General features: G+C 35.4%; 52 protein-coding genes and 1 tRNA gene (1 of these 53 running past the window's edge). 29 read left to right on the top strand and 24 right to left on the bottom strand.

Features of this window, described 5'->3' with window-relative positions:
- Positions 1-5, top strand: the end of a protein-coding gene (locus NZ853_10300) for a chorismate-binding protein (GenBank protein MCS7206075.1). The gene continues 1,771 nt to the left of window position 1, outside the view; 5 of the gene's 1,776 nt are visible here — the last part of the coding sequence; its start codon lies off the left edge, out of view; its stop codon occupies positions 3-5.
- On the opposite strand, the gene NZ853_10295 is transcribed toward NZ853_10300, so the two are convergent.
- Genes NZ853_10295 through gcvH form a run of 4 tightly spaced genes read right to left on the bottom strand, consistent with a single transcriptional unit; the run spans position 6 to position 3,556 of the window.
- Complete coding sequence (locus NZ853_10295; protein MCS7206074.1) at positions 6-284, bottom strand: hypothetical protein; 279 nt, start codon at positions 282-284, stop codon at positions 6-8. It lies immediately after the preceding gene.
- 24 nt (positions 285-308) lie between these two features.
- Positions 309-1,802, bottom strand: coding sequence for an aminomethyl-transferring glycine dehydrogenase subunit GcvPB (gene gcvPB, locus NZ853_10290; protein ID MCS7206073.1), 1,494 nt, complete (start codon positions 1,800-1,802; stop codon positions 309-311).
- Between the two features lie 10 nt (positions 1,803-1,812).
- On the bottom strand, positions 1,813-3,159 hold the full coding sequence (gene gcvPA, locus NZ853_10285; GenBank protein ID MCS7206072.1) for an aminomethyl-transferring glycine dehydrogenase subunit GcvPA: 1,347 nt from the start codon (positions 3,157-3,159) through the stop codon (positions 1,813-1,815).
- Position 3,160: 1 nt separating this feature from the next.
- Positions 3,161-3,556, bottom strand: a complete 396-nt coding sequence (gcvH, locus tag NZ853_10280; protein MCS7206071.1) for a glycine cleavage system protein GcvH — start codon at positions 3,554-3,556, stop codon at positions 3,161-3,163.
- Positions 3,557-3,762: 206 nt separating this feature from the next.
- Here gcvH and NZ853_10275 point away from each other — a divergent pair, with 206 nt between their 5' ends.
- From NZ853_10275 to NZ853_10260, 4 genes are read left to right on the top strand one after another with little or no spacing between them, the layout of a single operon-like run.
- Positions 3,763-6,123, top strand: a complete 2,361-nt coding sequence (locus NZ853_10275) for an AAA family ATPase (protein MCS7206070.1) — start codon at positions 3,763-3,765, stop codon at positions 6,121-6,123.
- Between the two features lie 34 nt (positions 6,124-6,157).
- Positions 6,158-7,042, top strand: a complete 885-nt coding sequence (locus NZ853_10270; GenBank protein MCS7206069.1) for a cation diffusion facilitator family transporter — start codon at positions 6,158-6,160, stop codon at positions 7,040-7,042.
- Positions 7,043-7,084: 42 nt separating this feature from the next.
- Positions 7,085-7,876: a 3-methyl-2-oxobutanoate hydroxymethyltransferase gene (gene panB, locus NZ853_10265; protein MCS7206068.1), complete on the top strand. Its 792-nt coding sequence runs from the start codon at positions 7,085-7,087 to the stop codon at positions 7,874-7,876.
- On the top strand, positions 7,873-8,607 hold the full coding sequence (locus NZ853_10260; GenBank protein ID MCS7206067.1) for an MBL fold metallo-hydrolase: 735 nt from the start codon (positions 7,873-7,875) through the stop codon (positions 8,605-8,607). The genes panB and NZ853_10260 overlap by 4 nt, the downstream gene beginning before the upstream one ends.
- Here the strand turns inward: NZ853_10260 and aroQ are convergent.
- From aroQ to fabG, 5 genes are all read right to left on the bottom strand, one after another.
- Entirely contained in the window at positions 8,594-9,085 is a 492-nt protein-coding gene (gene aroQ / locus NZ853_10255) for a type II 3-dehydroquinate dehydratase (protein ID MCS7206066.1), read from the bottom strand. The genes NZ853_10260 and aroQ overlap by 14 nt on opposite strands.
- A 1-nt stretch (position 9,086) precedes the next feature.
- A complete protein-coding gene (gene aroB / locus NZ853_10250) occupies positions 9,087-10,196 on the bottom strand; it encodes a 3-dehydroquinate synthase (GenBank protein MCS7206065.1) in 1,110 nt (369 codons plus the stop codon).
- Positions 10,193-10,942: a ribonuclease III gene (gene rnc / locus NZ853_10245; protein ID MCS7206064.1), complete on the bottom strand. Its 750-nt coding sequence runs from the start codon at positions 10,940-10,942 to the stop codon at positions 10,193-10,195. The genes aroB and rnc overlap by 4 nt, the downstream gene beginning before the upstream one ends.
- Before the next feature lie 83 nt (positions 10,943-11,025).
- Positions 11,026-11,265: an acyl carrier protein gene (gene acpP / locus NZ853_10240; GenBank protein MCS7206063.1), complete on the bottom strand. Its 240-nt coding sequence runs from the start codon at positions 11,263-11,265 to the stop codon at positions 11,026-11,028.
- Positions 11,266-11,353: 88 nt separating this feature from the next.
- Complete coding sequence (gene fabG, locus NZ853_10235) at positions 11,354-12,109, bottom strand: 3-oxoacyl-ACP reductase FabG (protein ID MCS7206062.1); 756 nt, start codon at positions 12,107-12,109, stop codon at positions 11,354-11,356.
- Between the two features lie 245 nt (positions 12,110-12,354).
- On the opposite strand from fabG, the gene NZ853_10230 reads away from it, so the two are divergent.
- Positions 12,355-12,855: an RNA pyrophosphohydrolase gene (locus tag NZ853_10230; GenBank protein ID MCS7206061.1), complete on the top strand. Its 501-nt coding sequence runs from the start codon at positions 12,355-12,357 to the stop codon at positions 12,853-12,855.
- The gene (locus NZ853_10225) at positions 12,836-13,831 is read left to right on the top strand and encodes an ABC transporter ATP-binding protein (protein MCS7206060.1); all 996 of its coding nucleotides are present in this window, start codon (positions 12,836-12,838) and stop codon (positions 13,829-13,831) included. The genes NZ853_10230 and NZ853_10225 overlap by 20 nt, the downstream gene beginning before the upstream one ends.
- Here the strand turns inward: NZ853_10225 and NZ853_10220 are convergent.
- Positions 13,824-15,896 carry a UvrD-helicase domain-containing protein gene (locus tag NZ853_10220; protein ID MCS7206059.1) on the bottom strand — a complete coding sequence of 691 codons (2,073 nt, stop codon included), beginning with the start codon at positions 15,894-15,896 and terminating at the stop codon, positions 13,824-13,826. The two genes, NZ853_10225 and NZ853_10220, sit on opposite strands and share 8 nt — an antisense overlap.
- A gap of 158 nt (positions 15,897-16,054) precedes the next feature.
- Positions 16,055-16,327 (bottom strand): TMEM165/GDT1 family protein, encoded by a 273-nt coding sequence (locus NZ853_10215; GenBank protein MCS7206058.1) that lies wholly within the window; start codon positions 16,325-16,327, stop codon positions 16,055-16,057.
- A gap of 130 nt (positions 16,328-16,457) precedes the next feature.
- On the opposite strand from NZ853_10215, the gene NZ853_10210 reads away from it, so the two are divergent.
- Positions 16,458-16,533, top strand: a tRNA-Asn gene (locus tag NZ853_10210).
- A 205-nt stretch (positions 16,534-16,738) separates the two neighbouring features.
- Here NZ853_10210 and NZ853_10205 read toward each other — a convergent pair.
- Genes NZ853_10205 through NZ853_10190 form a run of 4 tightly spaced genes read right to left on the bottom strand, consistent with a single transcriptional unit; the run spans position 16,739 to position 20,280 of the window.
- Positions 16,739-17,113 carry a recombinase family protein gene (locus NZ853_10205; protein ID MCS7206057.1) on the bottom strand — a complete coding sequence of 125 codons (375 nt, stop codon included), beginning with the start codon at positions 17,111-17,113 and terminating at the stop codon, positions 16,739-16,741.
- Between the two features lie 3 nt (positions 17,114-17,116).
- Positions 17,117-18,352 carry a restriction endonuclease subunit S gene (locus tag NZ853_10200; protein ID MCS7206056.1) on the bottom strand — a complete coding sequence of 412 codons (1,236 nt, stop codon included), beginning with the start codon at positions 18,350-18,352 and terminating at the stop codon, positions 17,117-17,119.
- Entirely contained in the window at positions 18,303-18,500 is a 198-nt protein-coding gene (locus tag NZ853_10195) for a hypothetical protein (GenBank protein ID MCS7206055.1), read from the bottom strand. Before NZ853_10195 ends, NZ853_10200 begins: the two co-directional genes overlap by 50 nt.
- Entirely contained in the window at positions 18,481-20,280 is a 1,800-nt protein-coding gene (locus tag NZ853_10190) for an N-6 DNA methylase (GenBank protein ID MCS7206054.1), read from the bottom strand. Before NZ853_10190 ends, NZ853_10195 begins: the two co-directional genes overlap by 20 nt.
- A 397-nt stretch (positions 20,281-20,677) precedes the next feature.
- Here NZ853_10190 and NZ853_10185 point away from each other — a divergent pair, with 397 nt between their 5' ends.
- The 5 genes from NZ853_10185 to NZ853_10165 all read left to right on the top strand — a co-directional run bounded on the left by NZ853_10185 (position 20,678) and on the right by NZ853_10165 (position 26,700).
- On the top strand, positions 20,678-20,836 hold the full coding sequence (locus NZ853_10185) for a hypothetical protein (protein MCS7206053.1): 159 nt from the start codon (positions 20,678-20,680) through the stop codon (positions 20,834-20,836).
- Positions 20,833-22,386: a DNA methyltransferase gene (locus NZ853_10180; protein MCS7206052.1), complete on the top strand. Its 1,554-nt coding sequence runs from the start codon at positions 20,833-20,835 to the stop codon at positions 22,384-22,386. Before NZ853_10185 ends, NZ853_10180 begins: the two co-directional genes overlap by 4 nt.
- A 360-nt stretch (positions 22,387-22,746) precedes the next feature.
- Positions 22,747-22,944 (top strand): hypothetical protein, encoded by a 198-nt coding sequence (locus NZ853_10175; GenBank protein MCS7206051.1) that lies wholly within the window; start codon positions 22,747-22,749, stop codon positions 22,942-22,944.
- 211 nt (positions 22,945-23,155) lie between these two features.
- Entirely contained in the window at positions 23,156-23,287 is a 132-nt protein-coding gene (locus NZ853_10170) for a hypothetical protein (GenBank protein MCS7206050.1), read from the top strand.
- A gap of 251 nt (positions 23,288-23,538) precedes the next feature.
- Positions 23,539-26,700 (top strand): N-6 DNA methylase, encoded by a 3,162-nt coding sequence (locus NZ853_10165; GenBank protein ID MCS7206049.1) that lies wholly within the window; start codon positions 23,539-23,541, stop codon positions 26,698-26,700.
- Positions 26,701-27,173: 473 nt separating this feature from the next.
- Here the strand turns inward: NZ853_10165 and NZ853_10160 are convergent, their stop codons facing one another.
- From NZ853_10160 to NZ853_10150, 3 genes are all read right to left on the bottom strand, one after another.
- Entirely contained in the window at positions 27,174-27,461 is a 288-nt protein-coding gene (locus NZ853_10160) for a hypothetical protein (GenBank protein ID MCS7206048.1), read from the bottom strand.
- 69 nt (positions 27,462-27,530) lie between these two features.
- Positions 27,531-27,818, bottom strand: coding sequence for a hypothetical protein (locus NZ853_10155; GenBank protein ID MCS7206047.1), 288 nt, complete (start codon positions 27,816-27,818; stop codon positions 27,531-27,533).
- Positions 27,819-28,249: 431 nt separating this feature from the next.
- Complete coding sequence (locus tag NZ853_10150) at positions 28,250-29,836, bottom strand: NAD(P)/FAD-dependent oxidoreductase (GenBank protein ID MCS7206046.1); 1,587 nt, start codon at positions 29,834-29,836, stop codon at positions 28,250-28,252.
- 132 nt (positions 29,837-29,968) lie between these two features.
- Between NZ853_10150 and NZ853_10145 the strand changes: the two genes are divergently transcribed.
- Complete coding sequence (locus tag NZ853_10145; GenBank protein MCS7206045.1) at positions 29,969-30,178, top strand: zinc ribbon domain-containing protein; 210 nt, start codon at positions 29,969-29,971, stop codon at positions 30,176-30,178.
- Here the strand turns inward: NZ853_10145 and NZ853_10140 are convergent.
- Positions 30,166-30,759: a PaaI family thioesterase gene (locus NZ853_10140; protein ID MCS7206044.1), complete on the bottom strand. Its 594-nt coding sequence runs from the start codon at positions 30,757-30,759 to the stop codon at positions 30,166-30,168. The two genes, NZ853_10145 and NZ853_10140, sit on opposite strands and share 13 nt — an antisense overlap.
- Positions 30,760-30,853: 94 nt before the next feature.
- On the opposite strand from NZ853_10140, the gene NZ853_10135 reads away from it, so the two are divergent.
- The 3 genes from NZ853_10135 (at position 30,854) to NZ853_10125 (ending at position 34,333) form a co-directional block, all read left to right on the top strand.
- Positions 30,854-31,384 (top strand): PaaI family thioesterase, encoded by a 531-nt coding sequence (locus NZ853_10135; GenBank protein ID MCS7206043.1) that lies wholly within the window; start codon positions 30,854-30,856, stop codon positions 31,382-31,384.
- A gap of 181 nt (positions 31,385-31,565) precedes the next feature.
- Positions 31,566-33,527, top strand: a complete 1,962-nt coding sequence (gene acs, locus NZ853_10130; protein ID MCS7206042.1) for an acetate--CoA ligase — start codon at positions 31,566-31,568, stop codon at positions 33,525-33,527.
- Between the two features lie 35 nt (positions 33,528-33,562).
- Positions 33,563-34,333, top strand: coding sequence for an ABC transporter substrate-binding protein (locus tag NZ853_10125; protein MCS7206041.1), 771 nt, complete (start codon positions 33,563-33,565; stop codon positions 34,331-34,333).
- Between the two features lies 1 nt (position 34,334).
- On the opposite strand, the gene NZ853_10120 is transcribed toward NZ853_10125, so the two are convergent.
- Positions 34,335-35,249, bottom strand: coding sequence for an alpha/beta hydrolase (locus NZ853_10120; protein ID MCS7206040.1), 915 nt, complete (start codon positions 35,247-35,249; stop codon positions 34,335-34,337).
- Positions 35,250-35,340: 91 nt separating this feature from the next.
- Positions 35,341-37,020: a radical SAM protein gene (locus tag NZ853_10115; protein ID MCS7206039.1), complete on the bottom strand. Its 1,680-nt coding sequence runs from the start codon at positions 37,018-37,020 to the stop codon at positions 35,341-35,343.
- A 92-nt stretch (positions 37,021-37,112) separates the two neighbouring features.
- Here NZ853_10115 and NZ853_10110 point away from each other — a divergent pair, with 92 nt between their 5' ends.
- Positions 37,113-39,761 (top strand): hypothetical protein, encoded by a 2,649-nt coding sequence (locus tag NZ853_10110; protein ID MCS7206038.1) that lies wholly within the window; start codon positions 37,113-37,115, stop codon positions 39,759-39,761.
- Between the two features lie 17 nt (positions 39,762-39,778).
- Here the strand turns inward: NZ853_10110 and NZ853_10105 are convergent, their stop codons facing one another.
- Positions 39,779-40,519 (bottom strand): 1-acyl-sn-glycerol-3-phosphate acyltransferase, encoded by a 741-nt coding sequence (locus NZ853_10105; protein MCS7206037.1) that lies wholly within the window; start codon positions 40,517-40,519, stop codon positions 39,779-39,781.
- Positions 40,520-40,690: 171 nt separating this feature from the next.
- Between NZ853_10105 and NZ853_10100 the strand changes: the two genes are divergently transcribed.
- Complete coding sequence (locus NZ853_10100; protein MCS7206036.1) at positions 40,691-41,902, top strand: acetyl-CoA C-acetyltransferase; 1,212 nt, start codon at positions 40,691-40,693, stop codon at positions 41,900-41,902.
- 54 nt (positions 41,903-41,956) lie between these two features.
- Positions 41,957-43,210, top strand: a complete 1,254-nt coding sequence (gene dnaX / locus NZ853_10095) for a DNA polymerase III subunit gamma/tau (protein ID MCS7206035.1) — start codon at positions 41,957-41,959, stop codon at positions 43,208-43,210.
- Positions 43,211-43,415: 205 nt separating this feature from the next.
- On the opposite strand, the gene NZ853_10090 is transcribed toward dnaX, so the two are convergent.
- Positions 43,416-44,069, bottom strand: a complete 654-nt coding sequence (locus NZ853_10090; protein ID MCS7206034.1) for a hypothetical protein — start codon at positions 44,067-44,069, stop codon at positions 43,416-43,418.
- Positions 44,070-44,192: 123 nt separating this feature from the next.
- On the bottom strand, positions 44,193-46,766 hold the full coding sequence (gene clpB, locus NZ853_10085) for an ATP-dependent chaperone ClpB (protein MCS7206033.1): 2,574 nt from the start codon (positions 46,764-46,766) through the stop codon (positions 44,193-44,195).
- A gap of 375 nt (positions 46,767-47,141) precedes the next feature.
- On the opposite strand from clpB, the gene NZ853_10080 reads away from it, so the two are divergent.
- The 9 genes from NZ853_10080 to NZ853_10040 all read left to right on the top strand — a co-directional run.
- Positions 47,142-47,705: a cytochrome c family protein gene (locus NZ853_10080; GenBank protein MCS7206032.1), complete on the top strand. Its 564-nt coding sequence runs from the start codon at positions 47,142-47,144 to the stop codon at positions 47,703-47,705.
- Between the two features lie 31 nt (positions 47,706-47,736).
- Positions 47,737-50,859, top strand: a complete 3,123-nt coding sequence (locus NZ853_10075) for a TAT-variant-translocated molybdopterin oxidoreductase (protein MCS7206031.1) — start codon at positions 47,737-47,739, stop codon at positions 50,857-50,859.
- A gap of 19 nt (positions 50,860-50,878) precedes the next feature.
- The gene (nrfD, locus tag NZ853_10070; protein MCS7206030.1) at positions 50,879-52,291 is read left to right on the top strand and encodes a polysulfide reductase NrfD; all 1,413 of its coding nucleotides are present in this window, start codon (positions 50,879-50,881) and stop codon (positions 52,289-52,291) included.
- Positions 52,281-52,982, top strand: coding sequence for a DUF3341 domain-containing protein (locus NZ853_10065; GenBank protein ID MCS7206029.1), 702 nt, complete (start codon positions 52,281-52,283; stop codon positions 52,980-52,982). Before nrfD ends, NZ853_10065 begins: the two co-directional genes overlap by 11 nt.
- 8 nt (positions 52,983-52,990) lie before the next feature.
- Entirely contained in the window at positions 52,991-53,593 is a 603-nt protein-coding gene (locus tag NZ853_10060; protein MCS7206028.1) for a cytochrome c, read from the top strand.
- A gap of 9 nt (positions 53,594-53,602) precedes the next feature.
- On the top strand, positions 53,603-54,853 hold the full coding sequence (locus NZ853_10055) for a hypothetical protein (protein ID MCS7206027.1): 1,251 nt from the start codon (positions 53,603-53,605) through the stop codon (positions 54,851-54,853).
- A gap of 23 nt (positions 54,854-54,876) precedes the next feature.
- Complete coding sequence (locus NZ853_10050; protein MCS7206026.1) at positions 54,877-55,779, top strand: cytochrome c; 903 nt, start codon at positions 54,877-54,879, stop codon at positions 55,777-55,779.
- Between the two features lie 4 nt (positions 55,780-55,783).
- Positions 55,784-57,127 carry a hypothetical protein gene (locus NZ853_10045; GenBank protein MCS7206025.1) on the top strand — a complete coding sequence of 448 codons (1,344 nt, stop codon included), beginning with the start codon at positions 55,784-55,786 and terminating at the stop codon, positions 57,125-57,127.
- 9 nt (positions 57,128-57,136) lie between these two features.
- Positions 57,137-57,671, top strand: a 535-nt coding sequence (locus NZ853_10040; GenBank protein ID MCS7206024.1) for a cbb3-type cytochrome c oxidase subunit II, incomplete at its 3' end; no start/stop codon positions are given.

The raw sequence follows: 57,671 nt of genomic DNA, 5'->3' as shown, positions 1-57,671 counted from the left end.
AATGATTATTTTTCTACGTCAATCACTTTGATGACTTTTTTGGTTTTCCATGGACGATAAGGAGCTAAAGCCTGCATTCTTTTTTCCGGGACAAAATAAATTCGCTCACCGTATTTAACTAGAATCCCCTTGTAGTGAGCGTATTTAGTTCGATGATCAACAAGCCCGATTTCTTCAACATCATTCCAGTTTTCGCAGTTTTTTAGTGTTGGTATATGCCTTAAGTGTAATTCCCTTATAGTTCCATCTTTGACAGAATCTTTTAGTATTCTTTCCCATTGCATATGTTTCTATGTAATCAAATTTTTTTATTTTGTAAAGTATTTTAATATCAAATTTTTTGCAATCCCTACTTCGTCAACGCGGTTTACGAACGAAGTAAGAGGACTTTTGAAAATTTCTTGATCCTGATTTTCCATCCGACGCAAGATGTCTTTTACCGCTTGTGTGAATTTCAAGATGGTCTCGGGGCTTTCGGTTTCAGTGGGTTCAATCATGATAGCACCCGGCACAATCAGAGGGAAGTAAACAGTAGGAGGATGAAAGCCATAATCAATCAAGGTTTTTGCTAAATGGACGGTTTCATATCCATGTTTCTTCAAAGTATGATGAGAAAATACAACTTCATGCATAGTGGGATTGGGAGAAGCCAACTTGAGATGGGATTCTAATTCTGAGCGAATCAGGTTTGCATTCAAAACAGAATGCTCCGCAATCTTATGGATTTGATTGCCCCAACTCAAAATGTAAACCAACGCACGGATCATCATGCTTGTATGACCAATCCCTGCTTTCAATCTTCCAATGGACTTTTCGGGAAAATCAAAGTAGTAGTAATCTTTTTGAGAATCATATCGAACAACTGGTCCAGGCAAAAAGTCCTTTAACCTTGAACTTACTACAATTGCGCCAGCTCCCGGTCCTCCCCCACCATGAGGAGTGCTAAAGGTTTTGTGCAAATTCAAATGAGCTACATCAATTCCCATCTGAGAAAAAGAAACTTTCCCAATAATAGCATTATAGTTAGCACCATCCATATAAAGTAAAGCATCATGTTCATGTAGAATATCTGATACTTCTCGAATATTCGTTTCAAAAATCCCTAACGTGTTAGGATTGGTTATCATTAAAGCAGCGACATTTTCATTCATCACACTTTTTAATTGCTGAATGTCTATGGTTCCTTCTTTTGTGGATTTCAGTTCTTTCACTTCAAAGCCTGCAAACGTGCAAGTGGCTGGGTTCGTTCCATGAGCACTATCGGGTATTAGAACCAGATTTTTATGGTTATTGTTTTTTGACTTATGATAGGCTCGTATTAAGAAGATTCCAGCCAATTCTCCATGGGCTCCCGCCGCAGGTTGTAAAGAAACATCATCCATATCTGTAAGGGTTTTAATGTAGTTTTGAAGTTCGTAGATTAGCTTCAGAAGTGGTTGAATGTATTTTTCATCTAATGATGGGTGTAGATGTAGAAAATATTCTTTGTTAGCAATTTCTTCGTTAATGCGTGGATTATATTTCATTGTGCAGGAGCCGAGAGGGTAAAAATTCAAATCAATCCCATAATTCCAAGTAGATAAGCGGGTATAGTGTCGCAGAACCTCAGGCTCAGATACCTCTGGCAAATTAAGTTCATCTCGTAAATATTTTTTTGGAATCTCGAGTTCAATAGACTCTAAATCTCGGTTGTCAATAGTAAAACCAATCTTTCCGGAATAGGATAATTCAAATATCAATGGTTCTTCGAAGGTTTGAGCTACTCGTGCTTGTTTGAAAGGTATGGAAATGATTTGATTCATAAAAAACCTCTTATTTGCAAGCAGCAATTAAAGTATTTTTCCATTTTTCGATGTCTGAAGGTTTCATGGTCTCATTGAAGGAGACCAAAAGGTGATTTTCGTCAACAATGGTTCCAGCAGCAATGTTTTGAGACTCAAGCACCCTTTCAAAAACTTTCCCTGCTGGGATGGGAGTTTTTATATAGATTTCGTTGAATACGGGGGATTTCGGATAAACTAATTTTATTTCTTGCTGATATGTCAAAAGTTGTTTTGCATATTGGGTGAGTTTGGCACATCGTAAAGCGATTTCTTGGAGACCTCTTTTCCCCACTAAACTCAGGTAAATGGTAGCTCGTAGTGCCATAAGGGCTTGATTGGTGCAGATGTTTGATGTGGCTTTTTCTCGTTTAATGTGCTGTTCACGTGTGGAAAGGGTAACGGCAAATGCTCGTTTTCCGTTCACGTCCGTTCCCATGCCAATCAGTCTTCCTGGAAGATTACGTAAAAACTCATTTCTCGTTCCAATGAAACCCAACCAAGGACCACCGAAATTCAAAGGAATTCCAAAAGATTGAGCTTCACCACAAACGATGTCGGCGTATTTACCCGGAGGTTGGAGCAACCCCAAGCTGATGGCTTCTAAAACAGCAACTATCAACAGAACGTCATGATTATAGACTATGTTTTGAATCAGTTCCAAGTCTTCTATGATTCCGTAGGAGTTTGGGGATTGAATCACGACGGCAGAAATCTCTTGTTTTTGTTTTTCTAATTTGCTCTTTAGGTCATTTACGTTGATTTTTCCCTCTTCGTTTTGGGGTATGAGTTCGTATTCAAAGGGTCCGAGCTGAGAATAGGTTTCAATCGTTTCTAAATACTCTTTGTGAAATAACGAAGAAACAAGAACCTTATATTTTTTTTTGATTCTACATGCCATCAAGATGGCTTCGATCACCGATGTAGAACCGTCATAAAGAGAAGCATTAGAAACATCAACCCCCATGAGTTCTGCCATCATGGTTTGATACTCAAACATGGCTTGTAGTGAACCCTGGCTTACTTCGGGTTGATACGGAGTATAAGCAGTAAGAAATTCTCCTCGAGATGTTAGAGTATCGATAATAGCGGGGATTTCGTGGGCATGTCCATTCCCACCCATAAAGTTCTGATGTGGATAAATCACTAAATTATGTTTTTGGATTGTTTCTGTGATATAGCGGCGGATTTCAGATTCAGATTTTGGCTCGTCAAGAAAAGAAGAAGTCGATTTTGTATATTCTTTGGGAATATGAGAGAAAAAGTCTTCTATGGAGGTTTTGTTTAGTTTTTGTAGGATGTCATTTACTTGGGTTTCTGAGATGGGTAAGTATTTCATTTTAACCCTCTTGTTCTAAAGACTCGAGGTATTTTTGATATTCTGAGGCAGAAAGCAATCCTTCAACTTCGTTAGGGTCAAAGTCCTTGATTTTCAAAATCCAGTTTTTGTAGGGGTCCTGATTGATTTTTTCTGGTGATTTAAGCACTTCTTCGTTTCGTTCGGCTATTGTGCCACTTACAGGGGAGTATAGTTCTTCGGCGGCTTTTACTGATTCTATTGTTCCGCATGATTCACCAGCTTGAACTTTATCACCAACATTTAAGAGTTCTAAAAACACGATATCACCTAAGGATTTCTGTGCAAAATCGGTGATACCAAGCAAAGCGTATTGACCATCTACCAAAATCCACTCATGTTGTTTACTGTATTTCAGGTTCTGTGGAATATTACTCATAATAACACACTTTTTCTTAAAAACGTAAAAAGTAAATTTTAAATTTATCTTATTCATTCAAACAAAATTCTGAATTTTAATCGTTACTTTTCATGATGGTTTATGCATGAATTTCTTGCTATTTAACTTAAAAAAAATTATTGAGAATACAAAAAAAATAAAAAGAATTGAAACAAAATAAGCTTTTTTTTAGCTAATATAATAGTATGGGAAAAAGACTTCACTACTTTAGAAGTAGCAGAAAAATAAAAGTAGATAAAATGTTTAGCAAAAGGGAATTAGCATATATTCAAAACGCAATTCGAGTTTATATTCAGAATGCGGCGAAAATTGCAGACTCAAGACTGTTAGATGATTATGGGATTCTTGTCAATGTCTACGAAGGCTTTGATATAAGTATTCAAAAAGAATTCAACAAAGAAATTCAAAAATTTCTGAAAAGCTTTCAAAAAGAGGAAAAAAAAGAAAAAGATGATAAAGAAAGCTACGTGAATTCTTTTAGAAGAAGATATATGAGTGGAAGGTATGACGACGAGGAAGAAATCCTTAAAAACTTTAAAGATTATAGAACTGATTATAAAAAAGTTGAAGATTTTGTTTCTGAATTGTCCTATAATCATCAGAAAAAATTTATCCAGATTTTCTTATTTTTCATTCAAAAATCTATTGATTCTCAAAAGACCCTATCAGAAGAAGAACTAAGGCTTCAGAAAAAGATAGATGATATATCCAAGTTTTTGAATTTAGATGAAGTAGAGAAAGAAATCTTGATTTTTACTTACTATCTAATGTCAAACAGCGTGATAAACAATCTTTTCAAAATGCTTGTTGATGGTATAGAGAATATTGGTATTATAAAAGCTATCAGCACATTGTTAGGTATCGTAGAGAGCAAGATCAAGTTAACTTTGCAAAAGAAAGGAAAATTACTCTTTTATGATATAATTGAAATCGATAGAGATGAAATCAATTTGAATGATGAAATTTATGATTTTTTAGAAGATTTAGATAGCTTAGATTTTACTGATCGATTTTTTTCAGTGATTGATCCCACAGATCCAGTTCAGAAAGAAGAAATCTTGGATATAAACTTATTCAGCTTCTACAAAGACAAAATAAAAATTATAGAAAATATGCTAAAATCAGAAGGAAAAGCAAACATCATCTTTTATGGAAAAGCTGGAACAGGAAAAACTTCTTTAGCCAAGAGTATCATAAAAAACTTAAATAAAAAAATTGTCTATGTTTCTAATAGGAGTTCTTATTTTTCTGGTTATCTTTCATCAAAAAAGATTCGGGATGATACTTCTGGAAATCGAGTCATCAATTTAATCATGGCTTGCAATTATGCTAAAGACAATGATGGAATAGTAATAATGGATGAAGCGGATGAGTTTCTAAATACCCATTTTTCTATTTTTGATGTATTCCTTTCCTCAAGAAGAAATCATAATATTCAAAAAAGCTGGCTAAATGACTTTTTGGATAAGAGTGAATACAAAATCATTTGGATAGCAAACTATACGGATTTAATGGATGAATCCGTAAAAAGAAGATTTGACTATTCCGTTCATTTTAGCGTTTTCAATGGGGAAACTCGAGAATATATCGTCGAACAAATCTTGAAGAAATTAAACCTTGATGAACGAATAAGTTTTCATGATTTGAGGGAATATTTTACGGATACAACTATTCCAGTTGGAATGATTGAAACAGCTCTGAGACAGGTCCGAAATATTATCTCGATAAATCCTGATATTTCGAAACAAGAAATCATACAAACTGCCAGGGAAATTTTTGATAGTAATTATGAATTCGTTTACAATAAGAATTTTCCGTCAGCCTCAAAAAGATTGCATCAAAACTATAATATTGGATACGTTAATACCTCACCTCCCGTAAATCAAATCTTGGATAGAATCAAGAATTTTGCAAGAAGCAACGTAAATAAAACTAAGAGTTTTAATATTTTGTTCTACGGACCTCCAGGTTCAGGAAAAACTGAGTTGGCAAAATACATAGCAAACGTATTGAACTATAAAGTCATCGAAATTACTCCCCAAAATATTCTAAATCCTTTCTTTGGAGTCACAGAAAAATTGATTCATTATTACTTCAAGCAAGCTTCACTGGGAAATACCGTCTTAATCATAGATGAAATAGATACTTTCTTTTCAGGAAATAAGTACGAAAATGACATCCATAGCACAATTATTAATCAGTTCCTTCAAGCCATAGATCAGTATAAAGGGATATTGATAGCTACTACCAATCACATCGATAAATTGTTTGTAAAAATAAAAAGAAGATTTCATATGAAAGTAGAATTCTTTAGCATAAAAAAACAAATGATACCCCAAGTTTTTTTAGATTTCTTTAAGGAACAATTGACAAATCCTAATTTGACTCCCGAACAAGAAGAAATTTTAAAAGACTTAGGAGATGTCTATATCAGTGACTTTATTATGGTCAAAAGTCAAATTGAGCACGATGGTGAATTCTTTTTTGAAGAAATCTATAAATTATTGAAAGATGAAGTTTATTATCGTTTGCATCAAAAAAATTAGTTGTTTTTAGGCTATGTAAGTTTTCTCTGAGAATGTGCATCACTTTATAAAAAAAAATACAAACAAAATTTTTATCATAGGTATTTCCCTCAACGCCACCTATGTGGCGATTGAGTTTTCTTTCGGATTATATTTTCATTCACTTTCATTAATATCTGATGCCGTTCATAATTTGAGTGATGTCTTGAGTTTAGGAATAGCATGGCTTGGGTATTTTCTCTCCACTCAAAAGCCAAATTTTCGAAGAACATATGGTTTAAAAAAAGCAAGCATCATGGCAGCTCTTATCAATTCGGTGATTCTTTTTATAGCAGTAGGAGGAATCATGACTGAGTCTTTGCAAAAATTGTATCGCCCTATCGATAATCTTGATATTCAAGGAATGTTAAAAGTGGCGATCGTGGGAGTAATAGTGAACTTTGGAACAGCATTTCTATTTTACCGCAGAGAAAAAGAAGATTTAAATTTTAGAAGTGCTTTCATTCATATGTTAACAGACGGTCTGATCACAATCAGTGTAATTATTTCTGCGATAATCATCGGATATACCCAGTTTTTTTGGATAGACCCTTTAATGAGCTTTTTGATTGCTTTGGTGATATTATGGGGCACTTGGAAGATTTTCTATGAGTCTTTGAATTTGATGATTGATGCCGTTCCCCAAAAAGTAGATTTACATGAAATCCATCAATACTTAAAAACATTACCTGGCGTTCAAAATGTTCATGATTTACATGTATGGGCAATAAGCACAACCGAAGTTGCCCTTACTGCTCATATTGTAAGAACCTATCATGATGATAACGAAGAACTCTTAGAAAGAATTCGCAACGATTTAGAAAAACACTTTGATATAGATCATGCCACTATACAATTCGAAAAAGAATCGAATGCAATCTCTTGTCGTCATTGTGATTAAAGAAAACTTTCTTGGGTTTATTCTCACTTAAAGGTAAACTTTATGAATCTGAAATATCCTTCTGATTGGATCCGAAAAAAAAAAGAAAAAGAACTGATTAGTGTGGTTACGTGTTATGACTTTACAATGGCAAAGTGGATTAGCAGAACTCCTATCGATGCCGTCTTGGTTGGGGATTCTTTAGGAATGGTAGTTCAAGGAAACTCCTCAACATTGCCTGTTCGTTTAGAAGAAATCATATATCACACAAAGTTGGTTCGAAGAGGAGCTCCAGAAAAATTTCTAATTGCCGATATGCCCCTGGGAAGTTATCAAACAAGCATACAAGAGGGGCTTCGAAATTCTTTCAAAGTGATAAAAGAAACACAATGCCAAGCCCTTAAATTCGAAGGAGCAGATAAAAGCACCTTAAAACTCATAAAAAAACTGGTCCAATCAGGCTTGCCTGTGATGGGGCATATAGGACTCACACCTCAAAGCTATTTGAACTTTGGTGGTTATAAAATACAAGGAAGAGATGACAAACAAAAAGAAAAACTCATCCAACAAGCAAAGGCTTTAGAAGAAGTGGGTTGTTTTTCTATTGTGCTTGAGCTGACAGAAGAAGAAGTAGCCAAAGAAATCACGCAGCTTTTGGAAATTCCCACAATTGGGATTGGTTCAGGAAATCAAACTGACGGACAGGTTTTAGTGATACATGATCTTCTTGGAATGGATCCAGACTTTACTCCCAAACATGCGAAAAGATATGCAAACTTTGCTGAAATGGGAATCCAATCTTTGATTCAATTTGACCATGAAGTAAAATCACGAAAATTCCCACCATCAAGATGAAAAATCTAATCGTATTGGGTTCTGGAAATGCCTATAATCTCGATGGTCGAGGTCATAGTGGGTTTCTACTGGATTCGAAAATCATGATTGACTGCGGAGCTACTGTGCTACTCAAAGCCAATCAGTATAAAGTAGATTTGTCAAGCTTAGATGTAATTTTGATTACCCACTTTCACGGAGATCATTATAGTGGGATTCCATTTTTGTTGATTTTTTTTAAGTATGTCTTAAAGCGCACGGAAAAGCTCATGATTGTTGGACCAAAAAATCTAAAAACTCAAATTCAGCAATTGATAGAAATTCTCTTTCAAAAACAAGAATTTCCATTTGATGTGGAGATAATCGAAATCAGTCCTAATGAAACGTGGAAATACCAAAACTACACCATCCAAACATTTCCCATTAACCACAAAGAAGAAAGTATAGGATATAAGATTTTTGATCAAAATCATAGTTTTGCGTTCACTGGGGATTCCGTTTTAGATGAATTTGTTTTCAAACTTATGGATGGTGTGGATGTGGGAATCATGGAAGTAAGTTTCCTTCGAAAAGAGCCTGAGTCATCCCACATATCCTTAGAAGAAGTGATGGAAAATCGTGCGAAAATCAAAACCAAGCGACTGTTTTTTAATCATTTGTATGATGAAATTTACCACGAAATCCAAAAGATCAATCATCACACCCCGGGTTTTGGCTTTCCCTTGTATGATGGTATGGTCATTGAGTTTTGAGTTGTTTTGACTCCAAATCCATTTGCCAAGAAAGACCTTTGAGTTTTTGAATCAAACCCAGCAAGGCAACTCGATATCCAAATATTCCCATACCCGAAATGACAAAAAGGGCTTTATCACTCAAAAAAGAATGATGACGAAAAGGTTCTCGTGCATAAACATTGCTGATATGGATTTCCACAAAAGGGACATTCACAGAAAGCAAAGCATCCCTCAACGAAACAGACGTATGAGTCAAACCTCCGGGATTGATGATGATTCCATCATAAGGTTTTTGGTAGTATTCTTGTATCTTTTCAATCAAAGCACCTTCATAATTGGATTGAAAACAATCAAGGGCAGCTCCCCATAAAGAGGCATCCTTTTCGAGTTGTTCTTCTATTTCTTTTAGTGTGGTATTTCCGTAGATATGAGGTTCTCGGTAGCCCAATAAATTCAAATTCGGACCATTTAGGAGTAAGATTTTGATTTCTTTCATATTAGCCAAAGAGTTGCTTTTGCCTTTGCCATGTGTTTCGAAAATTATCTAACGATAACTCTTGGTTATAGATGGGTTCTCCAATCTCTTTGAGATATACTTCTTTTACTTTGCCTCCTTGATTTTTTTTATCATAGAACAAGTGAGGTATCAGCTCTTCGGAACTAATGTTATACGTGTCCATAGGTAGTTTCAATAACTTCATCAAATCAAAAACTTCGTTTATGATTTCATCCCCGAGTCCCCATTTTTCGTTCGACAACAGAAGAGAAAAAACCAGTCCTCGGCTCACCGCTTCTCCATGATTTAGTGCCTTGTAGTGGGTATAAGACTCAATGGCATGCCCAACAGTATGTCCTAAATTCAAAATGGAACGAAGACCCGTTTCTTTTTCGTCTTTTGAAACCACCCTGGCTTTCACTTGGATTGACTCAAAAATCATCTGAAACCATCTTTCCTTATCCCATTCCCGATAGTTAGGTTGATTCTTTACTTGGACCCTGAAATTTTCGTATACATTGGGGTCTAAAAGAGAATGCTTCAGCATTTCAGCTAAACCACAAATCCATTCTTTCTCAGGGAGGGTCTTCAAGAACTCGATATTACAAAATACAGCCTGCGGTTGATAAAAAGAACCTACAATGTTCTTTCCAATATTTAGATTGACGGCGACTTTCCCACCAACACTTGAATCCACCATAGCTAAAAGAGTCGTGGGGATTTGGTAATAATCAATACCTCGTTGATATGTCGATGCCACAAAGCCAGCAAAATCTCCAATCACTCCACCTCCGAAAGCTATGATGCAACTTTTTCGATCAACATTAGCTGAAAGTAGTTCTTCAAAAACTTCCTGCAAATACGAGATGTGTTTGTATTCTTCTCCAGCCGGACGAATGATGGTATGAATTTCCCCTAAAGAATCTTCAAAAAACTCTATTGTTTTTTTATAACATTGATAAACATTTTCGTCTGTGATGATTACATGTTTTGTGTATTGTTTTTTTTTGAGTTGTTGGAGCCAATATTCTTCTATTTTATCAGACAAGTATATATAATAACTTTTATCAACAGTTTCTTTGAGGGGTATCCATAATTCTCGATAATTCATATAAGGAGTTCATCGAATTGATTTTTGATTTTTTCTAAAGCTTTTTGTGCTGCTTGTTTTTCGGCTTTCTTTTTTGAGCTCCCACTCCCTCGTGCGATTTCAATCCCGTTGATGATGACACGAAAAACAAATTCACGTTTGTGATCCGGTCCTTCTTGGCTGACGAGTTCATAGATGGGATGTGTATGATATTTTTTCTGTATGATTTCTTGCAGAGCTGATTTGGGGTCGATTGCTTTTCCTGGTTTGGTGAGTTTTTTTAATCTTCCCTCAAGCATTGATAGAACAAATTTTTTTGCTGCCTCAATTCCTTGATCCAAGTAAATTGCTGCAACCATTGCTTCGAAAGCATCTGCTAAGTTTGATGGACGCCTTGCACCGCCGCTGTTTTTTTCTCCTTTGCTCATCTTTAAGTACTGTCCTAAGCGGAGTTTTCTTGCTGCACTTGCCAATGATTTTTCTGATACAGCAATGGATTTAATTCTCGCCATCTGACCTTCATTGAGATGAAAATTACGAAAAAGATAATCATTTACTATAAAACCAATGATAGCATCTCCTAAGTATTCTAAACGCTGGTTGTTTAATTTGTGAGAATTCGGTTCGTTAGCTAAACTACTATGAGTCAAAGCAAGATCATACAATCGATAATCTCGAAATCGAATGTTTAAATGTTTTGATAGTTCTTTTAGCTTTTGGATTCTTTCTTTATCAAGGATTAATTTTTCATACTCTGAGTATTGCATACGTAGGGGAAGACCGATTTTCTTTTTTCTATCACGATCTTCAATCGATTGATAGAAAAAGAAAACCGGTCCAATTGAAATCCTTATTTTTGATGTTCTTTGATGTATTTGATTACATCACCTACGGTTTGGATTTTTTCTGCATCTTCATCAGAGATTTCAATACCAAACTCTTCTTCCAAAGCCATGACTAATTCCACAGTATCAAGAGAGTCTGCTCCTAAATCTTCAATAAAATGGGAATCTTCTGTGATTTCTGATTCCTCTGCACCCAATTGCTGTGCTATGATGGATCGAACCTTTTGGAACAACTCATCAGTCATAGACATCTCCTTCAAAAAAGTTTACAGCAATTAAAATGAACGATATTAATTTGGCAAGTTTAAAAGTGGGTTTTTTTGTTTTTTGTGATTAAGGACGAAAACCCCCACCATTAACATCCAACACAATGCCCGTAATGTATGATGCCAAATCTGATACTAAAAACAAAACCGCATTTGCAATATCTTCAGGCATTCCCGGTCTTCGAAGAGGTATGCTATCGATCATTTTTTGTTTGATTTTTTCTGGAATAGCATCTGTCATAGCAGTTTGAATGAAACCTGGTGCTATGGCATTACAACGAACTCCTCTTGCTGCCCCTTCCATCGCAACAGTCTTGGTTAAACCAATCACACCTGCTTTCGATGCAGAGTAATTCGCTTGTCCAATGTTTCCATTTTCCCCTGCAATAGACGAAATATTGATAATCACACCGCTTCGTTGATTCATCATGACCTTAAAAGCAGCTTTGGTGCAAAGAAACGTTCCCGTAAGATTCACGTTGATGACTTGATCCCATTGTTCTTTAGTCATACGTAAAAGAAGTGTATCCCGTGTGATACCTGCATTATTCACAAGAATATCAACTTTTCCCCATTTTTCTTTGCAGAGCTCAATCAACTTATTTGCTTCTTCTTCTTTCGAAATGTCACACGCAAAATATAAAGTTTCTACTTGGTATTTGTTTGCGATTTCTTCGGCGGTTTGTTTTGCTTGTTCTTCTAAAATGTCATTGATTACGACTTTTGCTCCTGCTTGAGCTAATTTTTCGGCTATGGCTTTCCCTATCCCTCGTGCAGAGCCTGTGATGATGGCTGTTTTGTCTTTAAGATCAATCGTCACCATAATACGTCTCCTTTTTTGTTTTTACATTTCTTTTTGTGTGAAAGCCAACGTAAAGTAAATTTAGATTTTAAAATCAATTTATTATAAATGAAATTTATAAAATTTCTTTATTATAAGAATCAATTTTCTTAGAAATTCTTTTTGATATGATTTATCTAAACAAAGGAAAATTAAATGCTTCGTGAAGTCTCAAACTTAAAAACACTTTGCAAAAACAAAAAGAGAAGAAATTTTTGAACACAAAGATGAAAAATCAAGAAAAACCCTATCGTAAAAATGTGGGGATTTTGGTGTTTAATTCCCAGATGAAGGTTTTGGTTGGAGATCGAGTCGATCATCCAGAGAATTACCAACTCCCACAAGGTGGGATTGATGAAGGAGAAAATCCAGAAGATGCCGCCATCCGAGAACTCTACGAAGAAACGGGGTTAAAACTCCAAAAGCCTGTTTTTGAAATACCCGAGTGGCTTTCTTATGACTTTCCTGAACACATTCCTGAACACTTAAAAAAATATCGTGGGCAAACACAAAAATGGTTTTTCTTTCATTGGGATGGAGACATCCAAAGTTTAGATCTCAATTCATCTCATCATCGAGAATTTCGAACCCTAAAGTGGATGGACATCGATGTTTTAGTCAACAGCATAATAGAATTCAAAAAAGAAGTTTACCTAAAGATACAAAAATATTTTTACGAGTTTGTTCCAGAGTATTTAAAAACCCTCTATGAAAAAGAAAAAAGATAATCTTGCATTGAAAGTAGAACATCTTTCTATTGGTATTCAGTCTGATAAACTTATTTCTATTGTTGATGATGTGAGCTTTTCTTTGTTCGAAGGAGAAATTTTCGGACTTGTCGGAGAATCAGGTTGTGGGAAGACCCTTACATCAATGGGGATTGTGAGGATGCCCCCAGAACCCAATGGAAAAATTCTTTCAGGAGAAATCACCCTATATCTTAATGGGACAGAAATTCGGTTGGATCAACTTTCAGAACAAGAAATCCGAAAAATTCGAGGAGCTGAAATTGGTGTGATTTTTCAAGAACCCTTCATGGCACTAAACCCCCTCTATACCGTAGAACATCATCTAAAGGAACTCTACATATTCCACAAAGAAGAATTCAAAAAAAAGCAAATTTCTTTTGAGAATCGCGTTGTTGATTTGCTAAAAAAAATGAATTTTCCTCAAGTGGATACCATTTTGCGGTCTTATCCTCATCAGTTATCAGGTGGTATGCTCCAGCGAATAGTAATTTTACTTGCAATCTTACTAAAACCCAAGTTGGTGATAGCCGATGAACCCACAACCGCTTTAGACGTCACCGTCCAAGCACAAATCATGAACATCCTTAAGGAACTCCAAGAAGAAGAAAACGCAACCATTCTTTTGATCACCCACAACATGGGGCTTTTGGCTCAATATGCAGATCGATTAGCTGTAATGTATGCAGGAAAGATCGTCGAGCAAACTGACGTCGAACGCTTTCTTAATCAACCCCTCCATCCTTATAGTCAAGGTTTATTAAAAGCCATTCCCGACTTGGACGTAGAAAAAACCATTCAAGGCATACCGGGACAAGTGCCTCCTCCTGAGCTTTATCCCAAAGGATGTAGGTTTGAAAACCGATGTAGTTATCGGTTTGAGTTGTGTAAAAACGAACCCAAACCTATTTCATTCGATCAGCATATTGTTTATTGTTGGAAATACTCTTCTAACTAATCAAGAGATTGTTGAGTTCATTTAAAAGGATTTTAACATCATCTATTTCGGATTTGTCTAATGAAGCTGATTTTTTATTGGTGATATATTCATATTCTACGAACTCTTCGGGGATTTCATTCAAGAACCTTGATGGTTCAAAAGGGATTTCCTCACCAAATCGTTTACGATACAACGAATAGGAAAGAAACAGCTCTTCTTTTGCTCTGGTAATTCCCACATAACATAATCTTCTTTCTTCTTCTAAAGAGCGGTTTTCGTCGTTGGTTTCCAAGAGGGCTCGTTCTGAAGGAAAGATCTTTTCATTCATTCCACACAAAAATACTACAGGGAATTCCAGCCCTTTCGATAAATGCAAGGTTAGAAGTTGAACCCGACCTTTTTGAATATCCTCGACTTCGCTATCCGAGCTCAGTAAACTCACCCTTGAGAGAAAATCAAATAATGAAGGAGGTTGGACCTCATCCCATTCTTCTTCGAAATAAGCAAGCATATTAACAATTTCAGAAAGGTTATAGATCTTCGCTTTTGCTACTTCTTCTTTTTCTTCTTTTTGGTATTCTTCTTCGAGTTTTAACTCTTGGATGAGTTTTCGTAAGGTTTGGGATAAACTGCGACTGATGGCAAACTCCTTTCGGTAGGTTTCCAACAATTCCAAAAATTCCTTGATGGCAAGGATTTGCTTTTGGAGATTCTGAAACAACTCTTCATTTTGAACCATAAATTGTAAAGCTTGATAGAAGCTCAGTTTTTCTTGGTTCGTGGTTTCATATTCAATAATAAATTCATGGATTTTTTTGATGGTGGACTCTCCAATCCCTCGTTTAGGAAAGTTGATGATTCTTAGCAAGCTGATTTCGTCATGGGGATTGGCTATTGCCCTTAAATAGGCTAAGAGGTCCTTTACTTCTTTTCGATCGAAAAAACGATATCCACCCACGACTTGGTAAGGAATCCCGCGTTTTCGTAATTCTACTTCAAAAGGACGTGCTTGATAGTTTGTTCGAAAAAGGATGGCGAAATCTCCTGCGTTTCGTTTTTCTCTTGTGATTTTTTTTAGTATGATTTCGGCGACTTTTTCAGCTTCTTCTTTTTCGTCGTAGCACTCTATGATTTTGATTTTCCCTCCCATTTTGTTCATTGAGATGATTTTCTTATCAACCCGATTGAGGTTGTTTTTGATGAGAGAATAAGCAGCATCGATTATGATTTGTGTAGAACGATAATTCTTGTTAAGTATGATTATTTTGGCATGAGGATAATCTTTTTTGAAGTTCTGGATGATGGAAACATCAGCTCCACGCCAACCATAAATGGATTGATCATCATCCCCTACAACACAAACATTTTTTCGATCTCCAACGAGAAGCCGAAGGAATGCATACTGCAAAGGATTGGTGTCTTGGAATTCATCCACAAGAAAGTATTTATATCTTTTTTGGTATTTTTCCAAAACCACTGGGTATTGAGAAAACATACGCAGTGGAAGTAATATCAAGTCATCAAAATCAATTGCATTTAAAGAAAGCAAATACTCATGATATTTTTTGTAAATTTTCAAGAAAGTATCTTCATCCAGATTTCTAACCAAAAACCCATTTTGATAAAGCCATGTTTCGATTTTGAGGTTTGAGTTTTTTATAAGCGAAATCAAATAGAGAATATAATCATCGTCTATCCCATCATCGTTTAGTTTTAATTCTTTATAAATATTTTTTAATATTTGGATTTTATCTTCTTGATCGAAAATCGTATAAGGTCTTCGATAACCTATAATTTCAATTTCTGATTGTAGGATTTTGTTTCCAAGCGAATGGAACGTAGAAACCACCATTCCCCGTAAATTCTTTTTGGGTAAAATTTGGCTTAATCTTTTTTTCATTTCTTTGGCACTTTTATTAGTGAATGTAACAGCTACAATGGATTGAGGGGGAATACCTTTTTCGATCATGTTTTGGATGCGATGAACAATCACTCGTGTTTTCCCACTCCCAGCTCCTGCAAAGACTAAAACAGGACCTTCTATTGAATGCACTGCTTCCCACTGTTCTTGATTTAGTTCCATAGGTTAAGAAAGAAGTTAGATTTTTGATTCCATTGAATGTAAGTTGATTATCGGAAAATAGAAACTAACTTTTATAAAATTGAATTCGGTTTTTATAAAAAATAGCAGTAAAAATTTATTAAGATAATTTATAAAATTATTTTATTAAAAATTATAACTTATTTCGATAAAATCGTCCAAATCCCAACAAGAATAAACAAAATTCCAGCAACAAACTTTAAGTATTTTGGAGAAATGTATTGAGAAACCAAACTCCCAAGAAAAGTTCCTATAGCCGTTGTCAGAATCAAAGCCAAAGAAGCTCCCAAAAACACAATCCAAGGATTGACGTTTTTATCTGTGGCATAAAGTAAAGTTGCAAGCTGGGTTTTATCCCCAATCTCAGCCAAAAAGATCGTCCCAAAAACAAGAAGAAAAGTTTTTACATCCATACGATAAAAATTCTCTATAAAGAACCAAGTCAACCAACAATCTCAATAAAACAAAATCTTCGTTTTTTTCGCTTTTTTGATTGACAGAAAAAAACAATGTTCTTAAATGGTATTTACCAAACACTCACACTCCCCAGTAGCTCAGCCGGTAGAGCGAGTGGCTGTTAACCACCAGGTCGCAGGTTCGAGTCCTGCCTGGGGAGCCATATAGGACACTTTGAGGCTTCCAAAATCACATCAAAGGGATTTTAAATTTGAGTTTTTTGCCCTCTAAAGTAGCGTTCTGAAGTAATAAATTCAAAAGTTGCCTTTTTTCTTCTACTTCAGAACACTGAAATATCTCATAAGCCTTTTTAGCTAAATTTTAGACCGTATTTGCCGTTAAATTGAAGTTTTCATCCGCATCATGTATTATTGTCTCATTCTTGCCTCAATTTCTACCCGTTTTTCTTTATACTCTTTTAGCTTTTTGTTAAACATGTCCTTAGGAATTCTTCTTAATTTTTCCAAAGCAGGCAACCCCACTAAAAAATCTCTACACAACCTATCAACTTTATCACAGCACAAAGCCACAACCTCTTTTTGTTTTCTAATAAAATCTAATACTTTATTAAATTCTTTCCGATGTTCTTTGTAAGCCGATTCATCGAAAATAAACTCTTTAATGAGTTCTAAATCGGAATTTCTTTTTATATACGCTCGCAATCGTGCTTGCTGAGTTGATAAAGAATTACCCGCTTCTTTTTGTTCTTCAGTTGATACTCTGGCTAAAATTATGGCTTTCATAATTTACTTTAAGATTATTTCTTCAACTTGTTTTTTTGCCATTTCAACGATATTTTTAGCTTCTTCTTTTAATTTCTTTGCTTTTTCAATTCGGTTTTTAACCTCTTCGGCGATTTGGTTTTGAATTTCAAGAGGAGGAAGAGGGATTGGGAGATTTAAAAATTTTTCTGGTAGAAGATGTTTTATTATTTGTCCAATACTTTCAGCTTCGGCTAACAGTTTTAAAATTTTGCTTGATAAAACTGTTTTGAGATAAAAATTATTTATATTTTTTTTAACCTCTAATCTTAAAATCCCCCCGCTTATTATAAAATCCATTTCTTTTTCTACCACAACACACAAACCAATCGTTCCATCTTTGGAATATAACAATTCGCCTTTTTTGGGGTTATATTCATCTTTTAGATTTTTATATAAATCAAAACTAATTTTTTTGTCTGTATCTATATTTATTTTGTAATCATCAATATCTACTACTCTTACAAATGGCACGCCATCGGAAACATAAGATTTTGACCCCACCTCAATTCCTTTTTTAATTTTTGCTAAGAAATCTTTGACTTTTACTGTTTTATATTTTCCTTTCTCAAATGCTTTTTTTATTTCTTTAAGATTTGGTTTGTGATAATAAGCATCTATCCTCTTGCCTTTTACTTCTTCTGAATCCACTGCAAAGCACATTTTATCTTTTATTTCTGGCATTTTTATGCCCAGCATTTCTAAAACATAATCATCTATTGAAGCTAACAATTTTTCCGCTTCCGCTTCTTTTTCTTTTTTTTGTTTGTAAGCAGATTCCATTATTTCAACGATTTCTGGTTTGAAAATTACTGGAATTGATTTTAATGCTGTATAATCTAAAGCTGGTCTTGTCCCTCCTGTTGAACGTTTTTTAGCCAATTTTTCACCAATATCAGAATTTAGAAAAGTAGCTAAAGTTTTGCTTGTTTGCTCATTTTTAGTTTTTATTACTACAAGATGTTGATTTATATTACCTTCAAATTCCTTCGGAGCAACTGCAGAAACTGCCATTCTACCGACACCCGTAATTTTTGTTATCAGGTCAAATTCTTTTACCTGACTCCTTTTAAGCATTCCATTATGGGTTGCTATATTTATGTATTTAATATCTTGTAAATTAAGACCTTCAGGTGTTATGTTTTGAACTCTTAAAAACGGTATTCCATTTTTAGAATTTTTTAATATCAGGCGTCGCCCCTCCAGCAATAGATAATACAAAATCGCCCAATGTTTTATCTGTAATTTTTCTTACCTCTTTATCTATCTTAGTAAATTCTGGTTTGTAAAAATAACAATCCAATCTTCCCTCAATCTCATCACTCCAGACTACAAAACACATTTGATTTTTATCTTTCACATCCGTCATAGTTTTTAGGATTTTTCAAAAATTTTTGATATTCTTGGGCAATTTTATCTAAATCATTTATCGGGTCTTCTCTGCCAGTAGCGTCATAGCCAATGTGTTCAGCTATTGCCATAAAGATGGGATATTTTTCTAATTTTTCTTTTTCGCCTTTTCGTCTTAAAAATACCAAAGAAGACTTAACTCCCGCTCCAAAATGTTTAAAAGCAAACTGGGGAAGCGAGACAATCGCTAAAATCTGACACTTTTCCATTATAAAGTCTCTGACATATTGCAAAGATGAATTGGTTAAAATGCCATCAGGCAAAACAATAGCAATTTTTCCCGTTTCTGGCTTAACAAAATCAATACACCGTTCAATAAATAAGATTTCGGTTTTTTGACTTTCTCTTCCTTTGCCTAATTCGTATTTGTCTAAATAATCTTTCTCGGTTCTTTTAATAGCCGCTCCAAAAGGAGGATTAGTTAAAATAACGTCAAAATGGTCTTTTTTAAATCCTTTATGCATTTTATTTATATCTTCAAAATCACTTAAAGCATCAGTGTTTATAATGTTTGTGTGTCCGTCATCGTGAATTATCATATTCATTTTACAAACTCTGGCTATCTGGTCATTTATTTCAATACCGTAGACATTATTTTTAGCAAAATTATGCCAATGTTCCCATGCTTCCCGTTCATCATAATTTTCCTCTGCGTAGTGTCTCACATTATCCATTGCATTAAGCAAAAATCCACCACTTCCACAGGCGGGATCTAAAACCTTATCATCTTTTTGAGGATTCATCATTTTTATACAAAACTGAATAATGGGTCTTGGAGTAAAATATTGTCCCATTTTACCCCTGAAAAAATCTTCAATAAATCTTTCAAAAGCCACACCTTTGGTATCTAAATCAATTTTATTTAAGGCAAGAGACTGTAAATGTTCTACAACATTATAAACAATTTTCGGCTCTAATCTTATACCTTCTTTAAAAACTTCTTCATCCTCTTGTTTAGCTTTTTGATAGATTTTATTTATTCTATTAAAAACTTCTTCGGGCGACTCGTGAGTGCCAATTTGAAAATCGTAAGGTTTTCCTTTAGGCGTTGTTTTTTCATCTTTTAATTTACAAAATAAAAGTTTTGAAATTTCATCAAAGGCAGTTGTAGGGGCCAATCTTCCACCTTGCCAAACGGTATCGTGAGCTTTTTCTAATATTTGTATAAGTTCTTCTCTTGAAACGGTCTTCAATTCTTTATTTTCCTCACCTTTAATAAATCTATACTTAGGAGTTTTGCCATATTTAACTGGAATATCTGAGATAACATTTTTTTCTCTTTCGCTGGGTTTAAAACCAGCTACATCAAAAGCAGTTTTGGTTGTGCCTGCGACTACAGAAGCGAACTTAGCCCTTAAACTATTAGCATTGCCGAATGCCTGCTCTATGGCTTGTTTAAATTCGGCATCAGAGATTTTTTCTTTTTTACATTCAACTACCAAATAAGGTTTTTTTAATTCATCGTCTTCATAAACCACAATATCTGCTCTATCTTCTGGTTTTCGTCTCGGAACAATTACTTCAAAATCTATTCGTTTTGGAGAGTAATTATAATCTAGAACTAATTCAACAAAGTAGGATGCTCTCACCAGTTCTTCTGGTTTTTTAAAGCTTGTTGTAAAATCTCGTGAAGCGTAATAGGTAATCTTTGATTTGTCTTCGTTAAAAGATATAATTTTTGCTTCAATACCTCTTTGGATATTTTTTTCAAAAATTGATTGATTATTTTTATTGCTCATAAATTTTATTTCATTTTGATTTTTTCTAAAAACCTTTGGAATTCTTTTTTTTCAATTCTAAACTCTTTGCCTATTTTATAGTCTTTTAATTTCCTCGCTTTAATATAGCGGTAAATTGTCATTATATTTACTCTTAATTTTTTAGCTAATTCTTTAGCTGTAAAAAACTCTGAATCGTCAATTCTTTACAAGGCAAGCAATTTAATTTAAAAACCTTAAACTTTTTCTTCAATATTTTTTATAAAGCCGTGCAATGTATATCCAAAGAGCAACTATACTGGATTACCTCCAAGGGTTGCCTTGTATTATGAGGACTTAAAAGAAGCGGTAAAAAACATATTTTGGGCATTAAAACCCGGTGGTAAGTTAGCGATCATAATTGGAGAAAGTACAGTCAATGGGAAAAAATCCCCACAACTTGACAACTAAAAAATTCAGTGAAGAAGTTGGATTTAAGTTTGAAAAATTGATATTCAATCCTCCGTTAGGTGCTTGCAATAGGGTAATGAGGGAAGAAAGCGTGATTATTAGCAAAAAACCAGAGGATCCAAGATGACTAATCAGAATGCGAATTTTAAAACTGAGAAGGAACTTCAAGACGCGATCTTGAAAGAAAAAGCAAAAGGAACTCCTGATTTAGAAATTGGTCAGAAATACGGGGTAACATTCAGGTATATTGAGCGACTTATTACCAAAACGCAAGGACTTAATATTAGCAGTTTAAATGTACCTAAAAAAATAAGAAGATTATATCCCAAAGATTTCAGAGATGAACAAACTACAGTCTGGAGTTTTAAACAAAGGGGTAACTGGGCAACTCATAGCGGAGAATATAGAGGTAACTGGACACCTTATATCCCAAGAAATGTAATTCTTAAATATTCAAAACCAGGAGATTTAGTTCTGGACTATTTCTGTGGTGCTGGAACAACCGCAGTAGAATGCAAACTCTTAGGAAGAAGGTGTATTGCACTTGATATAAACGATAAAGCTATTGAACTATCAAAGAAGAATGTAGATTTTAGTATACAATCAAAACAGTTAAGTTTTTTTGACGAAAAAATCAATTTGAAGATTTATGAACCAGAGCTATTAGTGGGTGATGCAAGAGACTTATCTTTTTTGAAAGATAATTCTGTAGATTTAATCTGTTCTCATCCTCCATATGCCAACATTATCCATTACACTGATGCCAAAGAAGGAGACTTATCGTTTCTTAATGTAGATGATTTCTTAAAAGAAATGTCAAAAGTTGCAAGAGAAAGTTTTAGAGTTCTAAAGCCTGGGAGACAATGTGCTATTTTGATAGGAGATATTAGAAGAAAAAAACACGTGATTCCATTAGGATTCAAGCTTATAAATGTTTATTTAGATGTCGGCTTTAAATTAAGAGAGCTCGTCATAAAGCGACAACATAATTGCAAAACTACAGGTTTTTGGTACAAAAATAGTAGAAAGTATAATTTTCTTCTCTTAGCCCATGAGTATCTACCCATCTTTGAAAAACCCAAAGTACCTACTTCTACAAATGTGAGGGAAAAAGAGATAGACTATGGTTTGTTTTCTTTTTTGGTAGAGAGGCCTTCGCTAAAAGGAAGATTAGAGCGGTTTGAGACTACAACAGTTTGGAACTTTCCAGAGAAGAATTTTGAAGAATATCTAAATAAAAATGTAATTGATAGGTATTCAGGAGGAAAGAACTATTTAATTGTAACTCTTGTTTCTGATTCCAAGCTTGATGAAAATTCTTTGCAAAGAAACACACAGAAAGACAACCAATTACTTTTTGTTAAATTTATTCCTTTAGATAATGAAGTATCATTTTCAAACATAGAATATTATTTAAAAGGAATAAAAGCATTTGTAAATCAACAATTGCCTACTTTAAACAAGGGAGGTTTTGTTGTTATTCAGACCCAAGACATAAGAATTGACGGCTATATAGAACCTCTTGGTAAAAGGATTGTAGATATATTGACATTTAACAATTTATGGCTCAAGGAAATAATAATTGCTACTACCGAAGATTCAAATTTAAGCCAACATGATTCAAGAGGTTATTTAAGAATAGTTCATCAATATCTACTCGTTTATGAGGTAAAGTAATGAAAAAACTTTTTAACCTGTTAAAAATAATTTATTATTATCTGGAGTCGTCTTATAAAATACAAAAAGTCAGGCAATTACAAGAAGATGATCTTGTCTATACGACTAAGGCAAATGTCTAAATTATGGTTTATCCCGGTAGAAAACCTGAGTCTCCATATGATTTTATTGTAAGATTTAAAGAACCTGGCAAGAGAGAGCGCACACCTGCTCACGTTCACTTAATTGTAGAGATGTATGTCAAGTATGCCTATAATCCTTCATTAACCTTAAAATTGAAAGAGCACATTTTGACAATGTTTAAATCAATAAAACCTATAAGCTCATTTCCTCCAAGCATTCAGTTTTTTAAACAAGAGCATGTTGAACCTCTTCAAGGAATTAGACAAAGTAGGAGAATTTACAGTAGAATTTCTGCTAGTCGTGACAGAACTTTTGGCAATACAAGAGAAAACAAATTATCCGGATGGTTCTCTCACGGAAAATTTGTATGAGGACTTTGGAGTTAAAGATCGATTCTCTGTGATTCAAAAAGCAGTATTGAAGAGGTTAAGATAAAATGAAAAGCTTTAGCCTATAACATACCTTAAATACCTTATCTTCAAGCATCAAAAATTTACTCAAAGATTACAAGAAATGTTCAAAAGAACCCTTAATATGGTTAATATTTTTGATGAGGTTTTTCATGGATTATCTCAAGCATCGCTTGTAAGCGAAAACTTGTAAAGTTTTTATGAATCCTTATTGACAATAACATCTTATTACCAACATGTCAGGGTGGAAAGACCTTGTAGCTCCAAATCCGAAAAAACAAAATCAGTTAATATTTACCATCCAAAAACCAAAGAAGTATCTCTTTTTGGAGTGTGGAGTGATGCAATCAGAAAATTTTCAAGCATAATCACTGATCAATTCTTCGTTTGAGGGAATGATTTTGTTTCGAAGGTTGTGAGTTAATGAGGTGTTTTTAGTAATTTTGTCATCGCCATGTCCTTTTTTATCATCGGAGTTATTCTGAGAAAGTTGTTATTGTGGGGTGGGTATTTGAATTTTTCTATGAAGATATAAGCATATTTGACAATAAGGTTTTACAATAGTTAAGTGAAATTAAAAATTTTTTAGATAACTTGAAGAAAAATAGATTATTAAAATATGGTTGAGACACTATTAGTTTTAGCTAACGGAATTGTTAGGGGAGCTGAGGAAATCCTTCGAGTTGCTAAAACAGAAGAAGATTTACGAATTCAATTCGAAAAACTTTTAGAACCCATAAAAAACGAATTAAATCTTAAATCAAAACCGGAGTATGAGAAACATGTTTATAGTGGTCGTATTGATGCAGTTCATGGGCACCTGATTATCGAATACAAATCTCCTAGAGCCTTTTCTTCAAAAAAGAATGTGGATAGCACTTATGACCAGTTAGTTAGTTATTTAAATGATATAATGAATAAAACAAAAAAAAACTCGCTGATAGGTATTGGTTTTGATGGAGAAAAAATCTTCTTTGTAAAAAACAAAGATGGCAAATGGATTAAAGAACCTGATGCCATTGATAGTTATGAGTTCAATTTAGAGAGTGCAAAAACCTTTTTGATATATTTACGATCTTTATCTCGGCTTCCTCTCACTGCTGAGAAATTAGCCCAGAAGTTCGGTCCTCAGAGCGAACTTGCATCTAAAGTGATTTCGGCATTTGTGAATGCTTTGAAAAATTGGGGAAACCAAACACGTATTCAAACCTTCTTTGATGAATGGAAAAGGATTTTTGGAATTATCTATGGTGAGCAGTTTTCAAACATAGAAAAAGAAACAATCCAGAGAGCTTATAGAGTAAGTTCATCAGTAGATATACAAGAATTAATGTTTTCCATCCATACTTACTTTGCTTTTTTGATGAAGGTATTGGTTGCTGAACTTGTAACAATGCAGGAAACAAAATTTAGTTCCTCCTTGGCAACAAAATTTACTCATCTTTCTGATGATGACTTAAAAAGAGAACTCGAGGACATAGAAAATGGGGGAATCTACGCAAAAAAAGGGATCACTAATTTTTTAGAAGGAGATTTTTTTCGATGGTATTTGGATGCTTTTGACTCAAAAGAATTAAAAGACAATCTAAGAGAAATATTTCGAGCCATTTCTGAATTCGAACCAGCAACAAGTATAATAGAGTCAAGCTATACACGTGACTTACTAAAAAAACTTTATCAATATCTGGTTCCTCAAGAAGTTCGTCATCGTTTGGGAGAATATTACACACCCGATTGGTTAGCAGAATTATTATTAAATGAAATAGGTTATGATGGTGATATGGAGAAAAGATTATTGGATCCTGCATGTGGTTCTGGGACATTTTTAGTTTTGGCTATCCAACGTGCTATCGAATATGGAAGAAAAAAAAAGAAACAAGCAAAAGAAATTGCTGAAAATATATTTAAAAACATCTGGGGATTTGATTTAAATCCCTTAGCCGTTATTGCTTCTCGAACGAATTATTTGTTTGCAATGGGGGATTTACTTCATGAGTTTTTGGATAAAAGTAAAAATATTGAGATTCCTGTGTATCTAACAGATTCAGTTTTAACTCCTACAAGAACTGATGTCAATCTATACGGTGAGTTTTTAGAAATTACGACTTCGGTAGGAAAATTTCAAATTCCCGCAGATTGGATTAGAGACCTTGGGAATTCTCTCAATCGTGCAACTCAAATCATAGAAGCAATGGTAAAAAATCGATTTTCAGTGGATCAAGCTATCGAGAAATTAGAAAAAGAAAAATTGGTTTTTCCACAAAACAGAGAGATCATTAAATCATTTTATAGTCAAATTTTAGAGCTCGATAAACAAAACAAAAATAGTATATGGATGAGGTTTCTCAAGAATGCTTTTGCTCCTGTAATGGCAGGAAAATTTGATTTTGTCGTAGGCAATCCACCATGGATCAGATGGGATTATCTATCTCAGGATTATCGAAAAGCAACAAAACAACTTTGGGTAGATTATCATCTGTTTTCATTAAAAGGATACGAGGTTCGCCTTGGAGGTGGAGTTAAAGATTTTTCTAAGCTTTTTACCTATGTTTCTTCTGATTGTTATTTGAAAGATGGCGCAAAGTTGGCATTTTTGATTACACAAGAAGTTTTTAAAGCGAAAGGTGCAGGTGAAGGTTTTAGAAGGTTTCAGTTGAAAAATGGTAAATTTCTTAAAGTATTAAAAGTTCATGATTTGGTTTCCCTAAAACCCTTCGAAAAAGCCGCCAATAAAACTGCTATGATAGTTTTACAAAAAGGAGAAAAAACCACCTATCCCGTAGAGTATTTTGTTTGGAGTAAGAAAAAAGGAGCTGGTAAAATTTCTCCTGATAAATTATTTAGCGAAGTTGAACCACTTTTAAGAAAAGAAAGATTTAATGCCAAGCCAATTGATTCTAATTTTGGATCATGGCAACATTATTCAGAAAACGATGTTTCTTATAAGATTCAGGGTAAAAATCAATATAAAGCTTATACAGGAGCCAATATTGAACCGTATGGAGTCTTCTTGTTAAAAATTAAAAATGTTTTATCTTCAAACGAGGTTATAATTGAAAATCTACCAGAAGAGGGAAAAGTGAAAATATCAAAATCAATTTATCGAATTGAGCAAGATTTAGTTTATCCAGCTCTTCGAGGTCGTGATATAAAAAGATGGAAAGCACAACCAGAGATATTCGTTCTACTCACTCAGGATCCAACTAAACGTGAACCGTATCCCGAAGATATAATGAAAAAAAACTGTCCTAGAACATACGAATATTTAACAAAATTTAAAGAACTCTTACTTTTAAGAAAATCAAAAGCACTACAAGATTTGGCTAAGAAAACATCATTCTATGCAATCTTGGGAGTTTCAAATCATACGATGAGTAAGTTTAAAGTTGTTTGGAAAAGAATGTCGAATGACATAGTTGCAGCAGTCATTTCTGTAGAAAACACTCCAATTGGATACAAAACCATTATTCCTTTGGGTACTACAGCATTTATTCCGACAGATAACGAAGACGAAGCTCATTACCTTTGCGCTATTCTAAATTCTAAACCCGTGCGGGATTTTATCAAATCCTATTCTTCTGCTGGTCGTGGTTTTGGTTCTCCTTCTGTAATGGAATACGTTGGTATACCTAAGTTTGATTCCCAAAATCCCCTTCACAAAAAGCTTTCTGAAAATTCAAAAAAATGCCACGACTTTAAAAAAACTGATAATGAAAAAGAAATTAAAAACCTCGAAGAAAAAAATGATGAATTAGTAAAAGAACTTTTTGGAATTAAGTAAATAATCACCTCATTCTTTTCATCACAGCTTTTTGTCTAAATTTACTTCATAAACTAACAAATATTGATGAACGATTTTGAGGTAATCCGTCGGTTTCTGTTGATCTGAACTTGAGCTATCTGGCACAATTACGATGATTTCTTTGAGCCACAAATTATCAAATGTCAGGGTATCTACTATCTTTTATCTTTTTAGCAAGGGGTTCTATGTATTTATGCGTCTGTCTTGAGTTTGAATTACTATGAATTCTCCTTTGTTTAGGAATGGTAAATGTAAACTTATGATGTCTTTCATTCTTTTTAAAAAACGACTCAAGGTTTGGAGTTTGGTCAAAAAGAAGTGATTTTATAAAAATCAGTTGGCTTTTTCTTGTGTGGTTTTTTCCGTTGGACTCTTTTTTGAGTTGGTATCAGAGACCAAGTTTATGACGGAATCATCTTTCCCGCTTGAATACCTCGAGATTACGTTTTTGCTTAGGTGTTCTTCGAGATTTTTTCTGGTAATATCCACACGGTGGTAGCCTCAAGATGATCCAATTTTACGCTCAGAGGGAGTTCATTTTCAAAGATTAATAAATACTCATGAGCAAGTAGAAGAAAATTGTGTTTTATGCTGTTTTTATACCAAAAGCCTGTGGCTCTACAGTTATGTTGTTGTTTGATAATAAGTTCTCTTAATCTAAAGCCAGCTTTTAGATAAATATCAATGAACTTGAATCCTAACGGTATTACATGTTTTTTTCTTCGAATATCTCCTATCAAAATGGCACATTGTTTTCAAAAATCTATAGCTTTCTTTTGCAACTTTACGCATTTTATTCAGAAAATCTTCTACATTAAAGATAAATCATCTTCTTTGGAATCCGTATAGCGAATGATATTAGCATAGGGAGGATGAGAACAAATCAACGGAGTTATCTTGCAAAAACGAAAGGTCTCTTGCATCTCCGACGAGAAGTTCTGGTTCATATGCGGTTCTGCACCACAAAAATAATCTATAACTAAATCTCCGGGTTTTGAGTGTTTTATGATTACATTTTGTTTGAAGCTCCAAATTGTAGTTTGTTCTTCTTTGAAGTCTTTTGGAAGTAGTCTTTTTATTTTTTTAGAAGCATTCAATATGCTTATATTGACTCCCTGAGTTTTAGTTATGAGTTGTTCGATGTATTTGAATGAGACTCCATATTTTCTGCCAATTTCGATATTAGTAGTTCCTTTGTTTTTTCTTTTAGAATTCTAGGAATTGCTGCATGTAGTTTTTTTTTCGCTTTTGGTTTCTTTTTGTTGATCATCTATATTCTTTAAGTTTAGGGCGATTTTGGCAAAATCGTTATTGTAGAATGTGAGCATCCCAGTAATTTTTCTATGAGGGCTTTTTAGCATGATTTAGATTTTCGAGTAAAGGAAATGATTTGATAATTTTATGCATTTCTATGAGATAGACTGCTTGAATTTTTTGATAATTACTTAAGAAAAACATCATCAGCTTCTAAAATCAAACTTTTATATTCGTTAAATTAGACTTCCTACTTTTTAAATTTAAAGTTGCTTCAATTTTTTTTCATTATCGTCTTAAGGAGTTGGCTTGCGTTTTTCATGCCCATGCTTGCTGCAACAGCAAATAAACCACCCATCATGGCACCCACGAAGCCTGGAGTTCCAACGTCGGCTCCCGTCAAAAATAAATTTTGTAGGAATGATTTCGGTCCAAGATATTTACTTTTGAATCTTTGAGGAATACAAGGTAATCCATAAATGATTCCTTTGGGATGGAGGGAAAAAAACTCATTTGAAAGAGGTGTGGCGAGTTCGTAATATTCCACGATGTCGGAAAAATTAGGTATGAATTCATTTGCGAAGTTGATCAAAGTATGGGCGATTTGATTCTTTAGATTTTGGTAGTCTTCATCTCGGTTTTTCCATGCTTGGGTTTTCCATTTTTCGAAGAGCTCGTAATCAATAGGAGCAATGATTTCGGCGGTTGGTGAAACTGACATTGGATTTTTGATCGAAGGAAAAGACACGTATATCATTTGAGGTTTTCCGTGAATGAGTTCATTTCGTTGATGAAAGTTTTTGTCGTGATCCCAATCACGATAAATCCAGTAGTTTCGCCCGTTTGTAAAATGGGGGATCTCTTTCAAACCTAAATACAACGATAACATTGATGTGGAATGACTCAAGAAATGTTTAAGTTCACTTTGGATGTTTTGGAGCTCTTTTTGAAGGTTGACATCAAGTTTTTCTTTTGGAAGAAGACGAAGATAGGTATTATATGCACCCACATTGGAAATGATCATGTCTGCAAAGAACTCTTTTTTTTCTTTTACGTGATCTCCTTGGAGCAAAGAAACTTCAACCCCAATTGCTTTTTGGTTTTCAATCAGGATTTTATCAACTCGATGGGACAACAAAACATCTCCTTGATTTTTCTTTATTGATGGGAGAATGCTTTTGGCAATCATGCTGGCACCACCATTCGGATACCATCCACCTTCAAGATAATGAACATCGATCAAAGCATGAATCAAAAAAGCACTATAAGAAGGAGGTAGTCCATAATTTCCCCATCTTGAGACCAGAAGGTTTTTTAGTCGTTCATCTCGAAAGCGATAATCCAAATATTCTTTTGTTGTAATCAAGGCATGCTTTGAAAAACTCAGTGGAGAAGGTAGAGAATCAAGAGGCTTTGGTAAAGACTTCCATGTGATGTGATAACCGAACCATTTGTTCATTTTTTCTATGTCATTGAAGTATTCTGAGATGTTGTCTTTTTCTTTTGGGAAAGCTTCCATCAAGGTTTGCTGGTAAATTTCTTTTTTGCCATGAACCTCAAATCGAAAGTTTGGATAGACGAATTCTTCAAAAGGTTCTATCATTTTATTCCATTGCAAGTTTCCATCCGTAAGGAAATCAATGATCTTTCTTGGCAAAGAATCAGAATCCATTTGTCCGATGTAATGAATGCCCACGTCCCATTCCCAGTCTTTGCGTTTAAAAATATGAGTAAAGCCTCCGGGCTTGAAGTGTTGTTCGAGCACGAGGACGCGTTTTCCAAAAAGTTTAGATAGTAGAGACGCTGATGTCAAACCGCCAATTCCAGAACCAATAACAATCACATCGAATTGATTGTCCATAGAAACAAAGTTTTTGAGTAATTTTCGGGATCAAGATTTTGTCTTGAATTCAATATATTTTTTGGTAATACCCGTATGACGTATGAGAACAAATTTTGATTGCCTCAGAAAAAGCCTATTAAAAATAAGACCATGCCTACATACACATATCGTTGTAAGAGATGTGGTCATCAATACGATAAGCTCCAAAGTATCAAAGCAATGCCAGATACGACATGCCCTTCGTGTGGAGGAGAAGTGGAAAGATTGATTGGGACGGGAGCTGGGATAGTGTTTAAAGGGAGTGGATTTTATATGACGGATTATAAAAAATCAAAAGAAAGTTCCACTCAAACTGAATGACGGTTTTTTCGTAGTCTTAGTCTGATCTCTCGAGCTCTTTTCCGATTGAGTTCTAAGATACGTTTTTGTTTTTCAATTTCTTCTTCTGAAAAATAAGATAAAAACATTTTTCTTTGGAGTTTTTCAGGGAGAACATACCAACTAGCATTCGAGCTGACATAGATTTCTTGTTCTTGTGTTTCTTTGTTTGGGATGTAAATGATACCACGAGTATAGAGCCTTCTTTTTCGAACGGCTGTAAGCCAAGCTCGGATTCTGATAGGAACATTAAGAGGCACCGCTTTATGATATTTGATGTGGAGGCTTTCGGTCATAACCACGTGCCCCACATGAAAACACAAACAACCTTGAGCTTCATCAAGCAAGGTGGCTAAGATCCCTCCATGAGCATAATTGGGAGCCCCCCCGTATTCTTTACGGATTACGTAATCAAAATGAACCTCACCAAATTCTTCATCGAAAAGAAAACTTGCCCTCAAGGAAAAAGGATTTTCGGTTCCACAACCAAAGCAAAAAGAATCATGCCAATCTTGACCCACTTTACTTGGAGAAACATCAAAAATAGTTTTTACGGAATCCATAGAGACAAATAAATATGATTGATAAATCAATCAATTTCAAAATCTCTGATTTTTAATAATTGACTGAAAAATCAATTTTTTATATTGTAATTTTATGATACCCGAGAATGCAATTTTGATAACTTTTTCCTATTCTTCTTTTATTCGTTCCGTGCATCAAGGTAGAGAAGAAAGTTTAAAGGCTTTCTTCGATGAAGATAAAAAAAAATTTTATTTCGAATTTTCACCTGGGAAAGAAATGGAAGGTCCCCCTAATCACGTTCATGGTGGGTATTTAGCGAGCATTTTGGATGAAGCAATGGGAGCTGTTATGTTTTTATCTGGATATGTTGGTTTGACTCATCACTTTGAGATTCTATACAAAAAGCCCGTGTCTTTATACCAAACCCATTATATTGTGTCATGGATTGAGAAAGTAGAAAGAAGAAAGATTTTTATCGAAGCAAATGTGTTTTCGAAAGACGTGATTTACACAAAAGCAAAAGGAATTTTCTTTCAATTTGATTTTCATAAATTAGGATTAGATAACTATTATCAAAAGATAATTCGATATCAAGAAATTCGAAAACAAGGATACAGTGTTTCAGAAACTTTAGAAATTCTTAAAAAAGAATTCAAGAATTAGACACGTTGTTTCATAGTTTTATGACAGATTGGTGTTTGAATTTTTTTTAGATGAATGCGATTTTGTATAATTTTCTTTTAAGAATTTTATCATGAAATTGATTTTTGTTTGATTTTCTAAAAATAGTATTTTTTTTTATCATACACAAACAAAATACTGAATTCTCAAAAGGAGAGTGTGTATGTATGATACAGTATACAAAGCGCCTGAAGAATTCATAAAAAGAGCAAATATCACCAAAGAACAATATGAGGAAATGTATAAGCGTTCCATTGAAGATCCTGAGGGGTTCTGGGCAGAATTAGCGGAAAAACGTATCACCTGGTTCAAGAAGTGGGATAAGGTTTTAGAACATGATTTTGCAAACGCTAAGGTCAAGTGGTTCATCGGCGGTAAATTGAATGTCTCTTATAACTGCATTGATAGACATCTCAATTCTCCAACAAAAAATAAGGCAGCTCTAATCTGGGTAGGAGACAAACCAGGGGATGAAAAAACTTTAACCTATCAGCAATTACATCGAGAGGTTCAGATATACGCAAATGTATTAAAAAAATTTGGTATCAAAAAAGGTGATCGTGTATTGATTTATCTTCCCATGATTTTGGAACTCCCCATTTTTATGTTGGCATGTGCAAGAATAGGGGCAATTCATTCCGTAGTGTTTGGTGGTTTCTCAGCTGACTCTTTACAATCAAGAATAGAAGATGCAAAGCCTTCTTTGATTATTACTTCTGATGCTGGTTATCGTGGTGGAAAAATCATCGACATGAAGAAAAATGTGGATGAGGCATTGAGAAAATCCTCTCATAAAGTTGATCACGTAATTGTAGTTGAAAGGGTAGGAAAAGGACACTACACGCATTGGGTTGAAGGAAGGGATCATCACTTACATGATATCCTTGCTGGTGATATTCCTAAGGAGTGTCCACCAGAAGAAATGGATTCAGAAGATCCTTTGTTTATTTTGTACACTTCTGGTTCAACAGGAAAACCCAAAGGAGTAATGCATACTACCGCAGGTTATCTTTTAGGTGTTAATACAACTTTTTATTATGTGTTTGATCATAAGCCAGAAGATACTTACTGGTGTACAGCGGACATTGGATGGATCACAGGTCATAGCTATATAGTGTATGGTCCTTTGTCCAATGGTGCAACGAGTATCATGTTCGAAGGTGTGCCAACTTATCCTGATCCCGGCAGATATTGGGAAGTAGTAGATCGATACCAAGTGAATGTTTTCTACACAGCACCAACAGCCATTCGAGCCTTGATGAAAGAAGGTGTTCAATGGGTTCAAAAATACAACCTTGATTCTTTACGTTTGTTAGGTAGTGTAGGGGAGCCGATCAACCCTGAAGCTTGGGAATGGTACTATGAAAACGTTGGAAAAGGAAGATGTCCAATTGTCGATACTTGGTGGCAAACAGAAACAGGAGCAATCATGATTACTCCATTGCCTGGTGCGATTGATATGATACCCGGTTCAGCAACAAAACCCTTCTTTGGAGTTCAACCAGTTCTTGTCGACAATGAAGGAAAAGAGATCACAGAAATGGAAGCCAGTGGAAATCTTTGCATCAAGTTCCCATGGCCATCAATGATGAGAGGAGTTTATGGTGATCCTGATCGATTCTATAATACTTATTTTACTCAGTATAAAGGTTATTATTTCACTGGTGATGGAGCTAAACGCACAAAGGACGGATATTATATCATCACTGGTAGAGTGGACGATGTTTTGAATGTCTCTGGTCATAGAATTGGAACTGCAGAGATTGAAAGTGCCTTGGTTGAACATCCTGCTGTCGCTGAAGCTGCCGTAGTGGGTTTTCCTCATGAGATCAAAGGTCAAGGTATCTATGCTTATGTAACTCTAAAAGTCGGTTATCAACCCAATGATGAGCTTAAAAAAGAATTAATTGATATAGTAGCTGAGAAAATTGGAAAAATAGCAAGACCAGATGTTATCCAGTGGGCGCCTGGACTTCCCAAAACTCGCTCAGGAAAAATCATGCGAAGAATCTTGAGAAAGATTGCCGAAGGAGTTTTCACAGACTTGGGTGATACAAGCACCTTAGCTGATCCTTCTGTTGTCGATATTTTGATTGAAGACAAAAAACGTTTCCATACATTTTAATTTCTTTCGAAACCCCCTTCCTGGGGGTTTCTATAATGACTCCGAAACGAATAGTCTGCCTCACAGAAGAATACGTCGAATTCTTGTATTTATTAGGAGAGGAGGATAGAATTGTTGGAATCTCATCCTACGTAAAACGTCCTTCCAACGCCATCAAAGAAAAACCCATCGTGTCTTCTTTTGTAAAAGTCAATGTGGAAAAAATCAATCAATTAAAGCCTGATTTGATTTTGGGGTTTTCGGATCTTCAAGCAGAGGTGGCAAAAGAACTAATACAGAATCATCATCATGTATTTATAGCCAATCCAAGAAGTATTGAAGATATCTTTCAAATTCTTTATTGGTTAGGATTGCTAATAGATCAAAAAGAAAAAACCGAAACTCTAATCCAAAGATGGAAAAACAAGTTAGAGTTTTACGCACAAGAAGCTAAAAAATTCCCAACAAAACACAAAGTGTTCTTTATGGAATGGGACGAACCCATCATAAGCGGAATAACTTGGGTAGAAGAACTATTAGAAATATTGAATACGCAACCACTATTTCCGGAATTGAAAACTAAAAAGAGTGCGAAGGAGCGAATTGTTCCAAAAGAAGAAATCCTTGCAAGAAATCCAGATGTAATTATTAACTGTTGGTGTGGGAAGAAAACAAATTTCGATTGGGTCAAAGAAAATTTTTCTTCTACTAATGCTGTGAAGAATCAGCGTATTTATGAAATTGAACCAGAGGTTATCCTTCAACCTGGTCCAGCACTTTTCGAAGAAGGTGTTGATAAATTATTCGAATTAATTTATAAAAATTAAACTATTTTGAATTTATAAATTCTTTTAAATAAAAGATCACAACTCCTGGATCTTCTTCTTGAGGAAGATGCCCGACCTCAGGAAGTATTACCAATTGAGCTCTGGGAAGGTTTTGATAAAAAAGATAAGCATGTTCCAATGGTATCCAACGATCATGTTCACCCCAAATGATCAATACGGGAATTTGGATTTTTTGTAGTGAGTCCAGAGATATGGGTTGATAAGAACTCAAGAACAAACCTATATGAGCCTCATATCCATTTTTTGTGCGAAGTGGAAGTGTGTATAAATCAATCTTTCTTTTGTCAACTTTGGTTTTATCATAAAAAGCATCAGATAAAAAAAATTTGATGCTATATCGATTGCGAAACAAGAAATTTGTGGAGCGAAGCAAAACTACCATAGGGTATTTAATGATTTTGGGAGCATCAAAACCTTCAATCAATCCAGCACTGCAAATCAAAACAAGTTTGCTGACTTTTTCTGGATGATTGAGGGTATAACGAAGAGAAATCTCACCCCCCATGGAGTTCCCTACAAGAATCACTTTATCGAAATGATAGAACTCCAAAAGAGAATGGATTTGATCTACGTAAAGTTTTCTATCATAAGTTATATTGGGTTTATCAGAGAAACCAAAACCTAAAAGGTCTATAGCAACCATCGGATTTGATAGCTGAGTATCGGAAAAGATGAGTTCCCATGTGTGAACGTTGCTTGAGAACCCATGGATAAATACAATCGGTGTGAGATGAGAATTCTGGCTATTTTTTTCTATCACAAAAACTTGATGGTTCAATAAAGAAATGAATTTTCCCTGAGGGAAATATTGCTTTGCTAACTTTGCCTCTTCATAGGTTTTACAACCTCCGATGATAGTTATCGTCAAAATCAAAAATGAATATCGTAAAGTCATGGTTGGTAGGTCAAAAGGATATTTTATCAGAAATAAACAAAATCAAAAAAGAACTTATGAAAAGTTATTTTCATGAGTCATGTTTTTGTTGTTATAAAACTGGATTTTTTTTGAACTCTTTGCTTTTTAAAAAAAGTTCATAGGCTCCTCTTTTTGAGATGTTAGGGATAGTTTGGATGGCTTTCCATCCTAAGTATTGGATTTCTATCGGATGTGTTAATCCGTGAATGCTGCGTTCTTCCCAACCCGTAATTACTACATCGATGGGGGTTTTGCTTTCAAATGCTTTTTTTGCTTTTTGATCATCTTTGGGGATTTTTACGGTGATGGGGTAAGAACCCAGCTGACGTCCAAAATAATACCCAGCATTTTCGTATTCTAAAATCACTTCTCGAAGAATAGTGTTTTTGGGGAAGTTTTGTTTGAGGAAATAATGATCAATTTCCTTTCGGATCTTATCTCGATAAAACAAAAAGCGATTATGAAGTTTTTCTATTTTTTTATAGGATTGATTGTTTTTATAATAACGATAGAGCTTTGTTTTTCGATAAATCATCACTTGTCGGATGTTGATCCTTCGTAAAAGTAATCCACGTTCTTTGATTTTTAACAAAAACCGATAATTCAATTCGAACGTTTTTTCGGTTTCTCCCATGAGTCCGTGAATGAAGTTCAAACCCGGTAGCAAAATGGGAAGACCATCTTTTCTTTGAGCTCCATATTCATTAATGATTTCTATGGCTTTGATGGCTTCTTCTTCGTTGCATTTTAAGTCATTTTGTTGGATGACTACGGGATCGATCGACTCAATCCCCATTGCTGCGGTATCTCCTGGGGTGTTATAAGTAGTGATGATTTTCGAGATTTCTCTTGATTCTTCTGGGAATGTGCTGAGAAGTCCAGGATTTACGTTATCAAGATGGAGAACCTTCAGATCGGGAGCTTGTCTTCGGATCCCTTCGTAAAGCTTCCGGATACTTTCAGGATTAGGTCTTGGAAAAGTATTCTTGAATTCTTTTTGATCCGGCAGATAAGTATAAATATCAGCTTGACGTCCCAAACGAAAATAGCGATTTCCGAAGTGATAGAGAGCACCAACTTCTTCTAAAATCCCTTCTACAGAACGAAATTGGGGTTTTCCGTAAAAAGCCTCCGTGCAAAAAGAACAAAATCGTTCTCTCGTGCATCCCCGATATGTTTCGAGCTCTATCATCAAGTATGGATAATTTGGATGTTTAGTCGTCAAAAAAGCTCCATGTTTGGCATATCGATCCACATCAGAAAAGTTTCTTTGCAAAGTAAAGAAAGGATACTTGTCTTGAAGAAGTGTTTTGTTTTGATTTCGGCTTTTTGCATAGAGTTCTGCGTATTTTTCGATGTCTCCTAAAATCAAAATTCCGCCTTTTTCGATGATGTTTTTTTGGATTTCTGGATTTGCGAAGCGAATAGGACCACCTATAATCACTTTGCTTTTAGGATCATGTTTTTTTTGGATATCTAAAAATTCTAAGATTTCTTTGACAGTTCCAATCTTTCCTCCTAAATATTTGCCTGGGACGGTGGTTCCTGCAATCAAGAATACAACTTCGTATTCTTTGGTTAGGATTTTATTTTGAGCTCTCCATTGATCTACGGTTAAATAATCAATCTTATCTTCTTGGATTCCTTCTGAAACCAATGCTCCTGCTACGTATCGACAGTAGGGCGATAAGTAGGGAGGAACACCAAAACACGCAGGTTCATCTACATAAAAATCCAAAATCAAAATCATGTTTAAGCCTCTTACTAATAGAATTTGTTTCTTTACAAGAAAAAATACAAAAAAAGTTTAACTACTTCATATCAATCTCAATTTTTAAAAAAATGAACCTGAAGACTTTCTTTTTCTTGGTTTTGGGATTGTTGCTATCAAAAGTTTCCTTTTCTCAGACCATCACAAAGGCACCAGCAAAAAGCCTAACAGCACCAACAAAAATAGAAAAACCCCAACAGCTCCTAAAAGAAAATCAAAAGTTCAAACTCATCATAGAAAATATTGATTCAACAAAGTGGATACAAGGAGAAGAACAACAAGAAAATGTAATCCGAATTTTCGGAAGAGTAAAAGTAATACTACAAACTGGCTTTTTTTATGCGGATGAAGTCATCATTGATACCCAACGAAAAGAATTGTTTGCTTATGGAAACATAGAATACCACGAAGAAAATGCTTATGTAAAAGTAGAAAAAATCATTTATGACTATGAACACCACTATGGGATTTTATACAACGGAAATGGATATAAGGATCCAGTTTATTTTGTGGGACTTTTTGTTCGAGGTTTAGGAGAGAATCGCTTTGAAATCAGTGATGCCTTTTTTACTTCTTGTATGCAGGAAAAACCTCACACTCACTTTACGGCAAGAAAGATTTATTTGCTCGAGAATAACGAAATCATTGCTTTAGGAGTTTGGTATTATGTAGGAGGGGTCCCTTTAATTCCCTTGCCTTTTTATTATTCTAACCCCTGGGGAACAGGTATCATCACACAATTAGGTTATAGTAATGTGTCAGGTTATTTTTTACACAATACTTATCAGTTTAGCATACCCAGATTGTACTTGTCGAATTTTCTTCCGTTAGCTTATCGAATCAAGCTTGATTATTATGAAAAAAGAGGGTTGTTTTTTGGAACGGAATTTTATCGTTTTTCCCCCACGTTAAGTTATATCTTGGATTTGGGTTATGCTGAGTATAAACGATATGAATTTCAGTTGGATGTTCGAGAAAAGGATTATTTGCGGGTTACTAATCGAATCCAACAAAAAGACGGCACTTTTGCAGAAGAAAAATATAAATGGACCAAGGTATTTTCTATCCTTACCTTCAATCAACAAAATCCAGAGAAAAATCGGGTCCAAAAACTCACCCTTCGGATTTTGAATTATTCCCATCGTTTGTTTGAGTATGAGTTTGGAGGGAGATTCCTACCCACAACCACACTTCCAGCTCTCTATACTGTAGCAGAGCCGAATAGAGGTATCATTCAAAATCAAACTGAATATGCCTTATACTACAATGACAAGATTGACGATTTGACTGTGAACTTTCAAGCATCGAGGGTAAAGATTTGGAGGGAGAGTTCGAATTTTCCCGACTCAAAGTTCATACCCGCAAATGACGTGATACCCAATCTGGAAATCCAGAAAAACGTTTTTTTGGGCTATTGGCTTTCTTTGCCATTTTACTGGAACAATGTCTTTCAACACACCACAAGTAAAGTTTACACGGATGGAAAACCTTATTATACCAACTATTTCAATAAATTAGAAACAAGCTTTAGAACCACGATTTCTTTTTATCCCTATTTTTCGTATTCACCCACCGTAGGTTATGGTGGTCAAAAATACTCTCCTTACAAAGAAAATATTTCTGAAGATGCTTATCGATCGTTGCAAATTTATTCTCGTAAACAATCTTATGAGTATTATTATACAAACCAGATTCTCACCCTTGGTCCGAGTTCATTTTTTTTGGAATTAAATCATACCCGGAAGTTGAGTTTAAGAGAAGAATTAAGAGATCGAGGGGTAATCACGCAAGGGGAGTATAACGATCGAGAGAAAATCAACGAAACTTTGGTTCGATGGAGTATGAATCCTTGGGAGTTTTTTTCTCTTTCTATTGAAAGCATTTATAATCACAAAAAGTTTGAGTATCCCATCCGGAATGAAGAACGTTGGACCTATCCTGTTGCAAAAGCCGAGATTTTTATTAATTTTTTGAATCCTTTTAAACCCTCTCAATTTCATTTGCTCAGCAAAAAAAGAATTGTTGTGTCGGAATTGAAAATCTCAAATGATTATGTTTATGATCATTTGAGAAAAAAAGATCATTCCAATCTTTTGGGGATTTCTTATTACATTTCGAATTTCGATTTGTTTTTTCTCAGGAGGCTTCGGTATTTTGAAGCAGGATTTTATTGGTATCATGTATATCAACAGCCGGCGTTGGATCAAATGCGATTTTTATCTCGGCTTGATCTTCAAATCACAAAACAGATATTTTTCGAAATGGAGTTGGAGTCTCGACTCACTAAACCCACAAAATACATCCAAAGAACTCAAGAATGTCGGTTCGTTGATGGTCAAATCAAGTGTATCCCTGCTAAATGGATTCCTGAGTCAGAAAAAAGTAGAACCTTTTGGCAGGATATCCTTGAGTCCACAGGGCTTTACGAGAAGGAAAAAAGACAAAACGCAGCTTTCAACATAGGGTATTTTCAAGGGACTTTGATTTTTGATTTGCATGATTGGGAATTTCGTTTGGGGTATGAGCTCCAACAGAAAAGCATCCTTGCAGGAGTGAACTCCGTAAGTGTTGTTCATTTTTATGATAATATTGTCTTTTTTAGTTTCAATTTCGTGAAGTTTGATGTGGGAGGTTTAGCCCAAAGACCGAGTCGCTTTATCGTAGATCGAAGAAAAGTTAATCCCTTTGATATCGCAAAAACAAGTTTTTATACAAGGTGACTTTGTAAGTTTGATTTCTAAGAAGCTAACATACCTTCTTTTCGTTGGATATTTTCCATGATTTCTCGAGAACGATCCACAATGTAAGGTATTGCCTTTTCTTCTTCTTGATGGAGGAATTCTTCGGGCATAATGGGTTTGGAAAAAACTACTTTTACTTTTTTGTATTGAGTCCGCAAAGGAAGTCTTACGATCTCTTCAGGAAGTCCCATCATTTGTCGAATGGCTGGTGGAAGCGGAATAGATGTGATTTCTTCTTCAATGGGGATAATCACAAATGGAATGATGGGAACTCTGGCTTTGTAAGCAAAAACAGCAAATCCATCATGAAACCTCACCATGGGAGCTGAGAAATCATTTTGCACCATATAATCATGACCTTCAGGGAAAATCCCTAAAACTTCTCCTTTTCTAAGAACAGTCATGACTCTTTTAATGGAACTAATGCTGATATTACCATTTATGTCCATAGGGATCACACCTGTGTTTTGAATCAAAGCATCAAAAACAGGGATTTTTTTTGTGTATTCAGCCGCAATCCAAGAAATGTAGTAAGGCACAACGGAAGCAACGATAAAAGGGTCCATGTCCGATCGATGGTTGCCAATGATGATTCTTCCTCCTTTTGGAGGAATGTTTTCTACACCTTCGTGTTTGATATCCACAATAATGTTCAAAATAGGACTCAGAAGAATCTTTAGACTTTGAAACACATCTTTTTCTGAAAGCTTAATTAAATCCATGATTCGTTCTGCCATAAGAAAAGCATAAGCACGCTTATTAAAATGTCAATAGGAAAGTTTTCATTTCTTAGAACTCTCTTGTATAATGATGGGTTAATTTTGATAATTTCTTGGTTTTCAGGTTTTCAAAATGAAATTGACTTTTCAGTCAATATTGCGTTTCTTTATTCCAAAGGTAATTCGGTCATGAAGGATGTTTATATCATTGATGCTGTTAGAACACCAAGAGGAAAGGGGAAAAAGCGTGGAGCACTTGCCCATATCCATCCTGTGGATTTAGCGTCATATTGTATTAAGGGGATTGTAGAACGAAATCCTGTTGATCCTGAAGCCATAGATGATGTGATTTTGGGTTGTGTAACTCAAGTAGGGGAGCAAGGAGCTTGCATTGCAAGGAATGCGGTTTTGGCATCGGGGTTACCCATCCATGTCCCAGGATATACTTTGAATCGATTTTGTGGTTCTGGATTGCAAGCGGTTCAAAATGCGTCTGCTATGATTGGTTCTGGCATGATGGATTTGGTGATTGCTGGTGGTGTTGAATCCATGAGTAGAGTAAAGATGGGGCAAGACATTGAAGGCTATGATCTTTATGTCGGGAACGAGACATTAAAAAACCGCTTTCATTTGGTTCCACAAGGTATCTCAGCGGATTTAATAGCTACGATATATCACATCACCAGAGAAGAAGCGGATCGTTTCGCCGAGGAAAGTCAAAAGCGAGCTCACCATGCAATACAAAATGGGTACTTCAAAAAAAGTATCCTTCCTGTTCCTGCTGTAAATGGCGGTTTTGTAGAGTACGATGAACATCCAAGGATTGAAAATACCTTTGAGTTTCTTTCTTCTTTACCTTTAGCTTTCAAAACCTTTGGAGAAAAAGAGTTTGATGCTATTGCTTTGAAGGCTTACCCTCAAGTGGAAAAAATCCATCACATCCATACCTTAGGGAACTCTTCTGGTGTTGTGGATGGAGCTGGCGTTGTTTTGCTAGCAAGCGAAGAAGCAGTTAAAACCTTTCAACTCAAGCCTCGAGCAAGGATCGTAGCAAATGCCGTAGTGGGAACTGAACCTACCATCATGCTTACAGGACCCGTGCCAGCAAGCAGAAAAGTTTTAAAAAAAGCAAACTTAAAAATCGAAGATATTGATCTTTGGGAAATCAACGAAGCTTTTGCGGCAGTTGTGATTTACATCATGAGAGAATTACAAATCCCTCATGAGATTGTCAACGTTAATGGAGGGGCTATTGCTTTAGGGCATCCCTTGGGTGCAACAGGAGCAATTCTTCTGGGAACTTTGTTGGATGAATTGGAACGAAGAAATAAACGCTATGGTTTAGTTACTTTGTGTATAGGTGGTGGGATGGGAATAGCTACCATCATCGAAAAATTGTGATTTTGTTGTTTTTTTATTCTTGACTAAAAAGTTTCAACAATAACTATTCCAAAGATGTTTGGGCATTACAAGGTATTGGCGAGGCGTTATCGACCCCAAAGATTTCAGGAAGTGGTGGAACAAACTCATACCATCACTGCCATCGAAAATGCCATCAAAGAAAATCGATTGGGTTCAGCTTATTTGTTTTACGGACCAAGAGGTGTAGGCAAAACTACCATTGCGAGGATTTTAGCGAAACGTGTGAATTGCCTCAATCCCCAAGGAGTAGAACCTTGCAATGAATGTGAGTCTTGCAAGGAAATCACCCAAGGAAATTCTATGGATGTGATTGAAATTGATGCGGCATCAAACCGAAGAATTGAAGATGTCCGAGAATTACGAGAAAACGTAAAGTTCAAACCTATCTTGGGAAAGAAAAAGGTTTATATTGTCGATGAGGTCCACATGCTCACAAAAGAGTCATTTAATGCCTTGTTGAAAACTTTAGAAGAACCACCAGAACACATTCTTTTTATTTTGGCAACCACAGAGATCAATAAAATCCCAGAGACAATTCTTTCAAGATGCCAAATTTTTACTTTCAAAAAAGTTCCCTTGTTAAAGTTGCAAAAGTATTTAGAAGAGATAGCGCAGAAAGAAAAGCTCAAGGTTGAAAAAGAAGCTCTGTTTTTGATCGCAAAAAAGGGAGACGGCTCAGTCCGAGATAGTCTGTCTTTTTTTGAGCAAGTGATTTCTTATTGTGATGGTGAAATCACCGCTAGCAAAGTTCGAGAGTTAATGGGAAGTTTTCATTTGGATGTGTTTTTGGATTTGTTAAAACGACTTTTTTCGGAAACCTCTCCTGATGAGCTCCTACGTCCTGTTGTTGAAATCTTTAATGAAGGAGGGGATTTAGAGAGATTTTTATGGGAATTTTTGGAGTTTCTTCGAGTTGCGATTTTGATTCAAAAAGGGGTTTCAGATAGGGATCTACTGGGGCTTCTTGGAGAAGAAATCGAAAAAATCAAGCAAGTCGTAAAGGAAATTCCCTTTGAAAAACTTTCTGCGGTTTTTGAAGAAATTTATCAAACCCGTTCTAAATCCTACTATTTGAGAATCAAGAATACTTTTGAAGCTCGGATTCTCATGGAGGTGGTGCTTCTCAAACTTTATGATAAACTCCATAAAAAAAGTTTGGAAGAAATCCTTCACGACATTAACCAATTAACCAAAGCTATTGAAGGAAAAGACATTTCCGAAGAAGCACTTTTTACGAAAGAATTGAATGAAGAATTAAAAAAAAAATCCCTGATCCAAAAACCATAAAATCAAAAGAAATCCACTCAACTCCAAACGAAATAAAAGAAAACTCTAAATCACAGGAAAACCCTTCAAAATCAAATCTAAACTTTCTAAAAGAAGATTTATCAAAACCAACGAAAAAGAAATCTTTTGAACTAGAAACCGCCATTCAAAATAGTTTTTATGGTTCTTATGTGAATGAAGATGAAGTTCCGAAGCTTCCTGATGATTAATAAAGATATTTCGGAATGATTTTTGAGTCTTTCAGATGAGAGGGAAACAAGACAACAAATTTCTTTCCGGTTTTTCGAAACTCCTTTCGAAGTTCTTTTGAAGTTTGCAGGTAGGTTTCGTATTCTTCTTCTCGACGAAGTAGGATTTTCTCCCAAAAGATGAAGTGAGAATCAATAAATTCTTGCCGTATGTCTTTATATCGTTGGGTCAAGGGACATTTGACCTTTCCCGTTTTTTCATCTTTTTCTGTAAAAGCTTTGATGAACGTCAAACCCACAAACACTCCACGTCTATCTAAATAAGGTTCTAAAGGGAAGGTTCGACAAGAGATGCTTCGTTGACTTCGAATACAATGTAAATGTCCTTTGCATTCACAAAAGATTTGATCTTTGGTTTCTTGTTTTTTTAATTTGTGATCTTCTTTGGTTTTGGGATACCATTTTTTCCATTGATCCCCAATAGAACGAAGATAATCATATTCTGCTTTATACAACAGAGGAACGGCATTATCCGTAGAGCAACAATACGGAACCCCTTGATTATAGGGTTTGCACAACTCTCCGCAATCATAATCAGTGATTTCTTCTTCCAAAAGAGAATAATAATATTTGATTTCTTCAATGGTCAGAGAAATATCAAGCTTCGGCATGGATTTAAAAACAAAAAAATATCAAACGCCCATTTAGAAAAGTAAAAACAAAAAAAAATGCTTAATTCGAATCGCCTGCATTTTGTATATTGCATCCCAAGATTAATGATTTTTCGTAATGATTTAAGTTTTAAGATTTAATTCCACACTTCCATTCTTGATTGTGAGGGCATATTGCTTTTCAGGATCATATTCTCCTTTTAGGATAACTCTTGCCAAGTAGTTGCCGATTTCTTTTTGGATTAAGCGCTTAAGTGGTCTTGCACCGAACTGAGGGTCATATCCTCGTTTTGTGAGCCAATCTAAAAGCTCTTTTGTATAATGTAGATTTAGTCCTTTTTCTTTCGATCGTTGGAACAAAAGTTGGAGTTGGATTTTGACAATTTCATATAAAACTTCTTCTGTGATGGGATTGAAAAGTATGATTTCGTCGATTCGGTTGAGGAACTCAGGTCGGAAGAATCGTAGTAAATCCTGATGCACGAGGCGTTCTTTTTCTTCTCCCGTCAGGCTAAGATCCATCAAGTAATGGCTTCCAATGTTGGATGTCATAATGATGAGGGTATTTTTGAAATCCACTGTTCGTCCTTTGGAGTCCGTGAGTCTTCCATCATCAAAGATTTGCAGAAAGATATTGAAGACGTCAGGATGTGCTTTTTCAACTTCATCAAAAAGAATCACCTGATAAGGTCTTCTTCGAACGGCTTCGGTGAGTTGTCCTCCTTCTTCATAACCCACATAACCTGGCGGAGCTCCAATCAGTCTTGCCACAGCATGTTTTTCCATGTACTCTGACATATCAAAGCGAAGAAGGGCTTGTTCATCATCGAAAAGAAATCTTGCTAAAGCTTTAGCTGTTTCGGTTTTCCCAACTCCTGTGGGTCCTAAAAATAAAAACACTCCCATAGGGCGATTGGGTTCTGATAATCCGGATCGATTTCGTAAAATAGCTTCGGATACAGCTTTTAAAGCATGATCTTGTCCAATCACTTGTTTTCTTAAATCATCGAACATGTTTAAGAGTTTTTCTTTTTCGGTTTGGAGCATCTTGGCAACGGGAATACCCGTCCATCGGCTAACAATCAGAGCTATATCTTCTTCCGTGATTTCTTCTTTTAAGTAACGTTTTTCTGCGGACTCAATTTGTTTTTCCAAGTTCTGGAGTTGTTGTTCTAAGGCTACAATTTGACCATATCGTATTTCTGCGACTTTGTTGTAATTTCCCACCCTTTCGTATTCTTTTTCTTTGATGCGCAGTTGATCGATTTGTTCACGGATCGCTTTGGCTTTCTCCACAATTTCTCTTTCACTTTCCCATATCCCTTTTTTGTAGCGAAACTCATCTTCTAGGTTTACCAATTCTTGTTCTAATTCTTGAAGTCGTTGTTGAGAGGCTTTGTCTTTTTCTCTTTTTAGAGCTTCCCTTTCAATTTTTAGTGATTGGATTTTTTTCGAAATCACATCCAATTCTTCGGGTAAAGAATCTAATTCGATCCTCATTTTGCTCATGGCTTCATCTATCAAGTCCACGGCTTTGTCTGGTAAGAATCGATCTCGTATATATCGGTCTGAGAGTTTTGCTGCAGCGATTATTGCACCATCCGTTAATCGGATTCCATGATGAAGTTCATATCGACTTTTGAGACCTCTCAGGATGATGATTGTTTCTTCTACAGTAGGTTCTTTCACATAAACTGGTTGAAAGCGTCGTTCTAATGCTAAATCTTTTTCGATGTATTTTTGGTATTCTTTGAGGGTAGTAGCTCCAATGCAGCGTAGTTCACCTCTTGCCAATGCTGGTTTGATCATGTTGGCTGCATCTAAAGAACCTTCAGCAGCACCAGCTCCCACAATCGTGTGAATCTCGTCGATAAAAAGAATGATCTTTCCGTCTGAGCGGATCACTTCATCTAAAAGAGCTTTCAATCGATCTTCGAATTCACCACGATACTTGGCACCTGCAATCATACTTCCTAAATCCAACGCCCAGATTTCTTTATCTTGTAGGGTTTCGGGAACCTCACCTGCTACAATCTTACCTGCAAGTCCTTCGACAATCGCAGTCTTTCCAACACCAGGTTCCCCTATCAAAACAGGATTATTTTTGGTTCTTCGAGAAAGAACTTGCATGATCCTTCGAATCTCTTCATCCCTTCCAATCACAGGATCCAACTTTCCTTTTCGTGCCAAATCATTTAGATTTCTTGCAAATTTCGAAAGGGAGTCCATGCTATCTTCGGGATTATCAGAGGTGATGGGTTTATCACCTCGTAGTTCTTTGATAATGTTTTTGATGTTGTCTGCTGTAAGACCAATGTTTTCTAAGTCTCTGCTGTGTTTGTATCGGTTCTCAATGTAAGCAAGGATGATGTGATCTGTGGAAAGATATAAGTCGCCTTTGCTTTGCATGATTTTTTCTGCTTTTTGTAATAGTTGAACAAAAGAGGATGAAGGTCTTGCTTCGTAATCTCCTTCTACTTTTGGAAGGGATTGGATTGAGGTTTCGAAAATTTTTAACACTTGGTTTTTTTGAAGATTCAATTTAGATAAGAGCATTTCTCCTATGCCATTTTTTTGATTAAAAATCTCATACATTAAATGCTCTGGTGTGACTTCGGAATGGTGATAGTCTTCTGCTAATTTTTTGGAGTTTTGGATTGCTTGTGCTGTCATGGTTGTGATTTTATCTAATTTCATAAACGTCTCCTGAAATTTATTTTAAAAAATTTATAAAAGCATTTGCTAAAATTAAATCATAAAATTTACTTAATATTTATACCTTCATAAATTTTGAGATTGATAATCAATATAAGCTAATATTTATTTATTATAAATTGCAATAAAAATTAATCAATTATTGTACCATATCGATAACATTTTAATTCTTTTTTTAGATACTTTATTTCAATTTTTAGAGACAATTTTACATAAGTTTATTCCTTTTTTTAATTGAATTTCGTTTTTTATATACTGAAGTCCTTAATTAGTTGACAATGAGAAATTAATCGAAAGATTTTCTCAAAATCTCAATAGAGATTTCATTAAAGAATTTTATAAAAAAAGGCAAGTAATATGAACGCACTCAGAAGAATATTCCAAAAGCATGGTGGGAAGCTAACGCTAATATTCCTTATTTTAGGTTTTTTTTATTACCTATACGGGGTAAACCCAAAATATCAAGGTTATGCACCTGACCAACCAATTCCTTTTAGTCATAAGATTCATTCAGGAGAAGTAGGGATTGATTGTAAATTTTGTCATTACACAGTTGAGCGTTCTGAGCATGCAAGTGTTCCTGATTTGAATACATGTATGAAGTGTCATACTGAAGTTGCAGGTGATAGTCCTCATATCCAATTCATTAGAAAATCTTATGAAGCAGGAATCCCCATTCGATGGAATAAAGTCTATGATCTTCCTGATCATGCTCATTTTAGTCATAAAGCTCATGTAGCCAGAGGGATTGAGTGTCAAACTTGTCATGGACCAGTTGAGACTATGGATAAAGTCTATGTTTATACAGAGTTCAACATGGGTTGGTGTGTGAACTGCCATCGACAATACACCGAAGAAACTACCCCTGCTGGTAATAACAACGCTATTGCTATCACAACTTGTGGAACATGTCATTATTGATTTCATAACTGCATAATTGAGGGATATGAAGATGGAAAGAAAAACCTATTGGAGATCCTTAGAAGAAAAAGCTCAACCTGAGATTGAGAACTGGAAAACCCCTGAGTTTGAATATACACTCAAAGAAATGATGGAAATTGCAAAATCAAAGAAACTTTCTCGAAAAGACTTCATGAAGTTCTTGGGAGCTTCTGCTGTAATGGTAACTGCTGCATGTAGAAGACCTACAGAGCAAATCATCCCAGCTGTCATTCAATCGCCAGAATACACCCCAGGGGAAAAAGTTTATTATGCTTCTGCAACACCAGAGGGAACGGGTATAATCATTCACACACGAGAAGGAAGACCCATCAAAATCGCAGGAAATCCGGATCATCCCTTAACAAAGGGAGGTGTGTCTGGACGAGAAGTGGCTGATATCATGGATTTATACGATCCTGATCGTTTGCGATATGCTGTGCGAATCGAAAACAAAAGAAAGTCTAAAACTTCAAAAGAAGAAATCATCAGTGAAATCCAAACCAAAATCGAATCTGAAAATTATGTATTAATAACAGGTCCGATTCAAAGTCCAACATCCAAAAAGTTAATCAATGAATTTATCAAACAATTCCCAAATGGAAAGCATTATGAGTTTCGTCCTGATCCAACATTAAGAACCATTGCAGAAGGACAAAAGTTATCTTATGGAACGAGTGTTGTTCCTTACTTCCGATTTGATAAAGCGAAACTTGTAGTAGCTATTGAAAATGATTTCATGGGAACATTCCCGGGAGCTCAAGTATATAGTAGAGCGTTTACAGAAAAACGAAATTTAAACTACAAGAAGCAACAAGATTACAATAGCTTGATTGTTTTTGAGTCCATGTTTACGACCACTGGTGGCTATGCAGATCATCGTTTCCCCATCAAACCCGGAGATGCTTATCTCATAGCGTTGTCGATAGCAGCGGAGTTAAACAATCAATTAATGGTAGGACCTTTTGCTAAAAATGATCAAGTTCGATCTCTTTTACAAAACTACATCCCTGAGAAAATAGAAGGAATGGTGGGTGTGTCTTCATCTATTCTCAAAAAAGTGGCAACAAAACTAAGCGAAAACAAAGGAAGTTCCATAGTAATTGCGGGTTCGCCCTTGGCTGAAGATCAAAATGCGTTGAACCTTCAAATAGCTGTAAACTTTATCAACCATATCTTAGGAAATGACGGGAAAACCATTGATTATCAAAATCCGATGACCATTTCACCCGGAAGCAGCATAAAAGAAATCCTACAAGTGATTGAAGATATTCGAAATCAAAAAATCAAAGTGGTTCTATTAGCAAATGCGAATTTGGTTTATCATCTACCCCCTTCTATAAAAGTAGAAGAAGCATTGAAAAATGCGGATTTTGTGGTTTCTTTTAGTGATCGCATTGATGAAACAGGTTGGGCATCAGATGCAGTTCTTCCTCTGTCACACTATATGGAGAGCTGGAGTGATGTGGAGTTAGTAAGTGGAATTCGTTCTGTGATACAACCTGTGATAAGACCCTTGTATGACACCCTTTCTTTCGAAGATTACTTAATCCAAATTTTAGGACCAAGGATTAGTGAGTATAGTTTTCATGAGTACCTTAAAAATGAGTGGGCTAAATTAACGAAAGAAAGCTTTACGAAATTCTGGATCGGAATTCTCCAAAGTGGATATTATCAAACAAAAAAATTAGATGTGCCCGGAAAAGCCGGAAAAGAAAGAAGGTTTGAGCTTTCATCTCTAGACCGATTACCCAAGGAACCAAAAAATACTACAGGATATAGAATTGGACTTTTCTATCACATTTCGTTATATGATGGAACGGGGGCAAATAATGCTTATCGTCAAGAACAACCGGATCCAATCACAAAAGTGGTTTGGTCGAACTATGTTGCTGTTTTACCAGAAACGGCAAGAAAACTCAAGCTCAAGCAAGGAAGCATAGTCGAAATCAAAACAGAAGAAGGAACATTGAAACTTCCCGTTTATTTACAGCCAGGTCTACATCCCGAGGCAATGCTCATACCATTGGGCTATGGAAGAACTTCTGCGGGTAAGGTTGGAAATAATGTAGGAGAAAATGCTATAAAAATCACTTCCATTAAAGAAGGACAATGGATACTAACCGGTATTTCTCCTTTACCCAATGGGGAGTCTCCTGTGTCCCTCACTGGAGAGCGCGTGAAGTTGGCTGTAACCCAAATGGTATATCGAACGGGAAGAAATACAGAAAATCGTGCCTTTTTCTCACCCGGGACACTACCGAATGCTCCTTATGAAGCTTCATCTCAGTATGATCGTAATCTCGTAATTGAAACCACCTATGCTGAATACAAGAACGGTTGGAAGGCACCTAAACAAGCAATTGAGTTCCCAGAAAATGCTTCTTTGATGCCCGAATGGAAATACGAAGGAACTCGATGGTATATGGTGGTTGATCTAAATTTGTGTATTGGATGTGGGGCTTGCATTACAAGTTGCAATCTTGAAAACAATATTCCTATGGTGGGTCCAAAAGAAGTTCATACAGGACGAGAAATGCACTGGATGAGGATTGATCGATATTATTCGGGTGATGAATCTAATCCTGAAGTTGTACATCAACCTATGCTTTGTCAACAATGTGGGAATGCTCCTTGTGAGAATGTGTGTCCTGTTGCTGCAACCTCCCATAGTGATGATGGTATCAATGTGATGGTATACAACCGATGTATCGGAACCCGTTATTGTGCAAATAACTGTCCATATAAGGTGCGAAGATTCAACTGGTTTGAAAACTGGGATTACATGGAAGGTGCCATCAGAAAATTACAAGATCCGCAGCAATTGGCTCTTAACCCTGATGTCACCGTTCGAAAAAGAGGTATCATGGAAAAATGCAACTTCTGCCTACAAAGACTTAATCGAGCAAGACAAGATGCACGTTTGAAGGGACTTGATCGCATTCCTGATGGAAGTGTTAAAACTGCATGTCAAGAAGTATGCCCAACAAATGCAATCTACTTTGGAGACATCAACGATCCCAACTCCGAAGTTTCTCAATTAGTCAAGAAGGGAAGAGGTTATAAGGTGTTGGAATTCTTAGGGGTAGATCCATCCATTACTTACTTAGCAAAAGTTAGAAATCCAATATTATAAGACTCAAAGAGGAATCATTATGGCACATCAAACAACACACACTTTAACAAAAGAGCAGTTAGAATACATTCACCCTACCATGGTGGAGGGTGATAAGAGCTACAAGCAGATCACAGATGATATTATCCGTCCCATCAATACTTTTCCAACAAAACTTTGGTGGATAGCCTTTGGAATTTCCTTTTCTTTCTTGTTGCTTTTATTAGCTGAAATTGTTTATCTTTTTGCAACGGGGATAGGAATCATTGGGATCAATGTTCCTGTGAGTTGGGGAACCTTTATTATCACGTTTGTTTTCTGGATTGGGATTGGACACGCTGGGACGTTGATTTCCGCAATCTTGTATGTATTTAGACAACAATGGCGAATGGCAATCAATCGTTCTGCTGAGGCGATGACGATTTTTGCGGTGATTTGTGCAGGGATGTATCCTCTTATCCACTTAGGAAGACCATGGTTTGTATTTTGGATTTTCCCTTATCCTAATGAACGGGGAACTCTGTGGCCAAATTTTCGTTCGCCACTACTTTGGGACGTTTTTGCGATTTCGACTTACTTGATCACATCACTTGTGTTCTGGTATTTGGGTCTGATACCTGATTTTGCTTCAGTTCGTGATAGAATTAAACCTGATAACTGGGTAAACAAAATCAGAAAAAAGATCTATTCAGTATTGTCGTTTGGATGGGTAGGTAGTGCCAAAGCATGGGCACATTACGAAACAACAGCCATGATATTAGCGGGACTTTCCATGCCTTTGGTTTTCTCTGTTCACACCGTTGTTTCTTTTGACTTCGCAACTTCTGTAATCCCAGGATGGCACACAACTGTGTTTCCTCCGTATTTCGTTGCTGGAGCTGTGTTTTCGGGATTTGGTATGGTTCTTACTTTGCTCGTAATAATGCGGGAAGTTTTCAATTTTAAAGAATACATCACAGAAAAGCATTTGGAGAACATGGCAAAGGTCACAATGTTGACGGGTTCTTTAGTGGGGATTGCTTATGCTACTGAGTTTTTCGTGGCATGGTATTCAGGAAGTAAATTCGAAGCTTTTACTTTCATTAATAGAGCATTTGGTCCTTACTGGTGGTCCTACTGGATTATGGTTTCTTGTAACGTTATCACACCCCAATTATTCTGGTTCAAGAAAATCCGAACCAATCCTGTAGCCTTGTGGATCATTTCCATTTTTGTCAACATTGGTATGTGGTTTGAGCGATATGTGATTGTTGTTACCTCATTACACAGAGATTTCTTGCCTGGAAGCTGGGACATGTATATCATGACAATTCATGAATATGCCATTTTGGCTGGTTCTTTTGGGTTGTTTTTCACCTTGTTCCTATTGTTTGCAAGATTCTTCCCTACCATAGCGATCGCAGAAGTCAAAACCTTAGTAAAATCACCGGAGGCAAAGGGTTATGGTCACTAAAAGAGATGATATAATAGAAAAGATATTCGAGAAGTTAGAAAAATTTTTAGATGCTTTTTTTGGAGCACAAACACGAGCCTTTAATAACTTCATTAATCGCTTTTTCGTCTATCGATATGAAGAAGCCAATACAGGGATGTATGCGGTTTTTCATTCTCCCGAAAGACTCCTAAAAGCCGCAAAAGCTGTTAGGGAAAGAGGATATGATCAATTTGATTGTTTTTCTCCTTTCCCAATTCATGGGTTAGAGTATGCAATGGGTTATCAAAGGTCAAAATTGCCCTACGTAACATTTTTTGGAGGGTTAACGGGTTTTATTCTAGCAGTGTTTGTACAAACCATATCTCACGAAAACATAATTCCCTACACCTTCACTCGAGCAATCGATGCTTACCCCAACTTGAATTCTTATCCTCTAAATTATGGTGGTAAACCTACATTCAGTTGGCCAGCCATGATACCTATATCCTTCGAATTAACAGTTTTGTTTGCTGGCTTGAGCACGGTGATAACCTTGATGATTTTATCCAGAATGCCCAAGCCAAGTAGAATTCCTTTAGATGAACGAATAACTGATGATAAGTTTGTTTTGTGGATATCAGGTAGTTCTAAAAACTATAATGAAGATCAAATAAGAGCTCTTTTTCAAGAACTCGGCGCAGAAGAAATCAAAAAGGTAGGTGAAAAATGAAAGCTGTAATGAAATATCTAACTTTATTTGCTGTTTTACCAGTTTTGTGGAGTTGTAATTACGCAGGAAACAAATCAGGTTTGCATTGGTTTTTGGATTTACATGATAACTATGCAGTTGAGTCCCAAGAAGAGGACGTTACAACTTATTTGGTTAGTTATTATAGTGCTAAACTCAAAGGTAGTGATAACATCGAAAGCCAATCAGGATTTGGTTCTACCATGAGGGTGCCACCCGAAGGGACGGTCCCAAGAAACTATATGCCTTATCTATATGATCCAAATGACTTTGATACACCAGCAAAGGAACTAAAGAACCCTTTAAAACCTACAAAACAGGTATTAGAACGAGGACAAAAACAATATAACGTCTACTGTGCCGTTTGCCATGGAGCTACAGGCTTAGGTGATGGACCACTTTCTCCAAGATTGGCAAACATCCCAGCACTTGCGGGTGATAAATCAAATGTTTTAGATTGGGAAGATGGTAGGTTTTATCACATCATAACTGTAGGAAGAGCAAGAATGAAGGCTTACGCAGCTCAAATTTTACCTGAGGATCGATGGGCAATCATACATTATATCAGATTATTACAACAAAACGCAAAGTAGAGGTGTCAAATGGCAGGAGTTGAAAAAAATTCTAATATCGAATTTCATTTCTCATCAAAACTACGCAACATTGCATTAGGTTTATTTTTAATTGGTTTGTTCTTAACGATATTGCAAATTATTTTTCCATGGCATTCTGCTCATCATCATGGTGGAGATCATCATGGAAATCCCAGGCTTTTCTATTCATTACACTTAGCGTTTTTGGTATTTCTTCCAATCACGTTGGGATCCATCTTTTTTGTTTCAGTTCATCATTTATCGGGTGCTGCTTGGAGCGTAACAATAAGAAGATTGGCTGAGACCCACTTTTGGTTCATGCCCGTCATGCTGGTGTTTCTCATTTTGATTTTGGGATTAGGTATTGATCAAGTATTTCATCACTGGGTTCATGCTCCAGAAACCGACAAACTCGTTAAGCATAAATCCCCTTGGCTCAATGTTCCTTTTTTTATTGGAAGAAACATTGTTGTTTTTATCATTTGGATCATATTTGGTTGGTATCTTTGGAAGCTCTCGGTTCAACAAGATCATGACGGAAAATTCGAACATACTCCTACCTTAGCGAAAATATCAGCTGGTTTTGCCGTCGTTTTTGGATTAACCATATCGACAACTTCTTGGGATTTAAGCATGAGTATTGAACCCCACTGGTTTTCTACCATCTGGGCTGTGTATATCTTTGCAGGAGTTTTATTGAGTAGTTTTTCTGCAATGGCAATATGGGTTTACTTTTTGAAGAAGGCTGGCTACTATGGAGATACACTAACAGAAAACCACATTCATGACGTTGGAAAGTACATTTGGGGTTCTTCCATTTTTTGGGCGTATATTGGTATAGCTTCTCAATTCTTGTTGATTTGGTATGGGCATATCCCTGAAGAAACCATCTTTTACAATACCAGAATCTATAACGACGATATGAGCCACAACCCTTGGGCTTTGGTATCACTATCTTTAATTTTTATTCGATTCGTACTGCCCTTCTTTTTGTTAATCAGAAGAGATTCAAAGAGAAATTTTGGATGGTTGGCTGCGGTTTCTGGGTTAGTGCTATTTGGTCAAATTTGGGATATGTATTGGGTATTATATCCAACATTAGATCATGGTCATTTTGTCATGATTTCCTGGCAGGAAATCGGATCGCTGCTATTATTCACTGGTTTGTATATTTTAGTTATTGGGTATGCTCTTACAAAAAGTAAGCTCATACCCATCAATGATCCACGATTAGAAGAATGTTTGCATGGACATCATTAATCAAATAATATAAGAGGGAATATATGATACGTTTATATATTTTCTTATTATCCATAATCACATTGATGCTTTATTGTAAAAAAGAACCTGAAGTATATGAAGCAACACCAGATTCTATCAATTATGGATCTATTGTCTATGCTTCAACGGAAATGAATTGTAAAAACTGCCATGGGGTAGACTATAAAGGAAATGGACCAGAAGCACGAGACTTAGATGTAAAAGTTCCAGATTTCACAGCTGAGCTAACTCCAGAAAAAACACCACTAAGTTACTTCAAAGCCATCTCTGTTGGAACTAATAACACAATAAAAGATGGCTATAATTATCATGCTTACTATTATCTCACAGATAAAGCTAAATGGGGATTAGCAAACTTTTTGTACTCTTTAGGAAAAGAACCAAAAGATTTAGAAATAAAAAAACAATGGCAGGAAGCAGTAGCAAGAGATATGAAGCAAGTAAAAGAAATTTATAAAGAAAATCGTAAATGGTATTTTGGAGAGAATACCCCGGCATCTGAAAGGACACCATCACCAGATTTAGAAAAAACAATCCAAAAAACGAATTACACAGTGGCAAAAGACATCAGTATATCAACTTTGGACGCTAAAAGAGCAGAAAAAATTTCAAAAGCAAGAGAGGATTATTTCGATGGTTATGTTCTATATCAAAATAATTGTCAAAGTTGTCATGGAGTTGGTGGAGAAGGAATACAAGGTTCAAGTCATATCGGACTTTTAGATAAATCAAGGTATGAACCTATTAAGGATATAGCACGAAGAAAAGCCGCATATGTAGGGATACCTGACCTAAAAAACACCGCTATCTCAAAAGAAAATATCCAAAAAGCTCATCAAAATTATTCATTTACAGATGAACAATGGACAACCCTAATTCAATACATTAAAGCAATCGTGGAGTAAAGTTATGGAAAAGAGAGGATATAAAACTACATCTGAATATTACAAAAACGCAGGGATTATTTGGTTTATCTTGGCAATATTTATAAGTTTTGTTGGTAGCTTACAATTACAGTTTGGTTTGTTTTCATCCAGTGAAGTGATTGGTTATGGAAAATTAACCCCAATTTTCTTGATCATCGTAATCTTTGGGAGCATACTTTCTTTTTTTCTATCTATGTTGTATGATGAACTTGATAAACTACCCATCGACCAAATAAAACCAACAATAGTTGGAAATATCTCTTTTTATGTCCATCAGCTATCTTTAGTGTTTGGATTACTAACAATCATGTTGGGAAGAAATGATGGTAGGATTTATGGTGAAATGAATTTTATTACTGATAACTTGTTTATGCTTGTTTTCACAATTGCTGTTGTCTTGACATTAGTCCATGTTAAAACTTATGGAAAAGTGAATGGCATTTTTCAGTTAATTATCTTCACCTTAGCAGGTATGATGGCAACCTTTTTTTTAGGAAATTTTGGTTTTCCCAACTCATACATCACAATTGTTCCACCCACATCTGGTTTCCAAGATGCAATCTCACAAGGTTTTTATACAACGGGAGTATTGGTATTTTTCGTTGGAATGCCATTAATTAGTATTTTCTATTCAGTGATTAAAAATTATAATCAAATCGATGATGAAGGTATAAACTTCTCTTCTTTCTTTATCATGATTGCCGTTTTAGTTTCTATTTCGGGTGGCGTTGGTTTAGGGAACTCTCCTTACCAAAATTTTTGGACATGGATTGGAAATTATGTATATTCTGTAATCAATCTACTTTTCTTAGGGTTTATGTATTATTTACATAATTTATATTACCAAACCAAAAAAGAGCATTATATTACTATTCCTGTTTTTGGAATAGCGTTGAGCATCTTTTTCTTAGTCAATACAATTTTAAGTTTACCAATCATTTATAGGTATATTCAATATACAAGTATTGATGTTTTGATTCTTCCAAATAAAGTTCTATATTTATTGATGCCACTTTACTTCTTATATACTGCCTATCAAAAACATCAATTAAAAGAACCCATTCATCCTTATCTATCAAACACATTCTTAGCTATATTTATTATCATAATGTTATTATTTGGTTTAGAAAGTATCTTACAATCATTCGCAATTTATGAAATGAAGGACGGCAATATCGTGAATAATAGCTGGGAAGTTATATTATCGAAAACCAGTTTTGTTCACTATGTAAAAATCATACTTGATATAGTTTATTTGATTATAGCATTCTTATTAGTTCCTATAGCATTCAAAACGAAAGAATTTCTGACAGAAAAAACGGCATAGGAGATGAATATGATACAGCAACCCATAAGATTATTTTTCACCATAGTTTTAATTTTAGTTATAGGTTATGCTATAACTGTTTACTTTTCTTTTGAGGTCGATTTGCATGGAAAACATTCTTTTACGCAAATACCTGAAAACCCATTAGTATTAAAGGGTTCAGAAATATACTACCAAGAGGGTTGTCAATATTGCCATACTTTGAATGTAAGAACTCAAACTTCAGAAATCAAAAGATATATAGATTTCGAAAAGTATGGCTACGATCCTTCAATTGAGCCAAATGAATTTCTCTTTTTTGCTCCTTTCCCCATAGGGATGCAAAGGATAGGACCCGATTTATCTACGGTAGCAAGTCGTTATACAAAAGAGCAGTTAGAAGAAATCCTGATAGGAAGATCAGAAAGCCCTACATTAAAAAAATATCATAATTATGCTTATTTGTTTGTGGATGAGGATTTGGATCCTTTGTTTTTGTCATGGAAAGTTCGATGGCTAATGAATAGTGGGCTTCCTATCAATGATCCTTACCAAAGAGGAATAT

This window comes from Leptospiraceae bacterium, assembly GCA_025059995.1.
Classification (GTDB): Bacteria; Spirochaetota; Leptospiria; order Leptospirales; family Leptonemataceae; genus SKYB61.
The sequence above is the reverse complement of the archived record's forward strand: the minus strand, read 5'-3'. Positions and strand labels throughout refer to the sequence as shown.

Bases quoted from the DNA above. Each gene is read 5' to 3' on its own strand.
- NZ853_10295 (MCS7206074.1), bottom strand. From the start codon at position 284: ATGCAATGGGAAAGAATACTAAAAGATTCTGTCAAAGATGGAACTATA.
- gcvPB (MCS7206073.1), bottom strand. From the start codon at position 1,802: ATGAATCAAATCATTTCCATACCTTTCAAACAAGCACGAGTAGCTCAA.
- gcvPA (MCS7206072.1), bottom strand. From the start codon at position 3,159: ATGAAATACTTACCCATCTCAGAAACCCAAGTAAATGACATCCTACAA.
- gcvH (MCS7206071.1), bottom strand. From the start codon at position 3,556: ATGAGTAATATTCCACAGAACCTGAAATACAGTAAACAACATGAGTGG.
- NZ853_10275 (MCS7206070.1), top strand. From the start codon at position 3,763: ATGGGAAAAAGACTTCACTACTTTAGAAGTAGCAGAAAAATAAAAGTA.
- panB (MCS7206068.1), top strand. From the start codon at position 7,085: ATGAATCTGAAATATCCTTCTGATTGGATCCGAAAAAAAAAAGAAAAA.
- NZ853_10260 (MCS7206067.1), top strand. From the start codon at position 7,873: ATGAAAAATCTAATCGTATTGGGTTCTGGAAATGCCTATAATCTCGAT.
- aroQ (MCS7206066.1), bottom strand. From the start codon at position 9,085: ATGAAAGAAATCAAAATCTTACTCCTAAATGGTCCGAATTTGAATTTA.
- aroB (MCS7206065.1), bottom strand. From the start codon at position 10,196: ATGAATTATCGAGAATTATGGATACCCCTCAAAGAAACTGTTGATAAA.
- rnc (MCS7206064.1), bottom strand. From the start codon at position 10,942: ATGCAATACTCAGAGTATGAAAAATTAATCCTTGATAAAGAAAGAATC.
- acpP (MCS7206063.1), bottom strand. From the start codon at position 11,265: ATGACTGATGAGTTGTTCCAAAAGGTTCGATCCATCATAGCACAGCAA.
- fabG (MCS7206062.1), bottom strand. From the start codon at position 12,109: ATGGTGACGATTGATCTTAAAGACAAAACAGCCATCATCACAGGCTCT.
- NZ853_10230 (MCS7206061.1), top strand. From the start codon at position 12,355: ATGAAAAATCAAGAAAAACCCTATCGTAAAAATGTGGGGATTTTGGTG.
- NZ853_10225 (MCS7206060.1), top strand. From the start codon at position 12,836: ATGAAAAAGAAAAAAGATAATCTTGCATTGAAAGTAGAACATCTTTCT.
- NZ853_10220 (MCS7206059.1), bottom strand. From the start codon at position 15,896: ATGGAACTAAATCAAGAACAGTGGGAAGCAGTGCATTCAATAGAAGGT.
- NZ853_10215 (MCS7206058.1), bottom strand. From the start codon at position 16,327: ATGGATGTAAAAACTTTTCTTCTTGTTTTTGGGACGATCTTTTTGGCT.
- NZ853_10205 (MCS7206057.1), bottom strand. From the start codon at position 17,113: ATGAAAGCCATAATTTTAGCCAGAGTATCAACTGAAGAACAAAAAGAA.
- NZ853_10195 (MCS7206055.1), bottom strand. From the start codon at position 18,500: ATGACGGATGTGAAAGATAAAAATCAAATGTGTTTTGTAGTCTGGAGT.
- NZ853_10190 (MCS7206054.1), bottom strand. From the start codon at position 20,280: ATGAGCAATAAAAATAATCAATCAATTTTTGAAAAAAATATCCAAAGA.
- NZ853_10185 (MCS7206053.1), top strand. From the start codon at position 20,678: ATGGGAAAAAATCCCCACAACTTGACAACTAAAAAATTCAGTGAAGAA.
- NZ853_10180 (MCS7206052.1), top strand. From the start codon at position 20,833: ATGACTAATCAGAATGCGAATTTTAAAACTGAGAAGGAACTTCAAGAC.
- NZ853_10175 (MCS7206051.1), top strand. From the start codon at position 22,747: ATGTTGAACCTCTTCAAGGAATTAGACAAAGTAGGAGAATTTACAGTA.
- NZ853_10170 (MCS7206050.1), top strand. From the start codon at position 23,156: ATGTCAGGGTGGAAAGACCTTGTAGCTCCAAATCCGAAAAAACAAAAT.
- NZ853_10165 (MCS7206049.1), top strand. From the start codon at position 23,539: ATGGTTGAGACACTATTAGTTTTAGCTAACGGAATTGTTAGGGGAGCT.
- NZ853_10150 (MCS7206046.1), bottom strand. From the start codon at position 29,836: ATGGACAATCAATTCGATGTGATTGTTATTGGTTCTGGAATTGGCGGT.
- NZ853_10145 (MCS7206045.1), top strand. From the start codon at position 29,969: ATGCCTACATACACATATCGTTGTAAGAGATGTGGTCATCAATACGAT.
- NZ853_10140 (MCS7206044.1), bottom strand. From the start codon at position 30,759: ATGGATTCCGTAAAAACTATTTTTGATGTTTCTCCAAGTAAAGTGGGT.
- NZ853_10135 (MCS7206043.1), top strand. From the start codon at position 30,854: ATGATACCCGAGAATGCAATTTTGATAACTTTTTCCTATTCTTCTTTT.
- acs (MCS7206042.1), top strand. From the start codon at position 31,566: ATGTATGATACAGTATACAAAGCGCCTGAAGAATTCATAAAAAGAGCA.
- NZ853_10125 (MCS7206041.1), top strand. From the start codon at position 33,563: ATGACTCCGAAACGAATAGTCTGCCTCACAGAAGAATACGTCGAATTC.
- NZ853_10120 (MCS7206040.1), bottom strand. From the start codon at position 35,249: ATGACTTTACGATATTCATTTTTGATTTTGACGATAACTATCATCGGA.
- NZ853_10115 (MCS7206039.1), bottom strand. From the start codon at position 37,020: ATGATTTTGATTTTGGATTTTTATGTAGATGAACCTGCGTGTTTTGGT.
- NZ853_10110 (MCS7206038.1), top strand. From the start codon at position 37,113: ATGAACCTGAAGACTTTCTTTTTCTTGGTTTTGGGATTGTTGCTATCA.
- NZ853_10105 (MCS7206037.1), bottom strand. From the start codon at position 40,519: ATGGCAGAACGAATCATGGATTTAATTAAGCTTTCAGAAAAAGATGTG.
- NZ853_10100 (MCS7206036.1), top strand. From the start codon at position 40,691: ATGAAGGATGTTTATATCATTGATGCTGTTAGAACACCAAGAGGAAAG.
- dnaX (MCS7206035.1), top strand. From the start codon at position 41,957: ATGTTTGGGCATTACAAGGTATTGGCGAGGCGTTATCGACCCCAAAGA.
- NZ853_10090 (MCS7206034.1), bottom strand. From the start codon at position 44,069: ATGCCGAAGCTTGATATTTCTCTGACCATTGAAGAAATCAAATATTAT.
- clpB (MCS7206033.1), bottom strand. From the start codon at position 46,766: ATGAAATTAGATAAAATCACAACCATGACAGCACAAGCAATCCAAAAC.
- NZ853_10080 (MCS7206032.1), top strand. From the start codon at position 47,142: ATGAACGCACTCAGAAGAATATTCCAAAAGCATGGTGGGAAGCTAACG.
- NZ853_10075 (MCS7206031.1), top strand. From the start codon at position 47,737: ATGGAAAGAAAAACCTATTGGAGATCCTTAGAAGAAAAAGCTCAACCT.
- nrfD (MCS7206030.1), top strand. From the start codon at position 50,879: ATGGCACATCAAACAACACACACTTTAACAAAAGAGCAGTTAGAATAC.
- NZ853_10065 (MCS7206029.1), top strand. From the start codon at position 52,281: ATGGTCACTAAAAGAGATGATATAATAGAAAAGATATTCGAGAAGTTA.
- NZ853_10060 (MCS7206028.1), top strand. From the start codon at position 52,991: ATGAAATATCTAACTTTATTTGCTGTTTTACCAGTTTTGTGGAGTTGT.
- NZ853_10055 (MCS7206027.1), top strand. From the start codon at position 53,603: ATGGCAGGAGTTGAAAAAAATTCTAATATCGAATTTCATTTCTCATCA.
- NZ853_10050 (MCS7206026.1), top strand. From the start codon at position 54,877: ATGATACGTTTATATATTTTCTTATTATCCATAATCACATTGATGCTT.
- NZ853_10045 (MCS7206025.1), top strand. From the start codon at position 55,784: ATGGAAAAGAGAGGATATAAAACTACATCTGAATATTACAAAAACGCA.